Annotated in this window: 46 protein-coding genes and 1 other RNA gene (1 of these 47 running past the window's edge); 11 read left to right on the top strand and 36 right to left on the bottom strand. The window is 40.5% G+C overall.

The genetic code is table 11. The annotated features are described in order from the left end of the window. Together PSH41_RS15410 and PSH41_RS15405 are read right to left on the bottom strand one after the other, a co-directional pair. A protein-coding gene (locus PSH41_RS15410; RefSeq protein WP_273589871.1) for a hypothetical protein crosses the window boundary here: on the bottom strand, window positions 1-361 show its 5' portion. The gene continues 32 nt to the left of window position 1, outside the view; 361 of the gene's 393 nt are visible here — the first part of the coding sequence; it begins with the start codon at window positions 359-361; its stop codon lies beyond the left edge, outside the window. 26 nt (window positions 362-387) lie between these two features. After that, the gene (locus PSH41_RS15405) at window positions 388-1509 is read right to left on the bottom strand and encodes a competence protein CoiA family protein (protein ID WP_273589872.1); all 1122 of its coding nucleotides are present in this window, start codon (window positions 1507-1509) and stop codon (window positions 388-390) included. A gap of 167 nt (window positions 1510-1676) precedes the next feature. Between PSH41_RS15405 and PSH41_RS15400 the strand changes: the two genes are divergently transcribed. Continuing rightward, window positions 1677-1964, top strand: a complete 288-nt coding sequence (locus PSH41_RS15400) for a hypothetical protein (protein WP_273589873.1) — start codon at window positions 1677-1679, stop codon at window positions 1962-1964. A 325-nt stretch (window positions 1965-2289) separates the two neighbouring features. Here the strand turns inward: PSH41_RS15400 and cas6f are convergent, their stop codons facing one another. The 13 genes from cas6f to PSH41_RS15335 form a co-directional block, all read right to left on the bottom strand. Further along, complete coding sequence (gene cas6f / locus PSH41_RS15395; RefSeq protein WP_273589874.1) at window positions 2290-2892, bottom strand: type I-F CRISPR-associated endoribonuclease Cas6/Csy4; 603 nt, start codon at window positions 2890-2892, stop codon at window positions 2290-2292. Next, window positions 2889-3917, bottom strand: a complete 1029-nt coding sequence (gene csy3 / locus PSH41_RS15390; protein WP_273589875.1) for a type I-F CRISPR-associated protein Csy3 — start codon at window positions 3915-3917, stop codon at window positions 2889-2891. Before csy3 ends, cas6f begins: the two co-directional genes overlap by 4 nt. Beyond that, window positions 3917-5968: a type I-F CRISPR-associated protein Csy2 gene (locus tag PSH41_RS15385; protein ID WP_273589876.1), complete on the bottom strand. Its 2052-nt coding sequence runs from the start codon at window positions 5966-5968 to the stop codon at window positions 3917-3919. Before PSH41_RS15385 ends, csy3 begins: the two co-directional genes overlap by 1 nt. 3 nt (window positions 5969-5971) lie before the next feature. Further along, the gene (locus PSH41_RS15380) at window positions 5972-7147 is read right to left on the bottom strand and encodes a TniQ family protein (RefSeq protein WP_273589877.1); all 1176 of its coding nucleotides are present in this window, start codon (window positions 7145-7147) and stop codon (window positions 5972-5974) included. Between the two features lie 74 nt (window positions 7148-7221). Further along, window positions 7222-11262 (bottom strand): hypothetical protein, encoded by a 4041-nt coding sequence (locus PSH41_RS15375; protein ID WP_273589878.1) that lies wholly within the window; start codon window positions 11260-11262, stop codon window positions 7222-7224. Between the two features lie 36 nt (window positions 11263-11298). Beyond that, the gene (locus PSH41_RS15370; RefSeq protein ID WP_273589879.1) at window positions 11299-11625 is read right to left on the bottom strand and encodes a helix-turn-helix domain-containing protein; all 327 of its coding nucleotides are present in this window, start codon (window positions 11623-11625) and stop codon (window positions 11299-11301) included. 158 nt (window positions 11626-11783) lie between these two features. Further along, window positions 11784-13763 carry an ATP-binding protein gene (locus tag PSH41_RS15365; RefSeq protein WP_273589880.1) on the bottom strand — a complete coding sequence of 660 codons (1980 nt, stop codon included), beginning with the start codon at window positions 13761-13763 and terminating at the stop codon, window positions 11784-11786. Then, a complete protein-coding gene (locus PSH41_RS15360; RefSeq protein ID WP_273589881.1) occupies window positions 13753-15006 on the bottom strand; it encodes an SIR2 family protein in 1254 nt (417 codons plus the stop codon). The genes PSH41_RS15365 and PSH41_RS15360 overlap by 11 nt, the downstream gene beginning before the upstream one ends. A 90-nt stretch (window positions 15007-15096) precedes the next feature. Then, entirely contained in the window at window positions 15097-16098 is a 1002-nt protein-coding gene (locus PSH41_RS15355; protein WP_273589882.1) for a TniB family NTP-binding protein, read from the bottom strand. A 2-nt stretch (window positions 16099-16100) separates the two neighbouring features. Continuing rightward, window positions 16101-17924, bottom strand: a complete 1824-nt coding sequence (locus PSH41_RS15350; protein WP_273589883.1) for a Mu transposase C-terminal domain-containing protein — start codon at window positions 17922-17924, stop codon at window positions 16101-16103. Further along, window positions 17917-18546 (bottom strand): Tn7 transposase TnsA N-terminal domain-containing protein, encoded by a 630-nt coding sequence (locus PSH41_RS15345; protein ID WP_273589884.1) that lies wholly within the window; start codon window positions 18544-18546, stop codon window positions 17917-17919. The genes PSH41_RS15350 and PSH41_RS15345 overlap by 8 nt, the downstream gene beginning before the upstream one ends. Before the next feature lie 132 nt (window positions 18547-18678). Beyond that, an RNA gene (gene ffs / locus PSH41_RS15340) (signal recognition particle sRNA small type) lies at window positions 18679-18775 on the bottom strand. Window positions 18776-18913: 138 nt separating this feature from the next. After that, the gene (locus PSH41_RS15335) at window positions 18914-19789 is read right to left on the bottom strand and encodes a DUF3014 domain-containing protein (RefSeq protein ID WP_029774228.1); all 876 of its coding nucleotides are present in this window, start codon (window positions 19787-19789) and stop codon (window positions 18914-18916) included. Window positions 19790-20011: 222 nt separating this feature from the next. Here PSH41_RS15335 and PSH41_RS15330 point away from each other — a divergent pair, with 222 nt between their 5' ends. Further along, window positions 20012-21157 (top strand): patatin-like phospholipase family protein, encoded by a 1146-nt coding sequence (locus PSH41_RS15330; protein ID WP_004586945.1) that lies wholly within the window; start codon window positions 20012-20014, stop codon window positions 21155-21157. Between the two features lie 146 nt (window positions 21158-21303). Here PSH41_RS15330 and PSH41_RS15325 read toward each other — a convergent pair whose 3' ends face one another. Beyond that, window positions 21304-23277 carry a monovalent cation:proton antiporter-2 (CPA2) family protein gene (locus tag PSH41_RS15325; protein ID WP_273589885.1) on the bottom strand — a complete coding sequence of 658 codons (1974 nt, stop codon included), beginning with the start codon at window positions 23275-23277 and terminating at the stop codon, window positions 21304-21306. Window positions 23278-23410: 133 nt separating this feature from the next. On the opposite strand from PSH41_RS15325, the gene PSH41_RS15320 reads away from it, so the two are divergent. Next, window positions 23411-24307: a GGDEF domain-containing protein gene (locus tag PSH41_RS15320; protein WP_055253101.1), complete on the top strand. Its 897-nt coding sequence runs from the start codon at window positions 23411-23413 to the stop codon at window positions 24305-24307. Between the two features lie 67 nt (window positions 24308-24374). On the opposite strand, the gene PSH41_RS15315 is transcribed toward PSH41_RS15320, so the two are convergent. The 6 genes from PSH41_RS15315 to lpxB all read right to left on the bottom strand — a co-directional run bounded on the left by PSH41_RS15315 (window position 24375) and on the right by lpxB (window position 32327). Further along, the gene (locus PSH41_RS15315; protein WP_004586942.1) at window positions 24375-24713 is read right to left on the bottom strand and encodes a hypothetical protein; all 339 of its coding nucleotides are present in this window, start codon (window positions 24711-24713) and stop codon (window positions 24375-24377) included. Next, window positions 24714-26018, bottom strand: coding sequence for a tRNA lysidine(34) synthetase TilS (tilS, locus tag PSH41_RS15310; protein WP_273589886.1), 1305 nt, complete (start codon window positions 26016-26018; stop codon window positions 24714-24716). It abuts the gene before it with no gap. A 91-nt stretch (window positions 26019-26109) separates the two neighbouring features. Then, window positions 26110-27066: an acetyl-CoA carboxylase carboxyl transferase subunit alpha gene (accA, locus tag PSH41_RS15305; protein WP_004586940.1), complete on the bottom strand. Its 957-nt coding sequence runs from the start codon at window positions 27064-27066 to the stop codon at window positions 26110-26112. Between the two features lie 16 nt (window positions 27067-27082). Next, window positions 27083-30574 carry a DNA polymerase III subunit alpha gene (gene dnaE, locus PSH41_RS15300; protein WP_054983466.1) on the bottom strand — a complete coding sequence of 1164 codons (3492 nt, stop codon included), beginning with the start codon at window positions 30572-30574 and terminating at the stop codon, window positions 27083-27085. Window positions 30575-30577: 3 nt separating this feature from the next. Beyond that, entirely contained in the window at window positions 30578-31180 is a 603-nt protein-coding gene (rnhB, locus tag PSH41_RS15295) for a ribonuclease HII (RefSeq protein WP_273589887.1), read from the bottom strand. Continuing rightward, window positions 31170-32327 carry a lipid-A-disaccharide synthase gene (gene lpxB / locus PSH41_RS15290; RefSeq protein ID WP_273589888.1) on the bottom strand — a complete coding sequence of 386 codons (1158 nt, stop codon included), beginning with the start codon at window positions 32325-32327 and terminating at the stop codon, window positions 31170-31172. The genes rnhB and lpxB overlap by 11 nt, the downstream gene beginning before the upstream one ends. Window positions 32328-32618: 291 nt before the next feature. Between lpxB and PSH41_RS15285 the strand changes: the two genes are divergently transcribed. Genes PSH41_RS15285 through cydC form a run of 5 tightly spaced genes read left to right on the top strand, consistent with a single transcriptional unit; the run spans window position 32619 to window position 39012 of the window. Then, entirely contained in the window at window positions 32619-34202 is a 1584-nt protein-coding gene (locus PSH41_RS15285; RefSeq protein ID WP_273589889.1) for a cytochrome ubiquinol oxidase subunit I, read from the top strand. Further along, entirely contained in the window at window positions 34199-35338 is a 1140-nt protein-coding gene (cydB, locus tag PSH41_RS15280; RefSeq protein ID WP_024033821.1) for a cytochrome d ubiquinol oxidase subunit II, read from the top strand. Before PSH41_RS15285 ends, cydB begins: the two co-directional genes overlap by 4 nt. A 12-nt stretch (window positions 35339-35350) precedes the next feature. After that, window positions 35351-35515 carry a cytochrome bd-I oxidase subunit CydX gene (gene cydX / locus PSH41_RS15275; RefSeq protein ID WP_004586934.1) on the top strand — a complete coding sequence of 55 codons (165 nt, stop codon included), beginning with the start codon at window positions 35351-35353 and terminating at the stop codon, window positions 35513-35515. Further along, window positions 35505-37277: a thiol reductant ABC exporter subunit CydD gene (cydD, locus tag PSH41_RS15270; RefSeq protein ID WP_273589890.1), complete on the top strand. Its 1773-nt coding sequence runs from the start codon at window positions 35505-35507 to the stop codon at window positions 37275-37277. The genes cydX and cydD overlap by 11 nt, the downstream gene beginning before the upstream one ends. Further along, the gene (gene cydC / locus PSH41_RS15265; protein WP_273589891.1) at window positions 37270-39012 is read left to right on the top strand and encodes a thiol reductant ABC exporter subunit CydC; all 1743 of its coding nucleotides are present in this window, start codon (window positions 37270-37272) and stop codon (window positions 39010-39012) included. The genes cydD and cydC overlap by 8 nt, the downstream gene beginning before the upstream one ends. Window positions 39013-39208: 196 nt before the next feature. Here cydC and PSH41_RS15260 read toward each other — a convergent pair whose 3' ends face one another. The 14 genes from PSH41_RS15260 to rpsB all read right to left on the bottom strand — a co-directional run bounded on the left by PSH41_RS15260 (window position 39209) and on the right by rpsB (window position 52588). Then, the gene (locus tag PSH41_RS15260) at window positions 39209-39595 is read right to left on the bottom strand and encodes a septal ring lytic transglycosylase RlpA family protein (RefSeq protein WP_126007687.1); all 387 of its coding nucleotides are present in this window, start codon (window positions 39593-39595) and stop codon (window positions 39209-39211) included. Window positions 39596-39731: 136 nt separating this feature from the next. Further along, window positions 39732-40502, bottom strand: a complete 771-nt coding sequence (gene lpxA / locus PSH41_RS15255; protein WP_029773689.1) for an acyl-ACP--UDP-N-acetylglucosamine O-acyltransferase — start codon at window positions 40500-40502, stop codon at window positions 39732-39734. Window positions 40503-40504: 2 nt separating this feature from the next. Continuing rightward, window positions 40505-40957, bottom strand: a complete 453-nt coding sequence (fabZ, locus tag PSH41_RS15250; protein ID WP_004586929.1) for a 3-hydroxyacyl-ACP dehydratase FabZ — start codon at window positions 40955-40957, stop codon at window positions 40505-40507. Window positions 40958-40983: 26 nt separating this feature from the next. Continuing rightward, a complete protein-coding gene (gene lpxD / locus PSH41_RS15245; protein WP_024033816.1) occupies window positions 40984-42006 on the bottom strand; it encodes a UDP-3-O-(3-hydroxymyristoyl)glucosamine N-acyltransferase in 1023 nt (340 codons plus the stop codon). Between the two features lie 7 nt (window positions 42007-42013). Further along, on the bottom strand, window positions 42014-42532 hold the full coding sequence (locus tag PSH41_RS15240; protein WP_024033815.1) for an OmpH family outer membrane protein: 519 nt from the start codon (window positions 42530-42532) through the stop codon (window positions 42014-42016). An 11-nt stretch (window positions 42533-42543) separates the two neighbouring features. Then, window positions 42544-45015: an outer membrane protein assembly factor BamA gene (gene bamA / locus PSH41_RS15235; protein ID WP_024033814.1), complete on the bottom strand. Its 2472-nt coding sequence runs from the start codon at window positions 45013-45015 to the stop codon at window positions 42544-42546. Between the two features lie 102 nt (window positions 45016-45117). Beyond that, the gene (gene rseP, locus PSH41_RS15230; RefSeq protein ID WP_004586925.1) at window positions 45118-46470 is read right to left on the bottom strand and encodes a sigma E protease regulator RseP; all 1353 of its coding nucleotides are present in this window, start codon (window positions 46468-46470) and stop codon (window positions 45118-45120) included. A gap of 1 nt (window position 46471) precedes the next feature. Next, the gene (gene ispC / locus PSH41_RS15225; RefSeq protein WP_273589894.1) at window positions 46472-47677 is read right to left on the bottom strand and encodes a 1-deoxy-D-xylulose-5-phosphate reductoisomerase; all 1206 of its coding nucleotides are present in this window, start codon (window positions 47675-47677) and stop codon (window positions 46472-46474) included. Continuing rightward, complete coding sequence (locus tag PSH41_RS15220; protein ID WP_273589892.1) at window positions 47674-48540, bottom strand: phosphatidate cytidylyltransferase; 867 nt, start codon at window positions 48538-48540, stop codon at window positions 47674-47676. The genes ispC and PSH41_RS15220 overlap by 4 nt, the downstream gene beginning before the upstream one ends. Window positions 48541-48561: 21 nt before the next feature. Next, complete coding sequence (locus tag PSH41_RS15215; protein WP_273589893.1) at window positions 48562-49341, bottom strand: isoprenyl transferase; 780 nt, start codon at window positions 49339-49341, stop codon at window positions 48562-48564. An 81-nt stretch (window positions 49342-49422) separates the two neighbouring features. Beyond that, window positions 49423-49980, bottom strand: coding sequence for a ribosome recycling factor (frr, locus tag PSH41_RS15210; protein WP_004586921.1), 558 nt, complete (start codon window positions 49978-49980; stop codon window positions 49423-49425). A gap of 13 nt (window positions 49981-49993) precedes the next feature. After that, window positions 49994-50743, bottom strand: a complete 750-nt coding sequence (pyrH, locus tag PSH41_RS15205) for a UMP kinase (protein ID WP_039972186.1) — start codon at window positions 50741-50743, stop codon at window positions 49994-49996. A 159-nt stretch (window positions 50744-50902) separates the two neighbouring features. Next, on the bottom strand, window positions 50903-51754 hold the full coding sequence (gene tsf / locus PSH41_RS15200) for a translation elongation factor Ts (RefSeq protein WP_004586919.1): 852 nt from the start codon (window positions 51752-51754) through the stop codon (window positions 50903-50905). 105 nt (window positions 51755-51859) lie between these two features. Further along, a complete protein-coding gene (gene rpsB, locus PSH41_RS15195) occupies window positions 51860-52588 on the bottom strand; it encodes a 30S ribosomal protein S2 (RefSeq protein ID WP_004586918.1) in 729 nt (242 codons plus the stop codon). Window positions 52589-52826: 238 nt separating this feature from the next. Here rpsB and map point away from each other — a divergent pair, with 238 nt between their 5' ends. The 3 genes from map to dapD all read left to right on the top strand — a co-directional run bounded on the left by map (window position 52827) and on the right by dapD (window position 57368). Further along, entirely contained in the window at window positions 52827-53645 is an 819-nt protein-coding gene (gene map / locus PSH41_RS15190) for a type I methionyl aminopeptidase (RefSeq protein ID WP_273589895.1), read from the top strand. A gap of 267 nt (window positions 53646-53912) precedes the next feature. Next, the gene (gene glnD, locus PSH41_RS15185; protein WP_024033810.1) at window positions 53913-56531 is read left to right on the top strand and encodes a [protein-PII] uridylyltransferase; all 2619 of its coding nucleotides are present in this window, start codon (window positions 53913-53915) and stop codon (window positions 56529-56531) included. 9 nt (window positions 56532-56540) lie between these two features. After that, entirely contained in the window at window positions 56541-57368 is an 828-nt protein-coding gene (dapD, locus tag PSH41_RS15180; protein ID WP_024033809.1) for a 2,3,4,5-tetrahydropyridine-2,6-dicarboxylate N-succinyltransferase, read from the top strand. The last annotated feature ends 303 nt before the right edge of the window (window positions 57369-57671 follow it).

Here is a 57671-nt window from a genome sequence, read left to right as displayed (position 1 = left end):
CACTCAAACTAGTTAGAAGTGATACGAATGCGGCTATGTATGCAGATACTTTGATTCCATTTAAGTCAATTTCTTTAAAGCCACTTTCGTGTAACATCAGAACACATGAAAAAGACCCATAAATGAAAATTGCAGCAATAGAAATCCCATTTTGAAAGGTTTTCCACTGTCTTTGCCCTATAACGTGCTCAATTTCATTTAAAATTGAAATATGAAGAACAAATCCAAATGCAACAAAGTCACTTATACTAAAAAGGGATATTTTCACTCCCCAAGTAGTCAACAATAACCTCAATAAAATCGGTAATACACCGATCAAAACAGTATAAATTAACCACTTCGTCCGTATGTCACTATTCACTTTTTATCCTTTTAATTATTATTTTATCATTCATATTCCACCTCCGAACTACATAACTTACAATAAACAAAACATGCTTTGCTTCTGAACTGTGTCATATCTTCGTTCCCACAGTGGCATTTCAGCTTTTTATTTTTTGCATTTAGTTCAGCAATTAAACCTTCTTGAATAACTCTTGGCTGTATATATTTATCAGCTACGGATGCGTAAGCAGAGTTACCACTTAGTCTATTTTGCCTTTTTTCATCTAACCTTTTTCTATAATCATCGTTCTCTTGCTGGCGCTGCCTATATATCTGATCGGCCTCGTTTTTTGCATCAATTCCTGACTGCTGAACATCGAAATAGGTAAGGTTGTTCTCGTTAAAGTGTAAGTCGTTCAAACTCACTAATTTTGATTGCTCTGAACTGACAACTTGTACCTGAAAGCCTAAATCATCGATTCCGTATTGTGTATAAAAACACTTAAAAAACAGCTTGCTTTGATCTCGGCTAGTGATTTTTGATTCAAGGTCAAATACGTAAAGGTTTTCGTTAGAGTTATAAAATATGTCTTTTCGGGTGAAGTTGTTTTTGTCTTGTAGAAATAGCCAAAGGACTGTAGCGCCTTGTTCTTTAAAAAATCGATCTCTCGCAACAATAACATCTAGTGGTACTTGGTCTAACACTAACTCAATAGCTATATCCATGTTGTGCGTGTTAGAGTAAAAACTTATATCTGGTCTTCGCCATGCTTTAGCTAGTCCCGTCTGAAATTGCTCTCGATAAGTTTGTTCTACTTGAATATTTTCATACTCAACTTCGCTTTTAAGCAAATTTGATATAGTCGCTTTATAGTCTTTATGTTTTTTACTTTCTTTTATTCCATTGTAACTAATTGCCTTTAGTTCACTATCGGTGAGGCTTGTTGTGCTTTTTACAGGGCAATCTTCTGAACCAATAGGATGTTTAAAATGATGTTTTTGCGATGGAGTTCCAGCAAGCATTAAAGGCTGAAAACACGTAGCACATAATATACTACCAAGCCCTTCAGGCTCTCTTAGGAAGCGCCTAAGCTTAAATAGACCCGCTTCATCTATAGATAGAACTTCATTGGAGGTATAGCTTTTACCCTCGTCAGGTAAAAAGACTTTAGAGATTGTAGACATAACCTAACTTATTAATTCCATTTAAATAGCTATTTGCTTATCAATCTACCCGTCAAAGCACTGGCTAGCAAGCGTTTACTAATCAAGTCTAAAAATAATTACAGCAGCTAATTTTTAGAATTAAGTTATGATTAGATAAGAACAGCTTTTATATTTGGGAGTTTAATATGGCTAAACCAATAAAAACCAGCAACACCATAGATAAATCGGCGAATTTCGATTGCGAAAATGTAAAAGCTGCATTAGATGGTCGGCTGTCCGTAGATGACCTTAGCGCCGCTGAACAAGCTGTATTTATGGATAATTTTGACGAAGCTATTAACTCTAATTTAGAACAGGATTTTTCTAAGCATTTTGAAAAACTGAGCTGTAACGAAAAATTTTATGGCTTAAATGGTAAGGATAAAATTATCTGTGAAACAAGAAATAGATCAAGTATGAATAAACACAAATAGCTCATACCTTAATTAAAGTTGAATAAAAAGACCCCAGCGTTTGCTGGGGTCTTTTTATTTAGCCTCTGCCTTTTCGGCAGTTAAGAGTCACAATTTGTGGTTGTTCAATTCCTGGCCTAATTTCAGCTGCCTACTCGGCAGTTCACAATGCAATTAACATACCGCCGCTGCCAGAAGCAATTTCCAGCTGCCTACTCGGCAGTTCACTATTAAAAATAGTTTAAATTTCTATAAATACCACAATGTTAAATCATTTTTAAATGGTTTCTTCTTATTTTAATCAACCTGATAACCCATTGAAAATAAGAAGAGTGTTTTATAACTATTAAAAAAGGGCATTTAAAGAGGGAACCGTGCCTTGAAATGTTTGATTTGTAGCAAAGCCATAATTATTAAATTGATTTTCTATCGCATTAGTATTTTCAATTTTTTGTATGTGAAGTATAAAATCTTCCCCGTTACCTTTGCTTGATACAGGTATTGAATGAAAGTGGCCTATGTCCTTTGCCTCAAATTTATATTCAGGGTTGTAAACTTCGCCTCTGGCTTCAGCTCGTTTTTTAGCGCGTCTTAACCGTCTTTGCTTTTCGCCAACAAAAGCTTTGGCTACTGATTGGTTGCGAACAAACATTACATCACTTTGGTTTTTTGGTACTTCGAGTATTTTTGATAAGCCAAATAACTTATCATGAGCCATCATCTCAAAATAGCTTTGCTGAGATAGGTTGGTTAATTGCTCTTTATCTGTTGATACAAACGCTAATTCATTACCTATCGTTTGCTCATTCCATTTAGGAAAGCACACACCAATATTACTTATTTCACGTGAGCTCATAAATCCATGCAAAATACCGATACAACGCCCAGCAAGAAGGCTTACATCACAATTTTTGGGTAAATAAGTAATGGTAAAATAATAGCGCTTCAACCTTTACTCCTTTGAAACAAGCCACCTTTGATCAGCACTGCCGCAATAAAGTGAACTGCGTCTGATTCTTCACCTTGCTCTAAACCATGCTTTTCCATGTGCTTAATATACAAAGCAATGCGCGGGAGTAATGAATAAAAGTCTGAATGAGTCTTAGGTGTTCTGTGGGCAACTAACATTTGCTTATCTGCACCATACTCGTGAGTGCGCAAAGGCTTGTAACTTCCCTCATACCAATCATCAATAGTTTGGATAGCAGCCCCTACTTTTTGTGAGTTTAAACTTGCTGCTTTTTTATCGCCCACTTGAGTGTATGCAAGTTGTTTAGATGACATGCCCTGATCAACAGTATCTACAAACTTTTGACTTGGGTGAACCTCTTGGCTAAATGCATTTTTAATTTTTGCGGTTATATCTAAATAACAATAATTTTGAGGGTTGCTAAGCCCTTCTTGAATAGTTTCTAACAATGTTGTTAATGCCGTTTGATTATTTTGCCAATTGCCCTGCCACTTTAATTTTTGTGCACCTTCAACAATAATTGGATCTGAATGTTCTGTGAGGATTTCAATATCAACATTCGGTGATTGACGATTGCGCCAAAGCCAGTTGCCCATCAGTATATTTTTAGCATAACGGGTAGCAACTTCATTAAGGCCATTGTGCTTTTTATAGGTTTCAAAAAAACGTTTTAACCAATAAATAACTTTAGGATCATCACAAACATGTGGCTCATTACTATTGGCTTCAACCCTGAGTGAAAAACGACAAAATAGCTCTTTTACTGTTGGAGGCACGTAGCACACATCAATTGTTTGTGGGTTACCAAAAGCGAGATCTTGTGGCGCTAAATTTTTAGCCACATTTTGCTTTTGATACGCATCGCCAAACCCTGACTTTTGTCCAACTAATTTATTTTGCTCTATTTGTAGCGGTTCAAAGTCAGACTCTGGTGTTTTATAAAAAAACACCGCTTTACTGGGTGAGAGCGAACGCGTGTAACTTAACTGCCGAGGTAATTGCATTATTCATACTCAAACTTAGACTTTTTCATAAGCATAGACTCTTTTTGAACATCCATAACCCAAAATGCGTCATGCACGAACTGCTTAGCCCCTGCGTACTTTACTGATGTATTGCTAACACACTCTAACAGCCCAATTACGGGCTCTGCATAACAATGGTATTCATGTAATGCTGCATCCCGCTTTACGGGTTCTTCAAGCGCAGCAAAGCCAATTGCAGCGGGTCTTAAATTAAAGTTACCGTTAAGCGCATCTATCAATTGTTCAAAACTTTTGACTACTTTTTTTGAAGGGTACAACCAACTGCCATTTAACGATTTTGCCTTTATATTTTTAAATAGCTCACTCGGTTTAGTATGTACATGACACCAATCTATACTCTGGTATAACGAAGGTGGATGCATAGTCCCACCCGCAAATGAAGATGGAATTGCTGGCTTTATAAGCTGACTGTTTAACTTATCTAACAACTCAGTATTTGGTACGAAAAGCCTAAACACTAAATCGAGTGTTATATCGCATTTAGGTTTATCGATAATACCAGAACTTATAACATGACTACGCCCTGTAACTTGTTTTAACTTGCTTGGCTCAGGTAATGGTTTACCCGTATGTAGTTGATAGTTTTCAATGTAAATGGCACTCCCAATACACTTAATTGAAGGGTCTATAAAGTTTTTTAGCTTACGCTCAAAGTTATGAGCAAGCCCATTTAAAGCAGTAAGTGACGGCATGCCTTGAATATACGGGTTAGCCATTGCCTCAGCATCAAACACTCGCATATCTTGACAATGTACATACACTATTTGCTCATCATTTAATGTTTCCTCTTCAGCTGCACAGTGAGTAAACACATAGTTTAATTGCACCTTAAACAGCCCCATTAAATTAGGGTGATATGCAAAGCGTTTGAGCTTACTTAAATTACCAAGACTCTCATTTAGTACGTTACTAAATTGGCTAATACAGTTAGTAACACTCTGATCTAAGTAATGCTTTGCCCACTCAGGGTAAGCTTGCTCTTGCGCATTATTTTTAATTTCAAGAATGTTATCAAGCCATAACTGCAAGCTAACACGTACTTGCCTAATAGCCGCTACTCGCGCTAATCGTTTTTGCCTTAACGTATTAAACTGTTTAATGCCTACCAACACCAAAAGCGCCTGTTGAAATTGACTGCTTAATAGCGCACGAATTTTAAATGTTTTCTCAATATCATTATCGGCTACTTTAGAGCGGTTAATAGCCTTAAAATATGTTTTAGGAAAGTAACGCAGCACTCTAATATTACCACCTACGGAGCTTGCTAAATCGCCAATATTGGCAGGCCTTGAGTGCTCAACTAAAGCAAAGTTTAACTTACGCTCAGTTGTTAATTGCTGAATTTTAGCTAGCATTGTGTGGCTTACTACAGGCGTAACCGCAAGGTAGCTTTGCTGAAATGGCATTTGTAATTGTGGTGAGAAAGGGCTTACTTCTAATGGGAGCTCTGCAACTGGCAACTGCTGTTTTATTTTACCCGCGATGTCTAAAACCGTCTTTTTAGTAAACCCGTATGCTCTTATTAAATTAATCCAAACAGGCTCTTCGGTTATTAATAACTTTGCTAAACAAGCCACTTCGCCCTGCCAACTAAATGAGGTTAAAAATAACTTTGCATGATTAATTTCAGCACTGTTGTGCGACCAGCCAAAACTTAAAGGTAATGACCGGCTACAAATACCCGCAATATCTTCACTTACAACTTCACTAATTAAACGTTGATGGCTTACGCGTATATCAGGATATTTTAAATTATGAGTATGAAACCATTTTACTTCGTTAATGCACTTACTCAGTAACACTTCATCGCGTAATACACTTTTAGCGGTTCTTGTACTTGTTAAATCATCGATCTCACTTCGCTTATAAACTAGGTTAATGAGCACAGTCAGCGATTGTTCTTCAAAGCCATCTACCGCAACGTGAGATGTATATGGCGCAAACAACTTTCTAAGTGTTGTGGTTTTTTCTTTTAGTGATTCAATTGCAAATGCATCTTGTAAGTTCATAAGTTACCACGGCGCTATAAATTGTTTTTTTGTTTGAGGCTTTTCAGCAGCGAATGCTTGCTGTAGCTCAATAACTTGGCGTAAATAAAAAACATGGCTATCAGCTCTGAGCTGTTCGTGCTTTTTTTGTGGATAAGCGCAGTTTAAAAAGCCTTCTTGATGAAACCTATAAACTTGCTCTGTAGTGGTGTTTAATAATACTGCGGCATCAAAAGTACAAAGCAGTAAGTCAGCAATATTTGGATGTTTAGCTTTAGGGTTACTATCAACTAATTCGACAAAATAATTAATAATCTCATCAATTACTTTGTTTTTACGGTTACTTGTTGCAGCTATTTGAGCATCACAGATCACATTTCCATACACAGAGTTGAACTTAGTTTTATTAAAAGGGTTAAGTTGCTTGAGCCGCGCATTATTTGTGAGTAAATCTAATTCAGCGGTAAGGCCATCAGGCCAAGTACTAAAGTAATCAACAAAAGCTCGATTAAAGTCAGCATCGCTTACATCAAGTTGCTTAACCTTCGCAAACCAGGATATTAACCCGACTATTTTATGGCTGTTACTACTTGCAAGCGCAAATGCAATTTTAAAATCTGCATCGCTTAACTGCTCACTATTGGTTAGTTTACAACCGCAAACACACTCTAAAAACGCCTCAGAAGCTCGATAATCAATTGAGTCATAGCATTCCTTACAATGTGTAGTTAATTGTGTTTTATGCTTATGGCACGCTTTATAGGGCTTTAAATGCCAATAAAAAGGAATACGTGAAGATTCAGACAAGCATTCAATGCAAACAGGTATAATATCAGTTCGAAGTAACTCAAGAGGAATAGTCAGCTCATTTCGACTTACTGCTGCTAAGTTGCCAAATTTAAAATTACTGCGCCGCCATGCAAGTGCAAGAATGTCACCAGCGTTTACATCTGCTAATTGGGCTACTAACTTGAGCGCTCTAATTCTAAAGCTGCTCGCTTGCCTAGCATGATAAACATCAACCTTACTCAGCTCTAACGGCAAAGCACCTTCAAGCTCATGATCTTGCTCTACAAGCCATTGCCATAAAATATCAGCAAGCTCACTATAGCCATTGTACGAGTTATCTCTTGCAAGCCTTAGTAAATAGCTTTCAAGCGCCTCATCTGGGTAAGGTTTTGTTTGAACTAAAAAATGCATCGCCAACCTAAACTAAGAAAATCTTAGTTTAGGTTTAGATTAAAAGTAATACTTAGGTCAAGCTTAAAGAGAAATTAATCTTTTGAAACATCTAAAACAAATATATCAATCAGCCCTACAAGATTTTTAGGTAAGTCATTTTCTAATTTTGCTTTAAGTTCATCTGCGCTTTTCAAGCCATGCTGCTTTCTATTCGCTACCTTTTCTTCAGCCCCAAACCAAATAACAAGATAAATACCTTGTCCTTCAGCGTCAGGATGAATTGAATATCTTTCAGCCAGTTGGTTTCCTGCTGCTGAAAACAGTTCTGTATGCCACTGCCCTTTAGCTTCAATCACAAGTAATCTTCGAATACCATCCATTACTTTGGAAGCAGTAATATCAATTCTATTTTTATCTTTTGTTTGATGCTCTGCATTGATAACTATGCTGTCTGCTTCTAAGCGAGGCTTCAAATACTCTGCAATAATTTCTACTGAGCTAACTTCGTCAAGTCGAACTCCGCCTTGCGAATAAAAACGATTTCCAGGGTTAAACTCCCCACCTTTAATATCTTTTTGATATTTATCTAGCTCATACAAGACTCTATCTCTAAGTCCTTCAACTGTAACAATCTCACAATTATCCAAAAGGTCTATAACCTTTGAAATATTTGGAGGAATAAAGTTTCTCATAGCTAAAGCACGAATTTGATTTGCTCTCATACTTTTAAGATTTTGGCGCATAACCTGAAAACGAGAGTCCTCAATTAACTGTTCAATAATATGAATTGTTCTCTCAGAAGCGTCCAATTCAATTTGCCCAGATATATCAACCAGAAATCGATATGCTCTTTCTCCGTCAGGGCTAGAGGTGCCATAAAAGGAAGGCAAGTTAACTTGTGGCCAATCTTCAATAAAGCGATCTAATAATAAATATATTTTATCGCTAGATAAACTTGGAAAAGTATCGCGGCTTCCGGAGTTTAAACTACTTGATATTCCCTCGAATAAAAATATTGAGCTTTTCTTCTGGGTAAGGAAATAAAAAAACTTTTGGGAATCGCATAAATCCAAAAAATAAAAAGCTCTTAAAAACCAGAATTGTATGATTTTCTCTTCAGGCTTATCTATATGGGGTGATTCAATTCGACCCAGCCATTCATCGCAACGAATTAAGATCAAATCTTTAAGCTGTTCTTTATCACCATAATGAACGGCTAAATCAAATAAAATATCCAACGCATAATAGCTCAGGCTAGAATACTTGTTTAACCACTCTAAGGGTAAATTGGCTTTAAAATCACTAAATATTTCATCGTCTCTTAGTACTTCTACTTCGGGGTGTTCGCATTTAAACTTGTCTAATTGAGGCTCAACATACTCTTTTAAGTAATTTTCTTTGGAAGTTACATCAGGAAATAACAAACGATCAATTTCAGACTTAAGAAGACCACGTTCATCTTCAGTTACTGCGTCATAATAAATATTACATCTAGTTTTCACGGCAGAAAGTATTTGCTTACTAATATTGTCTAGAGTTCCCTCCATACGTATTGTTTCTAAGCACAAAGCATACAAAACTGTTTCAACATGTAACCTCTGCGATTGACTCCTCAACTCCGCAAGTTTCTGTAAGTTAGGTACATCGGGAGCAATCAGGCTAGTGCAGTTTTTTAATGAAGTTCTCATTAGCTCTTCATCACCAAACTCTTTTTGTATATTTTCAGGTTCAAATAACAAACACTCTGAAAAATTAACTAACCACCCGAAATGCCCTCCAGATTCGATTAAAGCGCGGTTTCTCTGAATAAAGCTAATGTTGTCTGCACGATTTTGGCTCTCACATTTTTTGTTCTTTCTATCTAGTCTATTAGACTTCGAATTTCGTTTTCGTATCTGTAATCCAATAGAGTAATCTGTATTATTTGCTTTTGCCCACTCTCGCATAAATTCTAGCTTTTGATTAGCTTGTTTACGCATAATGCTGCGTATATGACTATTCAACTGAAGCTTGTTGTGCTGGAAGTAAAAATGCCTCGTTATAAAGGTTGACCACAGTGCTAAATTATTTTCTTCAAATGCTAAATTGATTAGGTATTCAGTATCATCAGCGGAAAAACATAATCCAGAATGCGCACCGCAATCTGTTTCAAACCTACTTCGTTTAAGATTGTAGATTATTTTACGTTCAGTTATACCAAAGAAAGCGGTTTTAAAAAGTCCTTGTCTTAAGTCTTTATTTTCTCTAATTGCTTTTACAGACTTACAGAAATTTTCACTTCCTTCCCTGTGATAATTTAAGTTTTTTAGCCACCCCCATATCTGTTCTGGATTATAAGGGAGGCTAGTAATATCAAAGTAATGATCGAGCAATTTACCTACAAGCTTGCTTATCCCGTCTCTACAAAAACATTCATAGTACTCTTTACCACAACTGCAAGTTAACTCATCGGTTAAAAAATTTAATAATCGTTCTGTATTTTCACCACTTAAAGTCCATACCAATTTATTGATGAAATATCGATTGCCTTGTAACCGTCTATCATCTAGTGAGGTTTTTTCAGTAGGGTAGAGACTTGAACATGCTCGAAAGAAGCGTTTTAGTATGCCTAAATCAATAGAATTAGCACCTAAGAATTCAATTCCTTTAGCTGCGATGTTTAGAGAGGTATTACTAGACTCGGATATTAATGTTTCGAGTATTTTAATATCATCAACATCAATAAGCGAAAACAAACATTCCATAGCAAGCCTTCGAGTATCTAATCTCTCATTAGGATCGAATAGTATGTTTCTGAGATTAGGAATTAAGTGCTCAATAACCTGAGATTCTTTGATTATAGTTAATACTAAATCTCGTAAATGCCCATCATTTTTATTTTCTAAAATTGGCTTAATATCTTCAGCCATATTTTTACCAAAAAAACCAACTGTACTGTATCGCCGCCAAAAATCACCTCTTCTAAAATACGGGTCATTTTTTTCAATTTGTGTTAACTGTGATAAAAGTAACCTTTTAGATGAGCGATCAAGTTGTGAGGGGTCTCCATTAGCTAGCACAGCATAAGGATCAAGCTTTATAATTTCATGTTGTAGCGCTAACCCGCCGAGAGTAGCCATCCAACCAAGCACTCCTCTCAATTCATCACGAACAATATTATTTGAAGCTATTACTGTTTTACAAACTCTTAAAGTTAGTGGATCTTGATTACTCTGTATTCGCTTTACTAAATACTGAGCGGCACAATATTCAGCAATAATCTTGTGAACAGCTCGATGTTGATCAACATCATCTGCAAGTTTAAATAAGCGAGAATCTATAATGCTTGATAGATCTAAGCCCGCTTTTATTAGTGCATTGATATTGGGGTATAAGTATTCCTCTGATAAGTCACTAACACTTACTCCTTCAGCACCTGATAAAAGAGTTTTAGAAAATACTTCTGAAGCGAGCTCTATTTTTTTCTTATACGGGAAATCTATTCCAGTTCTTCTTTTTGCCGAAGGGTTAAGCTCTTTAGCTAAGTGCTCAACTGCTTTTTCAAAGATAGAGCTTTTACTTTTAAATTTTCGATTACTTTCAATGTAGGCATCTGCAAACATTTTCAAAAACTGAGGGTTCGGAAGCAAAACATCTAAATTAAAGCGTGATACTTCTGTATAAAAATTATCAAAATCTTCATCAGGCAAGTGGTGATCAAAAATCTTCCTTTGCTCTAATTCATTAAACTCCCTCAGCCTTAAAACCAAAGGATCACATTCTAAATACTCTATAACCGCTTGTGCTGAGTCACTGCTCCATTCACTTGAGCGACTTGATATTATTAAAGTTTCAGGTTTTGACTCGATGACTTTAGCTAATAATTTGTGTATACCACAGTTGTCAATCTTGGATAGTTCATCCAAGGCATCTATAACAAGAAAATCCCTAAATAATTTACTAGAATACAAGTACTTGCTAGCAGTGACTGGGTTAGTATTAGCCTTACTTGCTAAGCTTTTAAGAAACTCAGTCTTACCTGCTCCTGGTTCTGCTAAAATAATTACGCACTTAGAGACACTCAAGAGTTCATCTTCAGCATAAATTTGCTCATCATTTTCAAGAGTACGCTGAAGATAAATATTTGAGGTCATAGATTCTCTGTATATTCACAAATTAAAGTAAGGTATTTACTCTTTAATTAAGCCTAAAGATATTTCGGAAGCTTTAATACTACCAAGCAGTTTCGCCTTATCATGCTGGTCTGCTTTACCCCATGCGCAAATTAATTCAGCCAAGTCATCTTCTTCACAATAAAAATAAGCCACTGGTACATCTAGCTCTTTAGCGATGCGTTTCATGGTTAAAAAATCAGGGGCATGTTTGCCTTTTTCATATTGGTTCATGCGAGCACTAGCCGTGTTAGGTTCCATGCCTAATGCCATACCTAGCTGTTGCTGAGTAAGGCCAGCTGCTTTTCTTGCAGATTTTAGGCGTGAAGGTGTTGGAGTTTCCATGTGAACCTTAGCTATAAATTATATCTTGCTAAGATTCTCTTAGTATCTAACCTATAAGTGTACTAAGGATATTTTAGTTTTTAAGTAAAGGCAAAAATTCTGCTGTGAAGTTACTACTTAAAGCCCATAATGATTTACATTTAGTAATAAAAGTAAAGCTAACTAAAATCATTATTTTCAAATATTTCAGTAGGAATATCACTAATCACTTGCCCTATTTTCCAATCCATTATTTCAAGCAGCTCAGTTGAGGCCTCAGAAGATACTTCAAAGTAATAACTATAAATCATATCACCAGTAGATCCTTCTTGAGGCATATATTCAATATCTAAACTTTCAAATTCATCCGTAAATTCATCTGGAATTTCCAAATAATCAACAATTCCTATTCGGCATTTAACTTCCTTTCGTTTCCATGCCATCGAGTAATCGGCACTTTTAGATGTTGGCTTAATTGTTGGCTTTTTCATTTTAACTGTCATAGGAAAAGGAAAATCAATACCTAGGAGTAAAGCCTCGCCTTGACTTAATGTTGGAAGAAACGACGCAGATCTCTGATCCATTGTACCTACAGCTCTTTTAACCACTTCTTGGTCATGAAAGTTCGTAAGCCTGTGGACAATTAAAGAGCCTATCTGGCTTAATACATCTTCAGGTATATCTCTCGGTCGCTGAGTTGCGATAACCACATTCAGTCCATATTTACGACCTTCTTTTGCTATATTGCCAAAAGAATCTAACTTTATTGAGCTAGATTCATCACCAATTGTTTTATTGAGAAACTGATGAGCTTCATCTATGAAAACTAGCATCGGATTACTATGGCTAATAATCCCATCCCTGGCCAAGTCCATCAATTTACGACCAATAGCATTAACAAGGATTTCGCGTCCATTAGCTTCAAAAGGTACTGCTGACAAGTCTAACCTCAAAATTTTATTGTTTGAGTTTGAAGAGCTATAGCTATCAAGAAGAGAAGGTATATCTTGGTCTATATCAGGGTCAATTAGCCACTTTAAATAGGAATTTTCAGAGTAAGCTCTTATTCTCGATATAAGGCTCATACAATAACCCAGTTCATTATCTGAAGGATCTCCCCATATTGTCTCATCAATTTCTTTTGGGTAGCCTGAACCAGCCTTTTTTCCTGTTGGCCAAACACACTCTTGAGCTATTTGCTCTGCCAGATGTTTAAAGCACCACCTTTCAGATTTTAAATCTTTTTCAATAAAGTTTAATGCATTGTTATATGGTTCTTTTTTCTGACCTGATTTAACTAAAATATGATTATCAGTAACTTTTATATCACCATAATTATTATAATAGCGTCGCACTATACGCTGACTCAGTATAGCTGAACTCAACTTGGGCATTTGTGTCTGCGCTGATGGGCGCAAAAAAGCAAATATATCAGATTCAGGGAGCTTCCAATGAGGAAAGGTAACAGAATTATTAGGATTAGCTTTTTCATGATTACCGACATAATATGTATCACAATCTAAGTCAGAGTACTCTCCTGTTGGATCTAACAATAATGCCCTCCCTCCATGTTGCTGAACTTCTTGAAGCAACCTAGACATTGAATAACTTTTACCACCACCTGTAGCTCCTAAGACCGCGCAATGCCTCGCAAATAGCTTATCAGGTGTAACAGTTATGTTAACGGCGGAATCATATGGTAGTTCTGCTATATTCAGTTTTACTTCACTTTCTTTCGAGTCTCCTTCAGCAAGAATAGATATTAATTTTGGGTGAGCTGAATATATTTGGCTCCCTAGTCTAGGGTGATTTTTTATTCCACGGTAAATAACTCCTGTTGCTGGGTTAACACTTGTTAATAATTGAATAATTCCTACAGGATTATTCAAACCATTATCAATCGTCATAGCATCTACCGATAGCCTTTCAGCGCCATCTAGCCAAACTTGAACTAACCGGCCTAGTATTGCTGTTTGGCCACAATCAATGAATACAAATTCATTAACCTCACCTGCGCCTACACGATCTCCTAAGTACCACCTTGCTTCTCCAGAACCAGCATCTGATAGATTAACAGTAATTTCTGCTGGCGAAATATTAATAACACTACCAATCCTTCTATTAGTATCAAAGGGTGAAAACCATTCATTAAAACTCATTATCACCCACCTTCTTGGGGTTAATATTTCCAGCAATTGTTTCAAAGGTTTTAAATAATTTTTCTTCTGGAGTCTCTTTTCGACGCTCTTGTAGCAATTCGGAAAATTGCTCGAAAGTACCATCAACTAATGAAATTCTTTTATCCCCTTGTTGAATAGCCTGATCTAACAAATCTCTTATCTCGGGATTAAACGATCCGCTTTCAATAAATAAATCTTTTGTTGCAATAAGAAGGTTAAATTCCGCATTGGTTCTTAAAGCCATCGTCACAGCATTATTGATATGCTTATCATTGAACCCAAAACCAAGGCATATTAATGCTGTTTTAGGTTGTTGGACGCTATTTAGAAATGACGACATCATATCTAAATAAGGTGAATCATAAGAGGTTTGATATTTAGAGCTACTAGGGTAAATAAAAACAGGCTCATCAATTTTTGCTTTATAGTCTACTTTTTTAACTCGCCCATTTTCACGAGTCCAATTAACAGAGCCATGCATTTTATAAAGCTGAAAAACATTTGGGATATAAGAATTTGGACTTTTAGAGTGTCCACTTCTATCAACAATATCATAGCGATACCAGGCAGGGTTAAAATAACTAGGGGATGAAAAATCAAAACCGTCTACAACTACAAAACCTGTATTTGCAGCAGAATGTTCGAATGCCAAATCATAATTAGTTGTAAATAATTTAAGTCTTTGCTGCTTTGGACTTCTTCGACCTAAAGTTCGGATGAATTTATCATGGGAAAACCAATCATTTGAATTTATTTTATCTGTAAAGTTAGTTTCGTTTAAGATAACTGTTTTGGATTGATTTAAGAAAGAAGTAAGCTCTCCGGTTTTTGCTGCATTTGGAAACAAAGCAATATATTGATCACACAATGATAATAATAATTCGATATCATTCCACGGCTCATTTGTTTTTGAATCTCTTTTTTTCTGGTTTTCATCATATTTCACTGCATCAAGAACATCTTGAAATTTATCTGGATCTTGTTCTTTACACTTTTCCCATAGTTGCCCCATACTTGGAGCAATACCTTGAAATGTTAATGAGGTTCCAGAGCCAGCTAAGATAACTAAGTTATCAAAATCAAGTAAGTTACTAATACTTGAAATTAGTGATAAGTAACTTTCATTTTCACCTTTTTCAGGATCATCAATATTAATTAGTTCTGGATTTTTAATTCCATCTGTTCTTTTTACAAATGCCGATAGAAAATTTACTTCACTCATTTATACATCCCTATTCTTATATTTCTATTCAATAAATAACACATGTAACTCCAAATTTCATACACTCGATTCATTTGATAAACCAACACTTCACTTCCTCAACAACTGACTAATAGGCATCCGTTCAGTAAACTTGGTTGCTATAAACGGATCTTCATCTTGGGCGCTTTCAGGTTTGTATAGTGAGTAGCGCTCGACTTCACTTGCTGTAATTTCTGCAACAGGCAAAGTAAATGGGTTTGGCACATCAGGAAACAGTACATCAAATGCTTTAACTAAGTGCTTGGCCGTGAGGGTTTTCGCGTTATCCATTAATGCGTAAAGTACGGCATCATTTAAAAAGTATTTGAGCGCTCTAAAGCAACCTTTTGATAATGAGAACAAAGCAAAAACTGTTGCTTGATCACTTAAGTTTGGCTTTTCGGTGAATGGCATACGATTGGCTAAGCCAATTATTAATTGTACAAAATGCTTTGGGTTTTCTGACAACTTAAAATAAGGCAGCAGCCGCCTTACTAATAAACGCGATGACCATTGAGGTTCGTCTGCTATTTTTTCTGCCCACGGCATACCTACCAAGACAATTGATACACCCGCTTCATCGTTAATGTATTTTAACCTGTTAGCAATCTCGCGGCGTTTTTTACCTTGGTTGTGCTCAATTAGCTCTTGAAACTCATCAATAATTATAAGCTCTGTGCCACACGTTTTTAGGCATTTTATTAATGATGTCGTTAAGCGAGTACCGTTTATTCGTAGTTTGCGCTCTGTACTGCCTATTTGCCCTAAGTCTTTAAGAAGTTCAGCTAGGGTAGATTCTAGTGTCGGGTTACTAGGTATGCGACTTACTAATACGGGGTGGTTCATCACTCCATTAATAAAGTGCGGTAAATGTCGTTCTTTATATTGCTTGATCAGTGCTGTTTTACCTGTGCCTGTATCGCCATTTAACAGCATGCAGGGCTTTTCGCCCGCTAACCCTTTACCAAGTCTTAATCTGTCGAAGTCGTTAAATACCGTGCTTATTATTGGGTATTCAATAAATACATCACGAAATTCATTAAGCTTTTCTTTTTGTTTATCGGTCAGCATAATTAAAATCCATCTAGGTCTGAGATAAAATCATCCCAGCTATCTGTTGGTTGCTCTTTAGGTGTAACCTTTTTGGGCTCTACTGGCTCACTCTGAGCTATTGATTTTTGCGATTCACTACTGACATTTTGATGCTTAGCTAACGCTTTACCCCCTTTTACCTTTGAGTGTTTTGGCGCATTTTTTAACTCTTCAAACTCGTTTTGAATTTTATCATGAATAAACATACGCGCTTTTGCTAAGCCTACATTATCGATAGAGCCCGAAATAAAATCGCGATGAATGCGCATATTTATTTTGTGCTGATTCAAACTTAAATTTTGGGTGTAAGCGTTTGGATCTATGCATGGCACTTTTATGTAATGCTCTAGCTTATCGAGGTAAACGTATATATAAGAAATATCATCTGGGTTTAATTTAATTAAAACTTCTTGAGATACTTTGTGGCTAAACTGCTTTCTATAGTTGGCCAGTTCAGTACTGTCGTAGCTTAAATTTTCTAGCCGTATTCCACCTTTTCGAAGTACCCGATGATTTGAAATACTGAGCACAACATCTAGTTGTTGAAGATCAGCATCACTCAGCATTGTTGGTGGTAACGTACTAAACCCTTGATCCCACAATTGGCTTGGTATGTACTTAAAGCGGCTGTCGGCATCTTGATGGTAAACGTCTACTACCCATTTATGAAATAACTGCATAAAGGTCGTAAAGCGCATGATTGCATCTTTTTTTGGGTTGTATTCATGTTTTTGTAGAATATTAGAAAAAGTTTTACCTGGGATCGGGTCTAGTAACTCAGTGTTAATTGTGCCGAACATACGTTCTACAAAGGGTTTTAACCAGGGCTTTGCGACAGGGTTATATTGAGTATTAATGCCTATTTCTTCACAAGCAAGTTCAAGGCTGTTGCTCCAAAATTCAGCGCCATTATCAACAACAAGTGTTTCAATTTTACCTGCACACTTCCACTCATTAATCGTATCGGGATATAGTTTGACTACTTCACTTTTAGGTTTCATCGCATTTAGCATTGCTCGCCTTACTGCATCATAGCTAGGCTCGCTGAAGCTGAAGTAATAGCCAACAATACAATGGCTATACACATCGACTAACATGGTGAGTGTTGGCCGACCAAGCGGGATATGTAGCTCATCATCTAATAAAATAAGATCAAGCGGTGTATGGTCAATTTCAACTTTTTCGAGTACTCGAGTAGGCCGTGTATGCCCTTCTACTTTATTAAAAGTAATATCAGCAAGGCGCTTACCATAACGAGCGATCATTACTTCGTATTGTGGTAAGTTATCTATTCTGTTTTTAAACGCTTTGTATGTTAAAGGCTTTAAAACACTGCCCACAACACTGTCGTTTTCAATAATAACTAAATCTGCATAATACTTATAAGCAGAAGCCACTGATGGCTTTTCTTTTACTAAGTAACGCTCAAGTGCTTTTTCGAAAAACTTATCGGTGGCTGTATCGCGCTCCCTGTTACCCTTTTTTTGATGGCTTGGTATTAGCGCCATGATATTTTTATCTGCATTAGTATAAGCGCTATACCACCGAGCAGCTGTTCTCCAACTGGGCTTTTTTTCTCCCTCAACTTCAGGCATTAATTTTAATAAAGGCTCAAGGTTTTTTTGTGTCCAACCGCCTTGAATATTAGCCTCAAGCCATTGAATATATTTAAGCTTAGCAAATGTTGTTGTTTTAATTTTTTCAGGAAGGGCTTGTAAATCTTTGGCGTAATTTTGAGGTAGTTTGGTTTCTACTTTTGGTAATGGCTGGTTAAATTCATCTTCAAACAGCCCGTCATTAAACATTGTTAGACCAAATTGCTGTTTCTATTGATATTTCATTTGTAGTTAAGTCGGCAAATAACTGCCCTAGTGATAATAAGCGTAGCACAGTAGCAAGTAGCTCACCGGCAGTTACTTTTAAAAAGTTAACTAACTGGCCCACTTTAATAGAGCCGTATTGCTTAACTAGTTCTAGCACCGATGCTTGCAGCTCTGTTAAAGACTGAAAACCAGAGTAGCGATGCAAAAGCTTTAAGTTATTGAGTGTTGGGTATACACGGATTTGTTTATCTGTAACCAGTATTAAATCACGTCCTTCTTGCTTAGCGATGGTTTGCTTTTCAATAAAACGTGCACGAAAGTCTTCGTCGGCAATTTTGCTTTGTGGTTTTACCTCGATAAATTTTTGCGTGCCGTCTGTGTGGGTAAGTAAAAAATCAGGTGTATAACGGCAAGTACGGTTATCAAACTCATATTCGTAACCTAGTGGCTGTGCTTCAAATGCGGCTATTGATTGTGAAAATTCAAAATGAAAACAAGCATCAAACTCTAAAGAGGATTCAACTAAACAGGTAGATTTATTTTTTTGACTAGCAAATTTATGGAGGTTTTTAACACGAGAGTGTTTGAGTTTTCTTCTGTACATGTGAGTCAACCATCTAACCGTTTGGTTAAATACTAGACTATGCCACCTTATACTTCCAATTTATGCCATCTTTTAGTACAAATATGTCAACTTATACTTCAAACAACACCAAATGAGGAATTTGGGTGGCAGTCTTACCAGCCACATCTCGGCACACACGTCACAAACTGTGGCTGCTCCCTTCCGGGCCTGACCAGGTTCGCCTGCTAGTGTTGCGAGAGGACCAATAAGACTACCATTGAGGGCCTTGGTTGGCGCGGGAAGGATTATCTCTACTTTTGGTGTGTTATTCAAGGGATAATCAAAAAAGAAAGTGCGATTGCATATTTCATATACAATCGCGGTTAAAAACAGCCTTTAATGCCTATTAATTACGCTCTAACTCGGCTTTAATTTTACGCAGTGCTGCTTTTACTTTTTTCATGTTTTCAGGGCCCATACGTAACAGCTGTTTTTGTGCAGCCGGTAATTGCTCCCATTCAGAAAACGCATACTGATAAGTAACCGAGTCTCGCAGTAGCGGTAACTCGCCTTCTGGCTCCGGTGTATCAAGTAATAACTCAATAGCATCTTCTAGCGTTTGATTAAATTCATCATCGCCATAACCAATTTCACTGTACGCGTTGTTGATTAATGGCTTGTACTGCTCGTACATACGCACAGCTTGGGCGGCGCTCAAGCTCGTAAATACTTTTACATACGGTGTATAGCGCTCGTAGCTGTTAGGGTCAATTGTTAAAATGTCTCCTTCGTTTACGCTAAATTCTTCTTCGGGTTTAACCACTGGCGTATGCTTTTTAGCAATTTTGCCTTTGGCTATATTGTCTATAAATACGACGCCACGGCGAATTACATCGTCGGTTACCATTAGGCTCATTACCGAGTCGCTTAGGTATTCATCCATTTTGGCAACCACTACGGTGTCGCTTTCATCAAGCGTTGGTAATGGCTCTACAACCGGCTCTGGCTCAGCTGGGCGCTGAGCAGGCACGCTTAGCTCAGCTGGCTTTTCAGGCTTAACTGATGGCGCATCTACCACAGGGTCGTTTTCTGGCTTTAACTCCATCACTGGCTGTTCTTTTGGTGTTTGCTCTACCTCTGTGCGAGTTTCTGGCTCGTCAGTGGGCGATAGCAGGACGAACGCAGCGGCACACACTAAAATAATTAAAATAATAACGGCGAATAAAAAATTGTTTTTAGGCGGACGTTTTTGAACATCTGACGCTTCTGGTTTATCTGACATACAAACTCCATAAATTTAAATGCATATTACTCAGAGTACGCTGAGTGGAAAAAATTCACTATCGGTAATCACTATTACTTTAAATATAGGCTTTACAACATAAACCTACACTTACTAATTAGAACAACGAGCCATAGTAACTCAGTTATTCTTTGATTCTTCTAGCTTAAAGACTTAAAGTTGATAAATAAAGAAAAGACGTTAAGCAGTTCAAAAACCACTATGAAAATCCAGCAAGTTGACCCACATAAACCTAAAATAGCCCTATTACTTACAGGTGGTGGCGCTCGCGCTGCTTATCAAGTGGGCGTGCTTAAAGCGCTTGCTCATAGTATGCCTCGCACCGCGCCTTTGCCATTTAGAATTATTAACGGCACTTCTGCAGGCGCGATTAACTCTGCAGCTTTGGCCTGTTATGCCTCGTGTGCGCATTTGGCCGTGCGTAAGCTTGAGTCTGTTTGGAAAAACTTTTCAACGTCTATGGTCTACAAAAGCGACTTTTTAAGTGTGTTTGGCCATATTGCGCGTAATATTTTAACCAGTTTTCAGTCTGAGCACATAAACCACCCACCAGGCAGTTTGCTAAATAACCGCCCTTTGCGCGGTTTATTAAACGAAATTTTAGACCTGCACCGCATTGAACGTAATTTACACCGTAATTATTTAGAAGCGATTTCTATTACCGCTTCAAGCTATACAACCGGTGACTCTGTTGCGTTTTTTCAGTCAAACACACAAACACCTTGGCAACGTGCCAAACGCGAAGGTCGCCCTATGCGCATTAACGTTGAGCATTTAATGGCATCAAGTGCTATTCCTATGGTGTTTCCAAGTGTTAATGTATTTAACCACTATTTTGGCGATGGCTCTATTCACCAGCTTTCACCGCTTAGCCCGTCTATTCATTTAGGGGCCGAAAAAATATTTATTATTGGGGTGGACCAACCAAAAGAGTCGCATCCGGCGGGTTACTCGCCCCACTACCCTGGGCTTTCTGCGGTTGCAGGGCATTTACTCGATAGTGTATTTAGCGACACCATGCAAGCCGACCTTGAGCGCCTTGAGCGTGTAAATCGCACTTTAGGGCTGCTTCCGGCGCGCGACAAACATCAAGAGCTGAAACAAATAGAAACCTGTATTATTAATCCATCAAAAAACTTTAACGATATTGCCGCGCAATACTACAGCGATATGCCGTGGGCAATTAAGTTGCTGCTGCGCACAATTGGGGTAAAAAAACATTCGCAATCGAGTTTAACCAGCTATTTATTGTTTGAAAAACGCTACACTCAGCACCTAATTCAAATTGGCTATGAAGATGGCATGAAAAAACTACCCGAAATACGCCAATTTTTAGAGCTCGACTAGCTAATGTTGGCTTTTGCTAATTAAAACTTGTTCTATGGGCTATTTAATCGCAGAGTAAGCTTTGAAACCAACTGAGCTCGATAACTACCTCTGCGTTATTTTAATAACTTGCATCTATGTCAGTAAAAAACATCAAATGCACTTTTTTATTCAAGCCCATCGAGTAGATAATGCTCTACTCGCTCTACCCGCCTAGGCTTACCTTGCAATACCAGTACATCGTTTGCGCACAATGTGGTGCTGGTTGATGGGTCGTCTATTTCTTGCCCCTCTCGGCGCAAAGCTTTTACAGTCACGCGGCGTTTAGATAAGTTAAGCTCGTCTATTGTTTTATCCACCGCATAGGCTTGTTCTGGCAACGCAACTACGTGTAAGTATTCTAAGCGCTCAGAGGAGGTTTCTTCGTTGTCTTTAAAGTAACCGGCGTAAAAACTTTGCATAAGCGGGTAGCGATTACGGCGCTCTTTACTAACACGGCGCACAATACGTGTCATCGGTACACCCGACATCGACAACACATGCGAAACCAACATTAAGCTTGCCTCTAACGACTCAGGCACCACCTCAGTAACCCCCAACTCTTTTAAGTTGTTTAATTGGCTGTCGTCGCGGGTTCTTATTAGTATTTTAACGTTAGGCGCAAGTTGCTTTATGGCGTCTATTACCACGTGTGCATGTTCAAGCTCTGTAAAGGTAATAATCACTAAGCGTGCTCGCTCTACCCCTGCGCACTTTAAAATATCTTTTTGTTTTACATAGCCAAATATTACTGGCTCGCCTGCGGCTTTGCCCTCTTGTACTAAAATAGGGTTACTTTCTATGGCAACGTAATCTATGGCTTCGGGTTTTAAAAATCGCGCTATAGTTTGCCCTACGCGTGAAAAGCCACAAATAACCACGTGATCGTTATATAAGGTGCTACTTTTAGGCTCGCTCTCCCTCGCCATACTGGGGTGATCTAAAATACCTAATTGTTTTAAAATTAGTGGGGTTTTATCAATTAAAAACGGGGTTAGCGCCATCGAAAGCACCCCTAAGGCAATTAAAAACGAGACTTGCTCTGAATTGAGTAACTCATGCTGACCTGCCAAAGCAATAAGCACAAACCCAAATTCTCCCATTTGCCACAGCATAACGCCGCAGGCTAGCGAGTCTTGATTGCGCTCATGCATTAATCTGGCACTGAATGCCAGCACGGTAATTTTTAATATTAACAAGCCAAATAACGCGCCAATAATTACAAAACCATGCGAAAGCACAAATAAAATATCGAGCTGCATCCCCACAGTTACAAAAAACAACCCCATTAATATATCGCGAAATGGCCTAATATCAGCCTCTAGTTGATGGCGGTAATGGCTCTCTCCTAGCATCATGCCGGCTAAAAATGCCCCAAGGGCCATTGATAAACCAAACATGTAAGTTAAAAAGCCGGCAAATAACGCCACCAAAATTGTGGTAAGTACAAACAGCTCATCGGTTCGTACCTGCGCTATTTCTTTAAATACCTTAGGCAGCACCCATTTACCAATTGCCCACAGTAATAAGCACACAAACGCGCCTTTTGTAAGCGCAAATGCCAGCGCCCACCTAATACTTTGCGAATCGCTTGAGGCAAACAATGGCAAAATAATAAGTAGGGGCACAACGGCAATATCTTGAAACAGTAATACGCCCACCGCCAGCTGCCCACGGCGCTGGTTTAGTTCGCCAGTTTCTTTTAATAGCTTAACCACCACCGCGGTTGAAGAAAGCGCCATAATTGTGCCAATGGTAAAGCTAGTGAGTAAGCTAAAATTTAAGCAATATAAAATAATAATGAAGAGCAAGCTGGTAACACCAACTTGTAACGAGCCCAGTCCAAACACAATATTGCGCATGGCCATTAGCCGGGATATAGAAAACTCGAGCCCTAAACTAAACAGTAAAAATACGATGCCCAGCTCAGCAATAAACTCTATTTCGTGAGATTGAGCAAGCCAACCAATGCCATGGCTGCCCGCTAAAACGCCTGTTGCTAAATACGCCAAAATAGGCGGCAAGCCAATGCGCTTAAAAAACCATACAAAAAGCACCGCCGCCACTAACAAGCCAAAAATTTGAGCGTTTATACTTTGCAAATTCGGCCTCCAGCGTCAATTAAACTACGGAATGAACTTTAAATATAGCAACCATATGTTTATCAAGCAATTTTAAAATATGGCATAAAAATAGCTTAGTTATTGCAAAGTAACACCCTGGGGGAAGATTTTAATGGAAAATGTCCATATTTTGACACAACGCGTGTCTGGGCGCGGCGATTTTTTGCCGTTTTCAGCAGAGCAAACACACACAAACGAAACAGCGGCAACGCACGATTTAGTTACCGAGCTACAAACAAGCCTAGTAATAGAAGATGTATTGGCTATTTATGCAAAATTTGCCAAACAGTTACTTAACTTTTCAGGGTTGCAGTTTCAATCAACGCTCGGCACTGCACAAACTTCAGATAGCAATACGAACACTAGCCCGTACTCTTACGATTTAGCTATTGGTCGCGAGCACTTAGGACAGCTAATTTACTTTAGCCAATACCCTATTAGTAAAGCGATTGAAAACAAATTACGTGCCCTGCACAGCGCCCTTGTGTACCCACTGCGTAACGCAATGATGTACAGCCGAGTGTTAAAACTTGCCACAAAAGATGCGCTTACTGGGTTAAATAATCGTAGCCAATTTAATGACATGTTATCGCAAAAGCTCGAAAACTGCCGCCGTTACCAGCGCCCTTTTAGTTTAATGCTGCTTGATTTAGATAACTTTAAGCAAGTAAACGACAACTATGGTCATAAAGTAGGTGACGATGTTTTAAAAGAATTTTCGCAGGTACTTTGCAGCAGTATACGCGGAACCGACTCCGTGTTTAGATTTGGTGGCGATGAGTTTTCGCTGATTATTGAAGACCCTGAGTTTACAACAAACAAAGTAGTTGCTGAGCGCATTATGCGCTTAGTCAGAAACTCAAGTTTAATGTCTAAATACAAAGTAACCACCAGCATTGGCTTTACCCTAGCCAATAGCCAAGATTGCGAAACAGAAATATTTGCAAGAGCCGATAAAGGCTTATATAAGGCAAAAGCCTCTGGGCGCAACTGTGCAAAAGCATATTAGTATTTGCTTAACTGTATTATTTATAAAAGCTTAGCTTCCCCCGCTAAGCTTTTTTATTACAAATTAATTATTTATTAGCCAGTAATTTATAAACAAACAAGGCCGCACAAAAGCCAAAAAAGAAGCCGCTCACTAAATTAAGCAATGCTGTTATGCTTGCAAGCGGGGTAAATAACACTAAAACCAATGGTAAACTAACGCCTAAAATAAAAAATAACCCGCCTTTACCTAACCAGTAGGCAAGCAGTAATACCGCCGATACCACCCCGCCCACAACGGCATAACCTAATGTAATAATATTAAGCTCTAATAATACATTGGCTATAACAGCAACTAACGCTGTTATTAACATACCCATTGGCGCTTTGCTAACTAGCGATAAGCCTACATGTGGCTGATCTTTCATTTATTTACACTCCCAAAAAATGCCGTTTTCGTCTTGGTGTTTTTCACTTACAAAATAACCAACAACTTGCACAAGCTCGTCGTTATAAAATATTAAAGGCACGCGCTCTCTTAACCATGGGGCTACTTTTGCATCTTTAAACCAGTGTTTAAGCGTATTGCTGCCTGGCTTTTTTAACGGCTTTATACGCGCACTATTACGATTAAAGCGCACGGTGACTTGCTCGTTTGGTAAAGGAGCACGTAGGCCTTTACCTTGTTGCTTTATTAATACGCGCCCATCATTAAGCGCAAGCTCATTGCTCGTTAGCGCTTCATCGGCTAATAGCGTGTGTGGTGTAACAAAATACAAATACCCTTGATGGCGTCGTATTTGCCCCTCGCTTAAATCAACTTGCATTTGCGCATCAGCCTGCGCATTTATGGCTTGGTTAATTATTTGCAAAAGCTGCTTTTGTGAAGGCATTACTTGGGTAAATAAGCTAAGCCATGCACGAACTACATTGGTTATGCGCACGTCGCTGTAGGTGGTTAGTTGGCTAACGCTCAGCGCTTGATGGGCGTTTACGCTTTGTTTTAAATCAAGTTCAGTGTACTCATCAAGTAGCGCTTGTTGTTGCTGTAGTAACTCGATGCTGCGCCCAGCACAGTGCTCAAAACCTTTAAAACGCTTTGCAAGTAAAGGTACTACACGTGCACGTAAAAAGTTACGATCAAAACGCTCATCGGTATTTGAGTCATCAGTAATGTGCGTAATATTAAACTCTGTGGCAAAGTGCTCTATATCACTGCGCGTTATGTTTAAAAGCGGTCTGTAGCATATTCGCCCGCTTTGTAGTTCACGCATTTTTTGCATTGCGCCTAACCCTTTTAAGCCAGAGCCGCGCTTTAACCGCAGTAAAAACGTTTCTATTTGATCGTTTAAATGCTGACCCAACAAAATAACACTGCCCGCGGGGCTTAGCTCATCAAGTGCTTTGTAACGCGCCTCACGTGCCTGCGCTTCAAGGCTTGTTCGTGTTTGCGGGTTTATTGTTACCTGCGCGGCATTAAACGGTACATTTAGCTCAGCGCACAAGTTTTGGCAAAAGCGCTGCCAGTCATTCGCGTATTGGCTTAAACCATGATTAACATAAATCGCGTTTACGTTTAGCTTTGGTTGCGCTTGTTTTAATAAGTGCATTACATGAAGCAATACCACCGAATCCATGCCACCCGAAAGCGCCACCGTAAAGCTATACTGCTGGTGCTTAAAAAAGTGCTCAAGGGCGTGTTTAACGTGCTGATAAATAGGTGATGCTTGCATGGATACGCTATAAATTTAAGGTTTGCAGTATTTTAAAACAAAAAAGCCGCATAAGCGGCCTTTTTTAACAATAAATGCGTTGGTTAGCTAATTAGCAGTAACCAAACGACATTAAACGTTTGTAGCGTTGATCTAGCATGTCTTCAAGCGATAGCGCTTGTAAGTCAGCAAGGTCACGTTTTAAACGTGTTTTTAAGTTACGTGCCATTGCATCGTAATTGCGGTGTGCGCCGCCTAAAGGCTCTTCAACTAAGTTATTAATTAAATCAAGCTCTTTAACGCGCTCTGCAGTTACACCCATTGCCTCTGCGGCAAGTGGTGCTTTATCGGCGCTTTTCCATAAAATTGAAGCACAGCCTTCTGGCGAAATTACTGAGTACGTGCTGTATTGCAACATGTTAACTCTGTCGCCAACACCAATGGCTAATGCACCACCAGAGCCGCCTTCGCCAATAACCGTACAAATTGTGGGTACTTTAAGTGCCGCCATTACTTTTAGGTTACGTGCAATTGCCTCAGACTGACCGCGCTCTTCAGCGCCCACACCTGGGTATGCCCCTGGCGTGTCGATAAAGGTCATAATTGGCATTTTAAAACGCTCGGCCATTTCCATTAAACGTAGCGCTTTGCGGTAGCCTTCTGGTTTTGGCATACCAAAGTTACGTTTAATTTTTTCAGCTGTATCGCGCCCTTTTTGCTGACCAATCACCATTACTGGTTCGCCATCTAAACGTGCAACACCGCCTAAAATAGCCGGATCGTTAGCAAAAGTACGATCGCCTGCAAACTCGTCAAATTCCGTGAAAATGCGCTCGATATAATCTCGAGTGTAAGGACGCAACGGATGACGCGCTAACTGCGATACTTGCCAAGCGCCTAAATTTGAGAATATTTCCTCTTTTTGCTTAGCGCTTTTTTCTTTTAATTTGCTGACTTCCTCTTCTAACTCAAGGTCTAATTCGCCAGCGCGGCTTATGCTTTGTAATTCTTCAATTTTTGCTTCTAATTCTGCAATCGGAAGCTCAAAATCAAGATAATTGAGGCTCATGCTCTAAACTACCTAATCAGTTAAATTCTAGTTCTACATCTTGTGCCGCCATGAGTGATAACTTATGAATTAAGTCGTCGCTCGGCGTAACACACCATTCGATCCCTAGGGTTAATTGAGCCAACGCATCGGGGCGCTGGTAATAAACCTTGATCGGACACGTTCCCATTTTATAAGGTTCGAGTACTTTTTGTAATTTATCGAAGAAACCTGCCTCGATTTGCACCATGTTCAGCGTCATTTTAATCGCTTTAATGCGTTTTTCACGCGCTTGAGCAATGGTGTTTATTTCTCTGGCGGTCATTGTAATACCACCGGAGAAGTTATCAAAGCTGACCTGTCCAGATATTACCAAGATATTGTTTACTTGAAGCATTTCTTGGTACATTTCGAACTGTTCAGGAAACAAGCGTACATCAATACGGGCGCTCTTGTCATCTAAAGTTATTAAGCCCCAACGATTTCCTTTTTTATTAATTAATGTCCGCGCTGAAATAACTAAACCCGCCGCCGTAGAGAGTACATCACGATTTGTTGGCTGTAAATCCACCAGCTTGCCGCTGGTGTAATGTCTAAGTTCGCGGCGATACTGATTTATCGGATGCCCTGTTAAATAAAGGCCTAGCGTGTCTTTTTCGCCATCAAGCCATTGGTTATCGGTAAGCGGCGTGGCTTTAATAAAGGCTTGCTCAACTTCATCAGGCTCGGTGGCCAGTAAGCCAAATAAATCGCTTTGCCCAAGTTGCTCAGCTTTGTTGTGCTGATCGGCAGCGCGCATGGCATCTTTTAAACTTGCCAGTAATGTTGCACGCCCTGCTTGGGTTTTCTCTGGCCCGAGTTGATCAAGTGCACCGGCGTAAATTAATTTTTCGGTTACACGTTTATTTAAGCGTTTTAAATCTACACGGGCACAAAAATCAAATAAATCTTTAAATGGGCCGCCTTTTGCGCGCGCTTCTAAAATGGCCTCTACCGGCGCTTCACCTACACCTTTAATAGCACCAATACCGTAAACAATTTCACCTTGCAGGTTTACCGTAAACTTAAATTCTCCGGCGTTTACATCAGGCGGTAATAAGGTGAGCTTCATGTTTTCACATTCATCCACCAAGATTACTATTTTGTCGGTGTTATCCATATCGGCCGACATTACCGCAGCCATAAATTCTGCCGGATGGTGCGTTTTCATCCACAGCGTTTGGTACGAAACCAGTGCATACGCTGCCGAGTGAGATTTATTAAAACCATAGCCTGCGAATTTTTCTACCAGGTCGAAAATTTTAATCGCCAGTTCGCCGTCTATACCATTATTGCGTGCGCCTTCTTCAAAGGTTGAACGCTGTTTGGCCATTTCTTCGGGTTTTTTCTTACCCATTGCACGACGTAGCATGTCGGCGCCACCAAGCGTATAGCCTGCTAGTACTTGGGCAATTTGCATTACTTGTTCTTGGTACAAAATAATGCCGTAAGTAGGCTCAAGAATGGGCTTTAAGCTTTCGTGTTGGTATTGGGCATCTGGGTATGAAATTTCTTCTCGGCCAAGCTTACGGTCGATGAAGTTATCTACCATGCCTGATTGCAGTGGGCCTGGGCGAAACAAGGCTACCAAAGCAATCATATCTTCAAAGCAATCGGGCTTTAATCGACGTACGAGGTCTTTCATGCCGCGCGATTCGAGCTGGAATACCGCGGTTGTTTCGGCGCGCAGTAATAGCTCTATACTTTTTTTATCATCCAGTGGAATGGTATTTATATCAACGGGCGCTTTGCCTTCGCGCTTCATGCGCTCGTTGGTCATATCCACAGCCCACTGCAAAATGGTCAAGGTACGTAAACCCAAGAAATCGAACTTAACAAGGCCTGCGGTTTCTACATCATTTTTATCAAACTGTGTTACCGGAAACTTACCTTCGTCATCGCAATAAAGTGCAGCAAAGTCGGTAATGGTCGTCGGCGATATTACAACACCACCGGCGTGTTTACCGGCATTACGTGTACACCCTTCTAGGATGCGACACATATCGATTAAATCTTTTACCTCTGAGTCGCCATCGTAGGCTTCTTGTAAACGCGGCTCAACCTCAAACGCTTTGGCAAGCGTCATGCCGGGATCCCCTGGGATCAGCTTAGAAATTCGATCGACAAAACCATAAGGGTGGCCAAGTACACGGCCTACATCGCGTATTACCGCTTTTGCAGCCATGGTACCAAAGGTAATAATTTGTGATACCGCGTCCCGCCCATACAATGCCGATACATGGTCAATTACCTCATCACGCCTGTCCATACAAAAATCGACATCGAAATCGGGCATTGATACACGTTCAGGGTTTAGGAATCGCTCAAAGAGTAGGTCAAATTCAAGCGGATCAAGGTCGGTAATTTTTAGGGCATACGCCACTAATGAACCCGCACCCGAACCACGCCCTGGCCCCACTGGAATATTGTTATCTTTACTCCACTGAATAAACTCCATTACGATTAAGAAGTAGCCTGGAAAACCCATTTGGTTAATTACACCAAGCTCTACTTTTAAGCGCTCGTCGTATTCGCCTCGTTTTTCTTGTCGCTCTTGTTCATCGGGGAATAAAAACTGCAGGCGCTCTTCAAGGCCATCTTCTGAAACCTTAACTAAAAAGTCTTCAATTTTTAACGAGCCTGTTGGGTAATCAGGCAAAAAGTAAGTGCCTAGTTGCACCGTTACGTTACAGCGTTTGGCTATTTCTACGGTATTTTGCAGCGCTTCAGGAATATCGCTAAATAGCTCTGCCATTTGCTCAGGCGTTTTTAGGTATTGCTCTTGTGAGAATCGTTTAGGGCGGCGTTTATCATCAAGGGTATAACCGTCAAAAATAGCCACACGAATTTCGTGCGCTTCAAAATTTTCGGGCTTTAAAAAAACCACTTCGTTTGTGGCAACAACGGGCAGTTGCTCTTTAGCTGCAAGCTCTACCGCCATATGCAGGTAGTCTTCTTCAAGCGGGCGGTCGGTGCGAATAAGCTCTAAATAGTAATGATCGCTAAAATGCTGCTTATAAAAGCTCACTACAGATTCAATAACGCCTGGGTTATTTTTTAATAACGCTTTACCTAAATCACCATCTTTTGCGCCTGAGAGAATAATAAGCCCTTCTTTGTGCTTAACTAGCCATTCTCGGTCAATCACCGGGCGATGAAATATATGCCCGCGTTGGTAAGCTTCAGATATTAATAAGGTAATGTTTTTATAACCGTCGTTGTTTTTAGCTAGCAACGTAATACGGCTTGGCTCATCTGGAAACTCTGGGCTGCGCAACCAAAAATCGGCTCCCACTATGGGTTTAATACCGGCACTGTGGGTTGCGCCATAAAAACGCACTAAACCACAAAAGTTCATTTGATCGGTAATTGCCAGCGCGGGCATTTCAAGCTCTTGCGCTTTAGCAACAATAGGCTTGGTTTTAGCTAAGCCATCGACCATCGAAAAGTCTGAGTGAACCCGTAAATGTACAAAATCTGGAGCGGCCATTATTTATGCCTCGCCCTTTGCTTGCATTAGCACACGTTGTACCGGCTTAAAGCTTTTACGGTGCTCATCAATAGCGCCGTATTGCTCAAGCGCTGCAAAATGTGCTTTAGTTGGATACCCCTTGTGCCCTGCAAACCCGTATTGCGGGTAGCGTGTATCAAGCTCAAGCATTTCATCATCACGCGCTACTTTGGCTAAAATAGAGGCTGCTGAAATTTCAGCCACTAAACTGTCGCCTTTAACAACTGCTTGAGCCGGCATAGCTAATTTAGGTAAGCGGTTACCATCTACAAATACAAACTCTGGTTGTGTACTTAACCCCTCAACTGCACGCGTCATTGCAAGCATAGTTGCATGCAAAATGTTTAATTCGTCAATTTCTGTTGGGCTACAACGACCAATGGCATAACACAGCGCTTTTTGTTTTATTTCTATAGCCAGTGCTTGGCGCTTTTTGTCGGTTAGCTTTTTAGAGTCAGCTAAACCTGCAATAGGATTCGCTGGGTCAAGTATTACCGAAGCGGTAACAACATCGCCGACAAGCGGGCCACGCCCTACTTCATCTACACCGGCAATTAAGGTTACGTTGGGTCGTTCAATTTGCATTTATTAACTCCGCCACAGCATTAGCTGCTTGTTTGCTGGCATTTAATCTAATTTTTTCGTGGATGGCTAAAAAGCGTGCTTTTAGTTCTTTATTATCGGTATTTAGCATAGGCGTAAGTGCGCCCGTTAAATTAGCCACGTTACATTCACTTTGTAAAAACTCCGGCACGAGTTCTTCATCGGCTAATAAGTTTGGCAGTGAAAAATATTTAATGTTAAAGGTAAACAAGGTTTTAAAAATCCAATAACTCATTGGCTTAATTTTATAACCTACAACCATAGGCTTTTTATACAGCATGCCTTCGAGCGTTGCTGTGCCTGATGCAAGTAAAATGGCATCGGCTGCTTGCATGGCTAGTTTTGACTGACCATCGAGTAGGTTTACATTTAAATTTGGTGCAGTGGCATTTAAAATTTCACTAAATTGCGCTTTGCGTTTTTCGTTAACCAGCGGCACCACTATTTTAAGCTCTGGGTTTTGCGCTTGTAACTGCGCAGCTGTATTTATATAGGTTTCGCTGAGCAAGCCTACTTCTGAACCACGGCTACCTGGCAGTAAAGCCAGTACTTTGTCGTCGGTATTTAGGCCAAGTTCTTGGCGGGCTTGGCTATCGTCGTGCTCAAGCGCTATATCGTCAGCTAAGGTGTGCCCTACAAATGTACACGGTACTTGGTGCTTATCGTAAAATTCTTTTTCAAACGGCAGCAAAGCAAGCACTAAATTTGTGGCAGCACTAATGGTATGAATGCGTTTTTCGCGCCACGCCCAAACCGACGGGCTTACGTATTGAATGGTTTTAATACCGGCATCTTTTAAAGGCTTTTCTACGCGTAGGTTAAAATCGGGCGCATCAATACCAATAAATACATCGGGTGGGTTATCTTTAAAGTGCTGCACCAGCTGCTTACGTATTTTAAGTAAACGCGGCAAACGCCCTAATACTTCAACCAGCCCCATTACCGAGAGCTCGTCCATATCGTAAAGCGTTTTACAGCCTTGCGCCTGCATTTTTGGCCCTGCAATGCCTTCAAATATGGCATCTGGAAAGTGCGTTTTAAGTGCTTTAATTAAGCCTTCGCCTAAAATATCGCCCGACAGCTCACCTGCCACAATACCAATACGTAGTTGTTTTTTCTCTTTATTCATTCGACTTTATTTATCAGGCGTTCATAGCGGTTAGTTTACCGTGTTTTAATGTTTGGTTAAACGCTTTAAATTAACGATTATTTGTAACTAATTTAGCACCAAACGATTGTTTGTATTTCATACTGATGTAGCATGGTGAATATATATTAACTTTTTCTAATATGTTTATTGACAAAAATTGTGCAAACGTAAATAATATTCCAAACTTTCAGTAATTACTGAAAGTTCATTAATTTTAACTTTGCCAATTATTAATTGCCTTGTTAACCCGTCACCCTCAAGGAGCCAAAAATGATAGATGAAACCTTTGTGGATCTATCGCGATTGCAGTTTGCTGTTACCGCACTCTTCCATTTCTTATTCGTACCTTTAACCATAGGTATGACCTGGATTTTAGTTATTATGGAATCGGTTTATGTTATGACCGGTCGCGAAATTTATCGTGATATGACTAAGTTTTGGGGAAAATTGTTTGGTATTAACTTTGCCATTGGGGTGGCAACGGGCCTGACCATGGAGTTTGAGTTTGGTACTAACTGGTCTTATTACTCGCATTACGTAGGCGATGTATTTGGCGCCCCGCTCGCTATTGAAGGCTTAATGGCATTCTTTTTAGAGTCGACCTTTGTGGGTATGTTCTTTTTAGGCTGGGATAGGTTAACTAAACGCCAACATTTGGGCGCTACATTTTTAATGGCGCTAGGTACTAATATGTCGGCGCTGTGGATATTAATTGCTAACGGGTGGATGCAAAATCCGGTAGGGGCAGAGTTTAACTATCAAACCATGCGCATGGAAATGACCAGCTTTGCAGAGCTTGTATTTAACCCAGTGGCGCAGGTTAAGTTTATTCATACGGTATCGGCAGGTTACGTAGCCGCTTCTATGTTTGTACTGGGCATTAGTAGTTGGTACATATTGAAAGGTCGCGATTTAGCCTTTGCTAAGCGCTCGTTCTCGGTGGCATCGGGCTTTGGTTTAGCATCTATACTGTGTGTCATTTTATTAGGTGACGAATCAGGCTACGAGGTAGGCGAAGTTCAAAAAGTAAAACTAGCAACAATAGAAGCTGAGTGGCACACCGAAGAAGCACCTGCTGCGTTTACCGCGCTTGGTTTTCCTGACTCAGATGAGCAGGTAACTCATGCAGCAGTAAAAATACCTTACGCATTGGGTATTATTGCTACCCGCTCTTTAGATGAGCAAGTTATTGGTATTTCTGATTTAGAGAAAAAACACGAGGTACGCATTCGTAACGGGATGATAGCGTACGAATACCTCCAAAAACTAAGAAATGGCGATGACAGCGAAGAAAACATAGCTAAATTTGACTCTCTTAAAGCCGATTTAGGTTATGGCTTGCTGCTTAAGCGCTATACCCCCAATGTGGTAGATGCCACAGAAGAGCACATTCAAATGGCAGTTAAAGACTCGTTCCCTAAAGTGGGGCCTATGTTTTGGTCATTTAGAATAATGGTGGCCTGTGGTGTAGTTATGCTGGCCGTATTTGTATTGGCATTTTATTACAACGCACACCGTATTATTGAGCAAAAACGTTGGCTACTGTGGGCTGCAGTATTAAGTATTCCACTACCATGGATTGCAATAGAGTTTGGTTGGATCGTTGCTGAATATGGTCGCCAGCCTTGGGCTATATCAGAAATATTACCGACCTTTTTAGCGACCTCGTCACTGACGGTAAACGATATTTTAATTAGCTTAACTGGGTTTATTATTTTTTACACTGGCCTTGCCATTGTAGAAGGTTGGTTAATGGTGCGCTTTATTAAACAAGGCCCAAGCTCGTTACATACAGGTAAGTATCACTTTGAGTTACCAAACAAAGCAGATAAAGACGCAGGAGAGCAATTATGATTTTTGATTATGAAACATTAAAAATGCTGTGGTGGTTGCTCATTGGCGTACTGCTAATAGGCTTTGCAATTACCGATGGCATGGATATGGGCGTAGCGATGCTGCTTCGCCTAGTTGGTAAAACAGACTCAGAGCGCCGCACGGTAATAAACACCATTGGCGCCCACTGGGACGGTAACCAAGTATGGTTTATTACCGCTGGCGGCGCTTTATTTGCAGCGTGGCCTATGGTGTATGCCGCTGCATTTTCGGGCTTTTACTTTGCCATGATGCTGGTATTGTTTGCGTTATTTTTTAGACCTTTAGGTTTTGATTACCGCTCAAAAATAGACTCTAAACGCTGGCGTAATAACTGGGATTGGGGCTTATTTGCAGGCAGCGCCATTCCGGCTTTAGTATTTGGTGTGGCATTTGGTAACTTATTTTTAGGTGTACCATTTAACATTGATAACTTACTGCGTGTAAGTTACCAAGGCTCGTTTTTTGGCTTACTCAACCCATTTGGCCTACTGGCAGGTTTAATTAGTATCACTATGTTAATTGCCCATGCAGGCATGTGGCTACAACTGCGCACAGCAGATGCCGTTGCAGAGCGCTCAGCGCAATATGGCCGCTACGCATTAGTGGTATTTATTGTACTGTTTGCGGCTGCGGGTTTTTGGGTAGCAAACATAAATGGCTACCAAATTGTTTCTATGCCTGATACGCAAAGCCATGCAGATCCGTTGGCAAAAGTTGTAAGCACAGCGCAAGGTGCGTGGCTTAATAATTACAGCGAGCGCCCATGGACAATGACCTTCCCTATTTTAGGCTTTGTTATGGCACTCAGTGCTTTACTGTTCTCTAAACTAAACAAGCCAGCGCTTGGGCTTATTTCAACCAGTATCATGTTAATTGGCGTTATTATGACGGCGGGTGTGTCGCTGTTCCCATTTATTATGCCATCTGTTAATAACCCAGATATTAGCTTAACTATTTGGGATGCGGTGTCGAGCCATAGAACGCTTAATATTATGTTTGTTGCTGTTGTTATATTTATTCCGTTAATTTTGGCCTACACCACCTGGTGTTATGTAAAAATGTGGCGCAGAGTAACGGTAGACGAAATTGAAAACAACACGCACGGTAGCTACTAAGGAGACTAAATTATGTGGTATTTCGCTTGGATTTTAGGTGTACTTTTAGCCTGTACCTTAGGTGTTATAAATGTAATGTGGTACGAGTTCCATCAAAATAAAAACAGCATAGCTGATGATGAACAACCGATGCACGATTTACTAAACGAAGCTAACAACACAAAAGATGACGACTAATCCCCGACCAAATCGCGCGCAGCAGCAATCTCTGCGCGCTTTTTTAAAGCGACAAAGTAAGCCTGCGGGTGCATGGTTAAAGTTAAGTATTGCACTGGGCACATTTAACGCTATTTTAATGATTGCAGGTGCCTATTTACTGGCACAAACTATTCATAACGTAATGTTTGAAGGTGCAAGCCTTAACCAAGTAACCCACTTACTTTGGCCACTTGCGGGTATTATTTTACTCAGAGCCCTGTTTTTAGCTATCAGTGAAAGGCTCAGTGCTTATGCGGCACTTAAAATAAAGTCGGCTATGCGCCAAACCTTATTAACTAAATTAACGCAACTTGGCCCAAGTTATATTGAACAACACGGCCAAGGAGCAACGCTTAACACCGTGCACGATGGTGTTGAAGCACTGCACGACTACTACGCTAAATACTTGCCCGGCGTTGCTTATAGCGCGCTTATTCCACTGGCAATATTGGTGGTTATTTTTCCAACCGACTATAAAGCAGGCCTAATATTTTTATTAACCGCCCCGCTTATTCCGTTTTTTATGATTTTGGTGGGCTCAAAGGCCGAGGCGTTAAATCAAAAAAGATGGCAGCAACTGGCCGTACTAGGTAATTACTTTTTTGACCGCGTACAAGGTTTAACACAACTTAAATTGTTTAACGCAACGCAAAAAGAGCTAAAACAAATAGCCAAAATTTCTGATGACTTTAGGCACGCTACACTCGGTGTTTTAAAAATTGCCTTTTTATCATCATTTGCGTTGGAATTTTTAGCCACAATTAGTGTGGCACTGGTAGCGGTAATTATTGGTTTTAGACTGTTTTTTGGCACGCTTGATTTTGCAACCGGATTTGTTGTTTTACTACTTGCCCCAGAATTTTACTTACCACTGCGCCAATTAGGCAGCCACTACCATGCCCGCTTGCAAGGTATAAGCGCTGCGGCCGATATGGTCACTATTTTAAATGCCCCACTTCCTGAGCAGTCACAGCAACATGAAGCAAAATTTGAGGAGCATATAAGCTCAATAAACATAAACAACTTAAACTTTACCTACCCAAACAGTAACGAAGGCATAAAAAATATAAACCTTACGCTACCCGCTAAAGGGTTAGTGGCTGTAGTAGGAGCTAGTGGCTCAGGTAAAAGTACTTTATTTGATTGTTTATTAGGGTTTCATCCGCAGGTGATTGAACAAATAAGCATTAATAATAAACCACTTGATGCTACAAGCATGAGTACATTACAAAACGCAATTGCGTGGATCCCCCAAACCCCAACGCTTTTTTATCAAAGCATTAGCGATAACATAAAAATAGCTAAGCCAGCCGCTACGCAACTAGAGCTTGAGCAAGCGGCACACCAAGCGGGCGCCTTAGATTTTATAAACACGTTAGAGAATGGGTTCGACACCCTGATAGGTGAGCAAGGTGAAGGACTCTCTGGCGGTCAAAAGCAGCGTATAGCCCTTGCACGGGCGTTTTTAAAACAAGCGCCTATTTTAGTGCTTGACGAACCGACAGCCCACCTTGATAGCCAAACCGAGCAGCTTATTCAGCAGGCTATAAATAATTACGCTAAAAACCACTTAGTGTTGGTCATTGCCCACCGCCTAAATACGGTGAAAAACGCAAGCAATATCCTTGTTATGCAAAATGGCGAAATAGCACAGCAAGGTACTTACAGCCAACTTGAGCAGCAACAAGGCGCATTTAAATCACTCCTTAATTTACAAGCGCAAGGAGCAAACAATGACTAATTTTATTAGGCTATTAAAGCTTTGCCGCCCCCATTATAAAGCCATGCTACTGGGTACTTTTTTAGCGACGTTAACGGTACTTGCAAACGTGGGCTTATTAGCTATATCGGGGTGGTTTTTAGCCTCAATGGCGGCAGCGGGTATCGCAGGCGTACAAATGAATTATTTTACACCTGCAGGAACCATTCGATTTTTAGCGATTGTACGAACTGCATCACGCTATGGTGAGCGCTTAGTAACACATAACGCGACGTTTTTATTGCTTAGTGAAATACGCGTTAATATGTTTGCCACGCTAAGTAAGCTAAACAATGTAGATTTAGCAATGAGCCGCAGCGCCGATTTAGTTAACCGCTTACAAAATGACGTGGATGCGCTTGATAAGTTTTACTTAAACATATTACTGCCAATGCTGGTAGCGCTGTTGAGTGTGCCCATAATTATGGTGTTTATGGCGGCTTATAACGCCAATGTTGCGCTTATTTGTTTTATAGGCATTTTATTAATTGGTGTTGTTTTACCTGCGCTGTTAAGTGCTAAATTAAATAAAAATAGCCATAAAGAAACACAGCTCAGTGCACAACTTAGAGCAGAGCTTTCTGACACCCTAACCGGCCTTAGAGAGCTGAGTATTTATCAGGCACGTGCTGGGCAAATTTCAAAATGTAATGAACTAAACGAGCAATATAACCAACAACTTTATAGTCGCCATAAAGCACTCGCAAATAGCGACGGTTTAAGTTTGCTGGTTGTGCAGCTAGCTATGCTTGGCGCCATAGTCACTATTGTGCCTTTGGTTTACAGCGGCGCTATGGTAAATGTTGAGCTTGCTATGTTAAGCCTATTTGTATTAGCAAGCTTTGAAACTGTATTACTGTTGCCTAATGCATTTATAGAGCTGCCCACTGTACTCAAAGCCGCTGAGCGACTATTTACACTGGAAGATAAAGTCACAGCGCAAGAAGCTAATAGCGCTGAGTTAGTTGAGATGCAGTTTGATAAAAACAATACAACTTTGGCGTTTAATAACATTGGCTATAAATACCAGGAGCACAGTGCTTTAATTAATATCAGCTTTACCCTTAAGGCACAGCAAAAAGTAGCGATTGTAGGCAGAAGCGGCAGTGGTAAAAGCACCTTGGTTAATTTACTTACCGGTTTATGGCCAGTGCAACAAGGCAGTATTAGGCTAAGCGATGAAAATAACGCAGAAGAACTCCACGCACTAAGCAGCAACACCCGCGCAAGCGTTATTAATATACTCGCGCAGCAGCATCATATTTTTGATGGCACTTTAAGTGAAAACTTACGTTATGCAAAGCCAAGCGTCACAAAAGAAGAAATGCTTGAAGCCATTAACCTTGCACAGCTAAAACCTTGGTTTAATGAGCTACAAGATGGCCTAAAAACCCGTTTAGGCACAGGTGGGAGAAGTGTTTCTCAGGGCCAATCAAGGCGCATAGCCATTGCGCAAGCTTTATTACAAAACCCAGCCATTTTAGTACTTGATGAGCCTACTGAAGGGCTTGATAACCAATCTAAGCAAACGGTAATGAGCGCTATTATGCAGGTAATGAGTAACGCAAGCGTACTTACCATTACCCACGACCCTGCTCTTTTAGCGCAAATGGATAACATTATTTGGCTAGAAAATGGCAGCCTTGTAGCGCAAGGCACTCATAAAGAGCTTAGCGAAACATATACCGATTATGTTGCCTTAACGACTCGGTTTTAAATAACTTGAACTCTGGTTAAGAGATTTACTACCCAACTGAATATTAATGAAACTTAATCCTGCTTTTCTCTAGCTAGAAATTTTAAGTGGAAACAAGGCGAATTTACGCGTCAATAGCTAGCCTATTGCAAGAAAATTCAACGCAGTTAGCGCTAAAAATAGCTGCTTGAGATAGATATATTATCCAGAGATCAAGTTAATCATTTAAAACGCTGATTGATACATCTATAACGCCGACTTTAGGGTCGGCAATTTTTTTAAACATACCTAACGATAAATCAATAACCCGCCCTCTAACGTACGGGCCTCTATCGTTTATTCTCACGATCACCGATTTGTTATTTGCCAAGTTTGTAACCTTCACTTTTGTACCAAAGGGTAATTCTAAATGCGCAGCAGTGGATGCGTTTTGGCTAAATGTTTCGCCGTTTGCTGTTGTGCGACCATGGTATTTATTAGCGTAATAAGAGGCTTTGCCTAACTGAGTTCGCTCGCCATTAGCAGAGGTAACTAGAGGTTGGCTGCTACACGCAGCTAAAATTGATAAAAAACTGAGGGTAAAAATTAACTTAGTAAAAGACATAGATGCGCTTTAATTATAAAAATTCGCGCAAAGGTTAACCTTACGTGGCTGAGTGTGTACTGAATTAAAATATTTTATAGGCAATAAAAACCACCGTCGATTACTCTTAGGTGGTTTTTTTAAAAGCATAAAGCGCTTATCTTACGATACCGCGCTCAGAGCTTTTCACAAAATCAATCATGGTTTGTACTGCAGGATACTTAGCGGCATCTTCACTTAGTGAGGCAATTGCTTCGTCTACACTTAAGCTCTTACGATAAAACGCTTTATAAGCACGGCGTACAGCCATAATTTCGTCGCTTTCAAAGCCACGACGCTTCATACCTTCTTTATTGGTCGCTGCAGGGCCTGCTGGCATACCAATGGTGGTTACAAATGGCGGTACGTCTTTATTAACGCCTGAGTACATGCCAATAAATGCGTGATCACCAATTTTACAAAATTGATGCACACCTGAGTTACCACCTAAAATAACCCAATCGCCTACATGTACGTGGCCTGCAACGCTTGCGTTATTAGCAAATATAACGTTATTACCAATTACGGCATCGTGAGCAACGTGGGTATACGCCATAAATAAGTTATTGCTACCAATTTTAGTAACACCTTGGTCTTGAATAGTACCACGGTGAATGGTTGCACACTCACGTATAACGTTGTTATCGCCCATAATAAGAGTGGTTGGTTCGTTGTTATATTTTTTGTCTTGGCAGGCTTCGCCTACTGACGCAAATTGAAAAATATGATTGCCAGAACCAATAGTAGATGGCCCTTTAATAACAACGTGAGACTCAATAATACAGTCATCACCGATCACAACATCATTGCCAATATAGCTATATGGACCAACTGAGACATTGTTGCCTAGTTTAGCGCCAGGTTCGATTATTGCTGTAGAATGGATCACTATTAAAACTCTCTTCTCGCACACATAATTTCGGCACTACATACAACCTTGCCGTCGACTCTTGCTTCAGCGGCAAATTTCCATATATTGCGACGCTCTTTTAAAAACTCTACATGCAAATGCATTGTATCGCCCGGTATGACTGGCTGTTTAAAACGTGCGTTATCTACTGCAGCAAATAAGTAAAGCTCGTTATCGCTACGGTTTTCTACTGTTTTAAATCCTAATAAACCGGTGGCTTGCGCCATGGCTTCTAATATTAGCACACCAGGGAAAATTGGCTGATTTGGAAAGTGGCCAGTAAAAATAGGCTCGTTAACCGATACATTTTTAATCGCATGAAGTGACTCGCCAGGCGTAAAGTCAATTACACGATCAATTAAAAGCATCGGGTAGCGGTGTGGTAATAAACTTAAAATTTCTTGAATATCAAGGCTATTTAATTCGTTTGCCAAAATAGCATCCTTATTAGTGTTCAACGTTATGACTTAGCCAATGCTTCAAGCGCTTTGAGACGTGATTTCATGTCTGAAAGATTACGCAAGTGGGCAATTGATTTACGCCATTCTTTATTAGTTGTATGGGGCATACCAGATGAGTAAATACCCGGCTCGGTGATCGATTTAGTCACCATACTCATGCCGGTAATTATAACACCATCACATACTGACATGTGACCATTAATTGCGGTCATGCCACCTATTTGGCAGTTTTTACCAATGGTTACACTACCTGCTAGTACAGTACAGCCTGCAATTGCAGTACCCGAGTTAACTTCAACGTTGTGTGCTATTTGACATTGGTTATCGATGATCACATTACTATGAATAATCGTGTTATCGAGTGCGCCGCGGTCAATTGTTGTGCTTGCGCCCACTTCTACCTTGTCGCCGATAATCACAGAGCCTAGCTGAGGAATTTTAACCCACTGCCCGCGCTCGTTTGCATAGCCAAATCCATCACTGCCAACCACACTGTTTGCTTGAAATAAACAATCAGCGCCAATTTCAACATCGTGATAAATAGTCACACTCGGCCAAAGCTTTGTGCCAGAACCTATTTTAACACGTTCACCGATAAAACTGTTCGGACCAATTTGTGCGTTATCACCAATCACAGCACCGGCTTCTATAACTACATTTGCGCCAATAGCAGCACTTGTGCTAACCGTTGCACTTGGGTGAATAGTCGCACTAGCGTGTATACCTTGCTGCGCCGCTTGCGGGGTTGTATCCATAAATTGTGCAAGCTTTGCGTAGCTCACATACGGATTTCCAACAATGATTTTTGCGCCACTAAAATACGGTGCATCGGCTTCGCTAAGAATAACAGCGCTGGCTTGTGTGGTTTCAAGCTGCGTACGATATTTTGAGTTCGCTAAAAATGCAATATGCCCAGAACGGGCATTTGCAAGTGTAGCTATTTTTGTAATTTCTAAAGCGCCATCACCTTGAAGTTCGGCGCCTAGAAGTTCCGCAATGTGCGAAAGCGTATAATTTTGCATAGAGTGATTATTTCTTACTAACTGCTGATACAACTTTGCTTGAAAGATCAGTTACTTCTTTAGGGTTAAAGTAAATAGTAGTGTCTTTAACTTTAACTTCATCGAAGTCGCCATCTTTAGCAATTTCTTCAATTGTTTTAACAATTAAACCCTGAACTTTAGCAAGTTCTTGGTTTTGACGTGCTTTGATTTCTTGCTCTAAAGGACGACCTTTTTCAGCAAGGTTTTGTTGCATGCCTTGAATTTTATCACGTAGTGCATCTTTTTGAGCTTGGCTCATTGTAGTGCTTTCACGCTTAAATTTTTCTGCTTCAAAGCGAATGTCGCCTTGTAGTTTTTCAAGCTCTTGACGACGCTCAGCAAACTCAGTTTGTAAAGACTGCTCAATTTTAGCCATTTGAGGAATTTGCTTGTAGATCTCTTGCATATCAACAATGCCTACTTTGTGGGCAAATGCACTTGCAGAGGTGCCCATCATCAATGTTGCTAACACGGCTACTGCTGTTGATTTAAATAATTTTTTCACAAAAAACTCCTTTAGAAAGTGTTACTAATATTAAAGCTGATGGTCTTTGTATCGTCATCTTCTTCTTTTTGCAATGGATACGCAAAACTAATCAGCATTGGACCCATTGGAGAGATCCATTGTAAAGATAAACCGGTTGATACCCTAAAGCGCATTGGATCAGAGTAATCATCTAACTTAGCACGCTCATCTGGCGCTAAGTTTTGAAAACGGTCAACGTTAAATTCAGTATCCCATACGTTGGCAGCATCTACAAAGAAACTGGTACGTACAGAACTGGTGTTTTCTTCATCTAAGAACGGCGTAGGTACAATTAGCTCCATACCTGCAACCGCTTTTGCATTACCACCAATACGCCCTTGTGGTACTAAGATATCAAACTCATCAGAGCCACCAATGCTACCGGTTGTAGTACCATCAGCACCTGGCGTACCAGGGATTGATAAAGGAACACGTGATACAGCTCGCGGAAGTATAGTATTACGGTCAAAGCCACGTAGCTCCATTTCCGTTATACGGAAGAACTCTTGGAATGGCAGGGTTTGTTCATAACCATTGGTTGACCCATAACCATTACCGTAACCAAGCGCTGCTCGTGTTGAGAACACCCAACGGTGGTCATTCGATATTGGCCAGTAAAAACGCGAATCGTAGTTCAGTTTAAAATACTGAAGATCAGAGTTAGGCGTTGTGGCTGTTAAATTTAATGTTTGGCGCGAACCCGCTGTTGGGAATAAACCACGGTTAACTGTGATACGCGACCAACCAACGCTTAGCTCATATTTAGTAAAGTCAAAGCCAGCATCTGGGTTTTCTTCATCTAAGAAGGTTTCGCGTAGTACACGTGTTTGTTCGTACTCGGCAATCTCTGAAAGTTCTTCTTGAATCCAACGTACGCCAAAGTTAACACGGTTTACCGCATCAATTGGGAAACCAATATTGGTACCAATACCGTAACTTGTTGATTTATAATCTACTAAGCTAAATTTACTGGCATCGTAGTTGTTGTAAAAAATACTGCTGCCTTGCGATACACCATCTGGCGTAAAGTAAGGGTCGGTGTACGACAAGCTAATGCTTTCAGAACCAGTAGAGGTATTTAAGTTTAAGCCAATTTGATTACCCGTACCTAAAAAGTTAGATTCGGTTACACCAATATTAAACTGAAGGCCTGCGTATGAGCCATACGCTAAGCCCGCGTTAAAACTACCGGCCGATTGCTCTTTTACTGTAAAGTCTACGTCTACTTGGTCATCTACACCCGGTACTGGTACTACGTTAAAGTCAACAGTTTCCATGTACGGTAAACGTTGAATTTGCAGCTTTGAGCGCTCAAGGTTTTGATTAGATAACCAGGCACCTTCAAGTTGTGTCATTTCGCGACGAAGTACTTCATCAGCTGTATTTTGGTTACCACCAACGATGATACGACGTACGTACACACGCTTGCCCGGATTTACCGACAGCGTAAGTTGCACTTCTTGTTTTTCATCATCAATTTCTGGAATTGTGCGTACTTCGGCATTGGCATAACCAAAGCGCGCTAAGTAGCTTTTGATAAACTCTTCAGATGAGGTCACCACTGAGCCATTGTAAAGCTCGCCGGCGCGAAGCGGGATAACGCTTTTGATTAGCTCTTCTCGGCCAAGTAAATCACCGATAAAGTCAAAACCTTTAACTGTGTACTTAACACCTTCTGTTAAGTTAGCAGTTACATACACAGATTCGCGCTCAGGACTTACTGATACTTGCGTAGAATCTATATTAAAACGTAAGTAACCGCGGTCTAAGTAAAAGCTGCGAATTTTTTCTAAATCGCCTTCAATGGTTTGTTTTTGGTAACGGTCGCTACCCATAAACTGCCACCACGGTAAATCTTGTTGCGATTCAGCAAGCTTTAAAAGCTCTTCGTTAGAGAATAATTCGTTACCCACTAAGTTGATTTGACGAATAGAGGCGGCTTCGCCTTCGTCAAATTCTAGCTTAAGCTTTACACGGTTACGTGGCAGCTTAGTTACGCTAATATCAACGGTGGCATTGTATTTACCAATACTGTGGAAAAACTCAACCAACCCCTTTTCGATATTATCGATAACGGTTTTATCAAGCGGTTCACCTTGGCGAATATCTTGCTGATCGAGTGATTCGTTAAGCTGCTCGTCTTTTATATCTTTATTGCCTTCAAACTCAATAAAGCTAATAGTAGGACGCTCAGTCACTTTAAAAATAACGTTATTACCATCGCGTAACGCTTTGATGTTGTCAAAGTGACCTGAACGATAAAGTGACTTTATTGTTTTTGAAATCGTATAGTCATCAACGTTATCGCCCACATTGATAGGAACATGCGTTAGTGCTGCACCAAGTGCTACACGTTGCAAACCTTCAATTTTTAAATCTTCAACAATAAAGGAGTTTTGGCCCAGGGCTGCAAAACTTGCACCCAATAAACTTGAAACTGCCAAATGTTTTTTTATAGCCATTTTATTATCTTTATCCTTTACAACTGTATTACCGCTTAACATCAAAACTAATAATTAGTGATGCTTACAATCGTGTTCTAATTAGTAATTGTCACGCTGTAACTACAAACGCGATACATCATTGAACAAAGCGAAACATGTTAAAAATATGAGCAGCAAGGCGCCCACTTTAAAACCAAATTCTTGTGTCTTTTCAGAGACCGGCTTTTTACGGAAAAGTTCAATTATGTAATACATTAAGTGTCCACCATCAAGCACTGGCAGAGGTAATAAATTAAATACACCCAAGTTAACGCTTATTAGCGCTAAAAAGCTTAAAAAGGCGACTAGCCCGTAGCTTACGCTAGTTCCTGCACCAACTGCAATGCCCACAGGGCCACTTAAATTTTTAACCGAAACCTGACCTGTAATTAAATTACCAATCATGTCAAAGCTAAGCGTTATAAGGCGCCAGGTCTCTTGGGTACCACGAGCAATACTATCAAGCGGACCAAAGCTTCGGGTTTCAACATAGCCCTCAGGCCAAGGTTGAACAACCGGCGCAACACCTAAAAACCCTTGTTCAATACCGTGCTCATTAATGCGCGATTTAGGCGTTACTGTTACGCTATTTATACTATCTTGTCTTTTTACACTAAATTGTAAAGATTTGTTAGCCGATTGCGTAATAAGATTAACTAATTGCTGCCAATCGCTTATTGTTTCACCATTTACAGCGATAATCGTATCGTTAACCTGCAAATTAGCCAGTTCGGCTGCTGAATTTTTAGTAATAGCCGCAATGGTTAATGTGGCTTGCGGTCTAAACGGTACAATACCCAACGAACTCAGTGGCGGCACGTCTTGTTGATCGAGCTTCCAACCCTCTACGTTAAGCATTTTTGTTTGCTCTTGGTAGTTTTCGTTACGCACTACTACGGGCACGCTTTGCTCACCTAAGCTCGACATAAGTGCAAAAGTTGCATCCTGCCAGGTGGCAATTGTGTCATCACCAATTTTAATAATTTGTTCAGAGGGCATAATGCCCGCTTGCTCTGCTCTGCTACCTTCGGTAATACTACCCACTACAGGTTTTACCGATTGCACGCCCACCATGTACATAGCCGCCAGCGCTACAATAGCAAATAAAAAATTAGCCAGCGGGCCGGCTGCCACTATGGCTATACGGGCCTGAACCGATTTAGCGTTAAATGACAAATGGCGCTCATTTTCAGGCACTTCATCCACGCGTTCATCAAGCATTTTAACGTAGCCACCCAGCGGAATAGCGGCAATTACGTATTCTGTATTGTATTTATCGTGCCACTTTAAAAGCGGTTTACCGAAACCAATCGAAAAGCGCAGCACTTTAACACCCATTTTACGGGCCACCCAAAAGTGCCCATATTCATGAATAGCAACTAAAATGCCCAGCGCTAAAATAAACGAGCCAAGATTCCAAAAAAAATCTAACATATTAATGAGTCACTTTTGTTATTAGGTCCGCTGCACGTTGGCGGGCTTGTTGGTCACACGCTAATATTTCATCTAGGCTTTGTACGTTAGTGAATGTGGCCGCATCAAGCGTTTGTGCATTAATTTTATAAATGTCAGTAAAGCCAATTTGGCCTTTTAAAAATGCCGCAACCGCTATTTCGTTTGCTGCATTTACCATTGTGGTTGCGCCTTGCCCTGCGCTGCACGCATCAATAGCAAGTTGTAAATTTGGATAACGCGCAAAATCAGGTTTTGTGAACGAAAAATCACAAATATCCGAAAAGTTGAGTGGTTTTACACCGGCGTTAATTCGATCTGGGTAAGCGAGTGCATGTGCAATAGGTGTGCGCATATCGGGGTTACCCATTTGCGCTAAAATGGAGCCATCGTGGTATTGCACCATAGAATGAATAATACTTTGCGGGTGGATCACCACATCAATATCGCTGGTGTCACAATTAAACAGCCATTTAGCTTCAATAAATTCAAGCCCTTTGTTCATCATGGTGGCTGAATCTACCGATATTTTTTGCCCCATAGACCAATTAGGGTGAGCGACGGCTTCACTAACCGTTACCTCTTTTAAGGTATTTATATCGCGCGTTAAAAATGGCCCACCAGAGCCGGTAAGCAATATTTTACTTACGCCATGCTCTTGTAAATTTTGATCAGCGTTTGCGTTTTGAAGTGAATGAGGTAAGCACTGAAAAATAGCGTTGTGCTCGCTATCAATAGGTAACAACGTGGCTTTATGCTGTTTTACTTTATCAATAAACAACTGCCCTGACATAACCAACGATTCTTTATTGGCAAGCAGTACCTTTTTACCTGCTTCAACGGCGCTTAGTGTGGGCAGTAAGCCGGCAGCGCCAACAATAGCTGACATGACGGTATCGACATCGGGATGCGCACATAAATCACTCATAGCCTGCTGTGAGTGCATTACTAAGGTTTGGCATGGCGTATTATTTAAATACGATGATAATTGCTCTGCAGCGCTTTGTGTGGCCATAACCGCATATAACGGTTCGTGCTCAATACACAGCTCAGCCATTTTTTTTGCATTGTGGCCTGCAGTGAGGGCAAATACGTTAAATAGCGCTTTATTTCGCGCCATAACATCTAATGTACTTAACCCAATTGAACCTGTAGCGCCTAAAATAACAAGTTGTTGCTGTTGGCTCATAAACTCAAGGTCCATGCATAGCACATTACAAACATTGGGGCTGCTGCGGTTAAGCTGTCAATTCTATCTAAAATACCGCCGTGGCCGGGTAAACAGCGACCACTGTCTTTTAGGCCGGCTTCTCGTTTAAACATGCTTTCGAGTAAATCACCGACAGCCGAAAACAAAGCTATAAAGGCGGTCATTACGGCATAAATAGGCCATACAGCAAAATCCACACCGGTAAAGTGACAAAAAGCTAAAACAAATATAATTGATGCAACCACACCGCCTGCAAGGCCTTCGATGGTTTTATTTGGGCTCACCTTTGGCATGAGCTTATGCTTACCAAAACTTTTGCCTGTAAAGTAAGCCCCTACATCGGCGCTCCACACAATACCAAGTACCACTAAAATCAGTACCGAGCCAAAGTGCGTTGATTCAGCGTATTGCGCGCTACGTAAGGTATTAAGTGCAAGCCAAAGTGGGATTAAAGTAAGCAACCCGGCAATGCCGCGCATTACCAAGCCTTCGTTCCATGCTTTGGCCATGGCTGGGTAGCGCCAAATTAAATAACTGGCCACAATCCACCAAGCAAACGAGAGCGTAAATAAGTAATTTGCGTCCCCGACCAGCCGGCCGTTTTGCCACAGTGATTCAATCGGCCAATGTAAATTTAGCAGCGCCAATAACGCGCCAATTAACACCACAAACGCACCACGTTTTAATTTTGTGCATAGGCCCATAAAAGCAGACCACTCCCACGCGCCAAGTAAAACAATAATACCGGCAAAATAACTAAACAATGTTAGTGGAGTATAAAAAACCAAGGCTAGCGCTAACGGCGCTAATACAACCGAGGTTAAAATTCGTTGTTTTAACAAAATAGTGACCCTTATTCTATTTTAGGTTTGAGCGAGTAATTGTTTTATTTGTTCGCCCGTACAACCAAAACGTCGCTCTCTGGCAACGTAACACGCAATGGCCTCAGCAAATGCTGCTTCATTAAAATCAGGCCAAAGAGTTTCGGTAAAGTAAAGTTCCGCATAAGCAGCTTGCCATAGTAAAAAGTTACTAATACGAACATCACCACCCGTGCGAATTAGTAAATCCGGCTCCGCTTGGTCTGCCATGCTCATATACTGTGCTAAGCGCTCTTCTGTAACATCCTCTGCCTTGAGTTGTCCGTTTGCAACTTGAAGTGCTAGTTGCTTTGCTGCATTTGCCATATCCCATCTACCGCCATAATTAGCGGCCACGTTTAAATGCAAACCGGTGTTATCTGCTGTTAGCTCATGCGCAGCGTTTACTTTGCTACGTAAACTTTCAGAGAATCGTGATAAATCTCCAATAATGGTCAGTTTTACATTATTTTTATGAAGCTTTTTTACTTCCTTTGTTAAAACAAACAAAAAAAGCTCCATTAAAGTGTTTACTTCGTCTTCGGGGCGGCGCCAGTTTTCACTACTAAAAGCAAATAAGGTTAACGATTGTATCCCTAATTTAGTACAAAACTGAACAGATTGACGAACTGCGTCCACGCCTTTTTTATGCCCGAACACACGAGGTCTATTTCTAGCTTGCGCCCAACGCCCGTTACCATCCATGATGATGGCAACATGTTTAGGTAAACATTGCTGTGAAATTGTATCAGCGTCTAGAACCATAAATATTGAGTATTCCATAAAAAAACGCCGCCTAGTATACCCTAGACGGCGTTTCAAAACTAATATATTTCATAACCTGCATTGAGGTTATTTAGCTGTTTAGATTTCCATCAACTCAGCTTCTTTCGCTGTTAGTTGTGCATCCATTTCTTTGATAAATTTATCTGTAAGCTTTTGAATTGTATCTTCTGCTTGACGCGCTTCATCTTCAGAAATTTCTTTATCTTTTAATAAAGATTTTACATCGCCATTAGCGTCACGACGAATGTTACGCACAGCAACACGGCCGCTTTCTACTTCGCCACGTACAATTTTAATTAAATCTTTACGACGCTCTTCTGTAAGCGGAGGAAGTGGTACGCGAATTACGGTACCAGCAGACATCGGGTTTAAACCTAAGTCAGACGCCATAATTGCTTTTTCTACAGCTTGCGCTAAAGACTTGTCGAATACGCCGATAGCCAGCGTACGAGAGTCTTCAATCGTTACATTAGCCACTTGGTTAAGCGGTGTATCAGCACCGTAGTACGATACCATAATGCCGTCTAAAATTGCTGGGTGAGCACGACCTGTACGAATTTTTGATAGTTGACTACCTAGTGCTGCTACACTTTTTTGCATGCGCTCTTGCGCATCTTTTTGAATATCGTTAATCACGGTTTAATCCTAATTATTTGATTACTTCATCTGAGGCTTGTGAAGAGATAAGTGTGCCTTCTTCTTCACCCATAATTACGCGTTTTAAGGCGCCTGATTTATTCATGTTAAATACGCTCAATGGCATATTATGATCGCGAGCGAGTGTAAACGCCGCTAAATCCATTACTTTTAGTTCTTTATCAATAATTTCATTGTAGCTTAAGTGACGGTAAAGCGTGGCTTCTGGGTTTTTAACCGGATCATCACTAAATACGCCATCTACCTTAGTCGCTTTAATTACAGTGTCGGCTTCAATTTCAATACCGCGTAAACACGCAGCAGAATCGGTAGTGAAGAACGGGTTACCCGTACCTGCTGCAAAAATAACAACGCGGCCAGATTTTAATAAGCTAATTGCCTCAGCCCAGTTGTATGCATCACATACACCGTTTAGAGGGATTGCCGACATTAAACGACAATTAACAAATGCACGGTGTAGTGCATCACGCATTGCAAGGCCGTTCATTACGGTTGCAAGCATACCCATGTGGTCACCAACTACGCGGTTCATGCCAGCTTCTGCTAGTGATCCGCCACGTAAAAAGTTACCACCGCCGATAACCAAACCCACTTCTACGTCGAGTTCTACCAGCTCTTTAATTTCTTGGGCCATACGATCTAGCACTTTTGGGTCGATGCCGAAGCCTTCGTCTCCCATTAAAGCTTCACCACTTAATTTGAGAAGAACACGTCTAAAAATAGGTTTACGATTGATAGTCATAGTATTGGGGCCAACTTTTTATTAAATTATGGGTAAAAAATAACCGCGCTTATGATAAACATAAAAGCGCGGTTATTTTAAAGAATTTCTAAGCGTGACGCAAAAGCAAATAGTACTTTAATGGCATCTAATTTCCTTATGCATCACAAATAGTTAATCTTACTCGCCTTTTGCAGCTGCAATTTGAGCAGCAACTTCAGCAGCAAAATCTTCTTCTTTCTTCTCGATACCTTCACCAACTTCTACACGTGCGAAGCTAGTAACTGTTGCGTTTTTCTCTTTAAGAATTTCGCCAACAGATTTTTTAGGCTCCATGATGAAAGCTTGACCAGTAAGAGAAACCTCACCAGTAAATTTCTTCATGCGGCCAACAACCATTTTTTCAGCGATTTCAGCAGGCTTGCCTTCGTTCATCGCGATGTCGATTTGAACTTGCTTTTCTTTTTCTACAACGTCAGCAGGTACATCTTCAGGCGTTAAGTACTCTGGGTTTGAAGCAGCAACGTGCATTGCAATGTGCTTAAGTGTTTCTTCATCAGCAACACCTGCAACAACAACACCAATACGCTCACCGTGACGGTATTCAACAAGTGTTTCACCAGTGATGTACTGAAGACGACGTACGTTGATGTTTTCACCAATTTTAGTTACTAGCTCAACACGGTCTTCTTCAAACTTAGCTTGTAAGTCTTCGATAGTGATTGTTTCAGCGATAGCAGCGTCAGCAACTTTGTTAGCAAACGCTAAGAAGCTTTCGTCTTTTGCTACGAAGTCAGTTTGACAGTTAACTTCTACTAGTACTGCAACACCATCGTTTTGCTTGATGATGATAGTACCTTCAGCAGCAATGTTACCTGCTTTCTTAGCAGCCTTTGCAGCACCGCTCTTACGCATGTTTTCAATCGCTAACTCGATGTCGCCATCAGTTTCAGTTAACGCTTTTTTACAATCCATCATGCCAGCGCCAGTACGCTCGCGTAATTCTTTAACTAGGGCAGTAGTTACAGCCATTAGTAAATCCTCAAATCTGAAATCAGGTATTAGATAAGCGGGTAAACCGCTCTACAAGAATAGCAAGTCTTCACCTTAAAAAGATGAAGACTTGATGACAGCTAATTACTCAGCTTCTACAAAGTCGTCTTTCTCAGCTTGAGCAACGATGTTGTTCTCACGACCTTCAGTGATAGCAGCTGCAACAGAGCTAGTGTAAAGGTTGATTGCACGGATAGCATCATCGTTACCAGGTACGATGTAATCAACACCGTCTGGGTTAGAGTTAGTATCAACGATTGCAACAACTGGAATACCTAGGTTGTTTGCTTCACGGATAGCAATGTGCTCGTGATCAGCATCGATAACGAAGATAGCGTCTGGAAGGCCACCCATGTTTTTGATACCGCCAAGGCTCTTTTCAAGCTTTTCCATTTCGCGAGTAAGCATTAACGCTTCTTTCTTAGTTAACTTCTCGAAAGTACCGTCTTGGCTTTGAGCTTCAAGGTCTTTAAGACGCTTGATTGACTGACGAACTGTTTTCCAGTTAGTTAACATACCACCTAACCAGCGGTGGTTAACGAAGAACTGGTCGCTTTGTAAAGCAGCTTCTTTAACTGCTTCGCTTGCTGCGCGCTTAGTACCAACGAAAAGAACTTTACCTTTGTTTGCAGCAGCACTTGATAAAAACTTAAGTGCGTCGTTGAACATTGGTACTGTTTGCTCAAGGTTGATGATATGTACACGGTTACGTGCGCCGAAGATGAAAGGCTTCATCTTAGGGTTCCAGTAACGTGCTTGGTGACCAAAGTGAACACCAGCTTGAAGCATATCGCGCATTGAAACGTTTGCCATTTTGTAAATCCTCTATGTAGTTTAGGGTTAGGCCTCCACATATCCCATAGCACCAACACCGAAGTATTTAAACTTCAAATGCACCCAAGTGTATGTGACGATACGTGTGTGTGTTAAAATAAAATTGTGTTTGCCTTAAATACAAAAAATCATTTAAGAATTTATTTGTAAAAAGACGGCGCGCTTTATACCATATTAAAATTAAATACTCAACGTCGCGTGCAAAATTTGTGCGACGATAAATGTTAAAAAACGCAACTTTGGAGCCTCAATGAGCGCTGTGATCAAGACCCCTGAAGAAATTGAAAAAATGCGTGTAGCCGGGCGTTTAGCGGCAGACGTACTTGAAATGATTGAACCACATGTAGTGCCAGGTGTGACTACTGATGAGCTAAATACAATTTGTCATGATTATATTGTAAATGTGCAAGATGCCATACCTGCGCCACTAAATTACCACGGTTTTCCTAAGTCGGTTTGTACCTCTGTAAATCATGTAATTTGCCACGGTATTCCAAATGACAAACCGCTAAAAGATGGCGATAGCGTCAACATTGATGTAACCGTAATTAAAGACGGTTACCACGGCGACACCTCAAAGATGTTTCATGTAGGTACGCCTAACATTCAAGGTAAACACCTTGCACAAGTAACACAAGAAAGCTTATACCTTGCCATTAAAATGGTAAAACCAGGTGTGCGTTTAGGCGATATTGGTGAAGCAATTCAAAAATACGCAGAGAGCTTTAACTACTCAATTGTACGTGAATACTGCGGCCACGGTATTGGTAGCGAATTTCATGAAGAGCCTCAAGTAATGCACTACGGTAAAGCAGGTACTGGCGAAACACTTAAAGCTGGTATGTGTTTAACAATAGAGCCAATGGTTAACGCAGGTAAGCGCCAGTGTAAACTTTTAAAAGATGAGTGGACTGTAGTTACACGCGACCGTAGTTTGTCTGCACAGTGGGAACACACCCTATTAGTGACTGAAAATGGTGTTGAAATTTTAACGCTGCGATCAGATGATACTATCGACAGGATTATCGAACACTAATAAAAACCGAGCCACTTGATAAAAGTATTTAACCTCTAATCTGGTTAATATATTTAATAACATACTGAATTATATGTAATATTTAATTTATTCTCCCCAAGCTGGAGATTTTCAGTGAAAACAAATTGAATTGACGCGCCAAATAGCGAGCCTATTTGCAAGTGGATTCAACACTGTTAACACTAAAAATAGCCGCTTGGGATAGAGTTATTACTTCACGTTCAGGTTATTTATCAATGCTAACGGTTCAATAAGGAGCCAGCCCACGTGGCATTACCCAACAAAGTAAAAAAGTTGCTTAGCGATGCTGAGCAACTGAGCGATTATCGCGATTGTTCTAGCTATTTTTATAAGTGGTTACATAACGAATTTTCTAAGCAACCAGTTGGTAATTTAATTAATGCCCGGGCTGAGTTTATAGACCGCCTGCTAATTAAACTGTTTCATGTTTACGATTTAGCTCACGAGCCTGATCTTGCCCTTATTGCCGTGGGCGGGTACGGCCGTGGCGAGCTACACCCCTACTCCGATATTGACTTTTTATTGCTTGTTACGCAGCCACCTAGCGAGCAAATATGCGAAAAAATAGGCCAGTTTGTTACCATGCTATGGGATCTCAATTTAGAGATAGGCCACAGTGTGCGTACCATTGAACAAGCCATTGAGCAAAAACGTGAAGACGTTACCTTTGCCACCAGCTTGCTCGAAAGCAGGCTCATTTTTGGTAATCACATTGAGTTTGAAAAACTCAAAACGCATATTATAGAAACCCCCGTTTGGCGCTCAGGCGAGTTTTTTGTAGCCAAAGTGCAAGAGCAAAACCTACGCCATAAAAAGTGCCACGGTACTGCTTACAACCTAGAGCCAAACATAAAAGAAAACCCCGGTGGCCTTCGCGATTTACAAACCATTATTTGGGTTGCTAAAAAGCACTTTAGAGCCGAAACCCTACAAGAGCTAATTAGCCACGGCTACTTAACGCATGAAGAGTTTCAGGAGCTTTCGGAGTGCCTAGAAAACCTTTGGAATATTCGCTTTGCACTGCATTTAGCCGCTGGGCGCTCAGAAAACCGTTTGTTGTTTGACCATCAACCACACACAGCTGAAATACTTGGCTTTGGTAGCGATGGTAAAGCCTCGGTTGAGCGTATGATGAAACGCTTATTTAGAATAATGAGCCGCGTACGCGAGCTTAACCAAATGCTGCTATCGTACTTTGAAGAAAGTATTATGCCAGAGAGCAGCGAAGCGCCAGTGATTGAGTTAGACAAAGACTTTGAACGCGTTGGGCACCAAATTAGGGTAAAAAACCCATCGGTATTTTTTAGACGCGATCAACTTTTTGTTTTGTTTGAGCATATTGCCGACAACCCCGAAATTACCCATATTTACCCAAGTACTATTCGTACCATTAGGCAAGTACGCAGGCGCCTATTAGGTGACTTACAAGATTACGCAGCGTGTCGCGAGGCATTTATGCGTATTGTAAAACACCCAAACGGCATGGGCCGCGCATTCACGCTCATGCACAAACACGGCATGTTGGCCGCGTATTTACCACAATGGCGTAATATATTTGGGCAAATGCAATTTGACTTATTTCATGCCTACACCGTAGATGAGCACACCCATAAATTAATCAATAATATTTACCAATATTTTGATAAATCTAAAGTGAGTGAGTTTCCTATTTGTAGTGAAATAGTAACCCGTATGGATAAGCCTGAACTGCTTTATTTAGCAGGTATTTTTCATGATATTGCTAAAGGGCGTGGCGGCGATCACTCAGAGCTAGGCTCGGTTGATGCCATTGCTTTTTCTAAATTACATGGCTTCCCATCATCTGATGGCAAGCTTATATCGTGGCTAGTTGGTAACCATTTACTTATGTCGGTTACTGCGCAGCGTAAAGACATAAATGACCCAGGTGTTATTAAAGACTTTGCTTCGCGCGTAAAAACAGAGCGCCAACTCGATTACCTCTATTGTTTAACCGTTGCCGATATACGCGCAACCAACGACAACTTATGGAATGATTGGAAAAACACCCTACTACGCGAATTATACTTGCATACTCAGCGTGCATTACGCCTAGGGCTTGAAAACCCAATGGATCAACGCGACCAAATACGCGATAAAAAACACCAAGCTAAACAGCGCTTACTTAATTTGGGCTACCTAGAAAACCAAATTGATTTAATTTGGAGCCGCTTTAAAGCCAATTACTTTACTGCCTTTAGCGAGCAGCAAATATCATGGCAAACCGAGCACCTATTAAAATGCGCAGACTTAAGCCTACCCAGTGTCATTGTTTCTGATAAAGCAATGCATGGCGGCACGCAAGTGTTTGCTTATAGCCCATATTCTGGGCCGTTATTCGCTCGCTTAGTTAGCGTAATTGGCTCTAAAAAAGCGCAAATACAACACGCTCAAGTGCTTACTACCAAAGATGGCTATGCCCTATTTAACTTTGTAATACTTGAAGTGAGCGGCGACCCTATTGCAAGTAGCCGTGCTCAGTCAATTAAACGTGGGCTTGAGCAAGCACTTAGCGAACCACGCAAAAAAATACGCTTTAAAAAGAATCGCTCACAACGATTTAAAGACTTTAATATTAAACCTAAAATAGTGCTGCGTCCTCATGCACGTAAAGATCGCAGCCTAATAGAAATTCAAGCTGTTGATATACCCGGTTTACTTACTAAAATTGCCGAAGTTTTCCAAGCGCATTTATTACACATTCACGCAGCCCGTATTACAACGGTAGGTGAACGTGCAGAGGATTTCTTTGTCGTATCAAATAACGAATACCAAGCGCTGACTGATGAAGAGCAAGCCAAAATTCATCAGGCATTACGTAAAAAATTCAACGCCGAAACAGAATAAGGACACACCATGTCAGATTTAAAAACTATGATAGAAAACGCCTGGGACAACCGCGATAGCATTAGCCCAAGCAGTGTATCTAGCGATGTAAAACAAGCGATTATTGACGCACTAGAGCTTCTTGATAGCGGCGCTGCGCGCGTTGCTGAAAAAATATCAGGCGAATGGGTCGTACACCAATGGCTTAAAAAAGCCGTTTTACTATCATTTCGTATTCGCGACAACCAACCAATGAACGACGGCGTAAATCAGTTTTACGATAAAGTACCGCTTAAATTTAGCGACTACACACCGGAGCAGTTTCAGCAAGGTGGCATGCGCGTAGTTCCTAACGCGGTAGCACGTAAAGGCAGCTTTGTAGGTAAAAACGTAGTACTGATGCCATCGTATGTGAACATTGGCGCCTACGTTGATGAAGGCACCATGGTTGATACATGGGCAACTGTTGGCTCGTGTGCACAAATTGGTAAGAACGTACACTTATCGGGCGGCGTGGGCATAGGCGGCGTTTTAGAGCCACTACAAGCTAACCCTACCATCATTGAAGACAACTGCTTTATTGGCGCTCGCTCTGAAATTGTTGAAGGTGTAGTAGTAGAGGAAGGCGCTGTTATTTCAATGGGCGTTTACATTAGCCAAAGCACCCGTATTTACGACCGTGAAACCGGCGAAATTCACTACGGCCGAGTACCAGCAGGCGCTGTAGTTGTGCCAGGTGCATTACCATCAAAAGATGGCACTCACAGCCTATACGCTGCAATTATCGTTAAAAAAGTTGATCAACAAACACGCGAAAAAGTAGGCATCAACGCCCTACTACGCTCAATTGATGATTAAAATAAGCGATAAGCCTTTAGCTGTAAGCCCTAAGCTGATTGGTGTTAAACGTAGGTTGGGTTGAGTGAAACGAAACCCAACGATACATTAAAGTTTAGTGTTTTAGCTAAATTTAGAAAGCTCTAAGCCCTTTGGGTTTAGAGCTTTTTTGTTTAGATTAGAGTTTATCTCTTAAATAACCTGAGCTGCGCATAAGAAATGGAACTAAATGCCCTTGCGGTGATCAGATCTTTCGACCAAGAAACATAAGATTACCAAGGCAAGGGCATGAATAACTTAGATGCAATTTACGTAGATGTCGAT

The sequence above is a fragment of the Pseudoalteromonas sp. CST2 genome, assembly GCF_028599385.1.
GTDB classification, from domain to species: domain Bacteria; phylum Pseudomonadota; class Gammaproteobacteria; order Enterobacterales; family Alteromonadaceae; genus Pseudoalteromonas; species Pseudoalteromonas atlantica.
This window is presented reverse-complemented; position numbering and strand designations above follow the sequence as displayed.

Bases quoted from the DNA above. Each gene is read 5' to 3' on its own strand.
- PSH41_RS15335 (WP_029774228.1), bottom strand. From the start codon at position 19,789: ATGTCAGATAAACCAGAAGCGTCAGATGTTCAAAAACGTCCGCCTAAA.
- PSH41_RS15285 (WP_273589889.1), top strand. From the start codon at position 32,619: ATGATAGATGAAACCTTTGTGGATCTATCGCGATTGCAGTTTGCTGTT.
- tsf (WP_004586919.1), bottom strand. From the start codon at position 51,754: ATGGCTGTAACTACTGCCCTAGTTAAAGAATTACGCGAGCGTACTGGC.
- dnaE (WP_054983466.1), bottom strand. From the start codon at position 30,574: ATGGCCGCTCCAGATTTTGTACATTTACGGGTTCACTCAGACTTTTCG.
- PSH41_RS15405 (WP_273589872.1), bottom strand. From the start codon at position 1,509: ATGTCTACAATCTCTAAAGTCTTTTTACCTGACGAGGGTAAAAGCTAT.
- PSH41_RS15370 (WP_273589879.1), bottom strand. From the start codon at position 11,625: ATGGAAACTCCAACACCTTCACGCCTAAAATCTGCAAGAAAAGCAGCT.
- PSH41_RS15365 (WP_273589880.1), bottom strand. From the start codon at position 13,763: ATGAGTTTTAATGAATGGTTTTCACCCTTTGATACTAATAGAAGGATT.
- PSH41_RS15375 (WP_273589878.1), bottom strand. From the start codon at position 11,262: ATGACCTCAAATATTTATCTTCAGCGTACTCTTGAAAATGATGAGCAA.
- PSH41_RS15330 (WP_004586945.1), top strand. From the start codon at position 20,012: ATGAAAATCCAGCAAGTTGACCCACATAAACCTAAAATAGCCCTATTA.
- PSH41_RS15380 (WP_273589877.1), bottom strand. From the start codon at position 7,147: ATGCATTTTTTAGTTCAAACAAAACCTTACCCAGATGAGGCGCTTGAA.
- PSH41_RS15345 (WP_273589884.1), bottom strand. From the start codon at position 18,546: ATGTACAGAAGAAAACTCAAACACTCTCGTGTTAAAAACCTCCATAAA.
- lpxB (WP_273589888.1), bottom strand. From the start codon at position 32,327: ATGAATAAAGAGAAAAAACAACTACGTATTGGTATTGTGGCAGGTGAG.
- csy3 (WP_273589875.1), bottom strand. From the start codon at position 3,917: ATGCAATTACCTCGGCAGTTAAGTTACACGCGTTCGCTCTCACCCAGT.
- cydC (WP_273589891.1), top strand. From the start codon at position 37,270: ATGACTAATTTTATTAGGCTATTAAAGCTTTGCCGCCCCCATTATAAA.
- PSH41_RS15355 (WP_273589882.1), bottom strand. From the start codon at position 16,098: ATGCTGACCGATAAACAAAAAGAAAAGCTTAATGAATTTCGTGATGTA.
- PSH41_RS15320 (WP_055253101.1), top strand. From the start codon at position 23,411: ATGGAAAATGTCCATATTTTGACACAACGCGTGTCTGGGCGCGGCGAT.
- dapD (WP_024033809.1), top strand. From the start codon at position 56,541: ATGTCAGATTTAAAAACTATGATAGAAAACGCCTGGGACAACCGCGAT.
- cydD (WP_273589890.1), top strand. From the start codon at position 35,505: ATGACGACTAATCCCCGACCAAATCGCGCGCAGCAGCAATCTCTGCGC.
- bamA (WP_024033814.1), bottom strand. From the start codon at position 45,015: ATGGCTATAAAAAAACATTTGGCAGTTTCAAGTTTATTGGGTGCAAGT.
- PSH41_RS15215 (WP_273589893.1), bottom strand. From the start codon at position 49,341: ATGGAATACTCAATATTTATGGTTCTAGACGCTGATACAATTTCACAG.
- rnhB (WP_273589887.1), bottom strand. From the start codon at position 31,180: ATGCAAATTGAACGACCCAACGTAACCTTAATTGCCGGTGTAGATGAA.
- rpsB (WP_004586918.1), bottom strand. From the start codon at position 52,588: ATGGCAAACGTTTCAATGCGCGATATGCTTCAAGCTGGTGTTCACTTT.
- rseP (WP_004586925.1), bottom strand. From the start codon at position 46,470: ATGTTAGATTTTTTTTGGAATCTTGGCTCGTTTATTTTAGCGCTGGGC.
- PSH41_RS15400 (WP_273589873.1), top strand. From the start codon at position 1,677: ATGGCTAAACCAATAAAAACCAGCAACACCATAGATAAATCGGCGAAT.
- tilS (WP_273589886.1), bottom strand. From the start codon at position 26,018: ATGCAAGCATCACCTATTTATCAGCACGTTAAACACGCCCTTGAGCAC.
- lpxD (WP_024033816.1), bottom strand. From the start codon at position 42,006: ATGCAAAATTATACGCTTTCGCACATTGCGGAACTTCTAGGCGCCGAA.
- PSH41_RS15360 (WP_273589881.1), bottom strand. From the start codon at position 15,006: ATGAGTGAAGTAAATTTTCTATCGGCATTTGTAAAAAGAACAGATGGA.
- cydB (WP_024033821.1), top strand. From the start codon at position 34,199: ATGATTTTTGATTATGAAACATTAAAAATGCTGTGGTGGTTGCTCATT.
- PSH41_RS15315 (WP_004586942.1), bottom strand. From the start codon at position 24,713: ATGAAAGATCAGCCACATGTAGGCTTATCGCTAGTTAGCAAAGCGCCA.
- cydX (WP_004586934.1), top strand. From the start codon at position 35,351: ATGTGGTATTTCGCTTGGATTTTAGGTGTACTTTTAGCCTGTACCTTA.
- ispC (WP_273589894.1), bottom strand. From the start codon at position 47,677: ATGAGCCAACAGCAACAACTTGTTATTTTAGGCGCTACAGGTTCAATT.
- PSH41_RS15385 (WP_273589876.1), bottom strand. From the start codon at position 5,968: ATGAACTTACAAGATGCATTTGCAATTGAATCACTAAAAGAAAAAACC.
- PSH41_RS15260 (WP_126007687.1), bottom strand. From the start codon at position 39,595: ATGTCTTTTACTAAGTTAATTTTTACCCTCAGTTTTTTATCAATTTTA.
- pyrH (WP_039972186.1), bottom strand. From the start codon at position 50,743: ATGACTATCAATCGTAAACCTATTTTTAGACGTGTTCTTCTCAAATTA.
- accA (WP_004586940.1), bottom strand. From the start codon at position 27,066: ATGAGCCTCAATTATCTTGATTTTGAGCTTCCGATTGCAGAATTAGAA.
- PSH41_RS15350 (WP_273589883.1), bottom strand. From the start codon at position 17,924: ATGTTTAATGACGGGCTGTTTGAAGATGAATTTAACCAGCCATTACCA.